At 72.8% G+C, this 55,513-nt stretch carries 55 protein-coding genes, 1 pseudogene and 1 riboswitch (2 of these 57 only partly in view); of the genes and pseudogenes, 23 read left to right on the top strand and 33 right to left on the bottom strand.

The features are described 5' to 3' along the window. Together OHB44_RS26475 and OHB44_RS26470 are read right to left on the bottom strand one after the other, a co-directional pair. Positions 1-160: the 5' portion of an MFS transporter gene (locus tag OHB44_RS26475; RefSeq protein WP_330438540.1), read on the bottom strand. 1,001 nt of this gene lie to the left of the window's left edge; 160 of the gene's 1,161 nt are visible here — the first part of the coding sequence; it begins with the start codon at positions 158-160; the stop codon falls past the left edge of the window. A gap of 75 nt (positions 161-235) precedes the next feature. Then, positions 236-715: a hypothetical protein gene (locus tag OHB44_RS26470; RefSeq protein ID WP_330438539.1), complete on the bottom strand. Its 480-nt coding sequence runs from the start codon at positions 713-715 to the stop codon at positions 236-238. A gap of 212 nt (positions 716-927) precedes the next feature. Here OHB44_RS26470 and OHB44_RS26465 point away from each other — a divergent pair, with 212 nt between their 5' ends. From OHB44_RS26465 to OHB44_RS26455, 3 genes are all read left to right on the top strand, one after another. Beyond that, positions 928-1,722: a class I SAM-dependent methyltransferase gene (locus OHB44_RS26465; protein ID WP_330438538.1), complete on the top strand. Its 795-nt coding sequence runs from the start codon at positions 928-930 to the stop codon at positions 1,720-1,722. Between the two features lie 443 nt (positions 1,723-2,165). Then, the gene (locus tag OHB44_RS26460; RefSeq protein ID WP_238686939.1) at positions 2,166-2,435 is read left to right on the top strand and encodes a hypothetical protein; all 270 of its coding nucleotides are present in this window, start codon (positions 2,166-2,168) and stop codon (positions 2,433-2,435) included. Continuing rightward, positions 2,435-3,472, top strand: a complete 1,038-nt coding sequence (locus OHB44_RS26455; protein ID WP_238686940.1) for a hypothetical protein — start codon at positions 2,435-2,437, stop codon at positions 3,470-3,472. Before OHB44_RS26460 ends, OHB44_RS26455 begins: the two co-directional genes overlap by 1 nt. A gap of 47 nt (positions 3,473-3,519) precedes the next feature. Here the strand turns inward: OHB44_RS26455 and OHB44_RS26450 are convergent, their stop codons facing one another. After that, positions 3,520-4,041 (bottom strand): SRPBCC family protein, encoded by a 522-nt coding sequence (locus OHB44_RS26450; protein ID WP_266304749.1) that lies wholly within the window; start codon positions 4,039-4,041, stop codon positions 3,520-3,522. After that, entirely contained in the window at positions 4,042-4,353 is a 312-nt protein-coding gene (locus tag OHB44_RS26445) for an ArsR/SmtB family transcription factor (RefSeq protein WP_285795479.1), read from the bottom strand. Positions 4,354-4,451: 98 nt separating this feature from the next. Here OHB44_RS26445 and OHB44_RS26440 point away from each other — a divergent pair, with 98 nt between their 5' ends. Further along, the gene (locus OHB44_RS26440) at positions 4,452-5,378 is read left to right on the top strand and encodes an LLM class F420-dependent oxidoreductase (RefSeq protein WP_330438537.1); all 927 of its coding nucleotides are present in this window, start codon (positions 4,452-4,454) and stop codon (positions 5,376-5,378) included. 18 nt (positions 5,379-5,396) lie between these two features. Here OHB44_RS26440 and OHB44_RS26435 read toward each other — a convergent pair whose 3' ends face one another. Then, entirely contained in the window at positions 5,397-5,819 is a 423-nt protein-coding gene (locus OHB44_RS26435) for a hypothetical protein (protein WP_330438536.1), read from the bottom strand. 120 nt (positions 5,820-5,939) lie between these two features. Between OHB44_RS26435 and OHB44_RS26430 the strand changes: the two genes are divergently transcribed. The 3 genes from OHB44_RS26430 to bdeA all read left to right on the top strand — a co-directional run bounded on the left by OHB44_RS26430 (position 5,940) and on the right by bdeA (position 9,012). Then, on the top strand, positions 5,940-6,692 hold the full coding sequence (locus tag OHB44_RS26430; RefSeq protein WP_238686945.1) for a hypothetical protein: 753 nt from the start codon (positions 5,940-5,942) through the stop codon (positions 6,690-6,692). Next, a complete protein-coding gene (locus OHB44_RS26425; RefSeq protein ID WP_238686946.1) occupies positions 6,689-7,960 on the top strand; it encodes an FAD-binding protein in 1,272 nt (423 codons plus the stop codon). The genes OHB44_RS26430 and OHB44_RS26425 overlap by 4 nt, the downstream gene beginning before the upstream one ends. 143 nt (positions 7,961-8,103) lie before the next feature. Continuing rightward, positions 8,104-9,012 (top strand): bis(hydroxyethyl) terephthalate hydrolase, encoded by a 909-nt coding sequence (bdeA, locus tag OHB44_RS26420; RefSeq protein WP_330438535.1) that lies wholly within the window; start codon positions 8,104-8,106, stop codon positions 9,010-9,012. 101 nt (positions 9,013-9,113) lie between these two features. On the opposite strand, the gene OHB44_RS26415 is transcribed toward bdeA, so the two are convergent. After that, positions 9,114-10,259: a site-2 protease family protein gene (locus OHB44_RS26415; RefSeq protein WP_330438534.1), complete on the bottom strand. Its 1,146-nt coding sequence runs from the start codon at positions 10,257-10,259 to the stop codon at positions 9,114-9,116. A 241-nt stretch (positions 10,260-10,500) separates the two neighbouring features. Then, positions 10,501-11,355 carry an alpha/beta hydrolase gene (locus OHB44_RS26410; RefSeq protein WP_238687183.1) on the bottom strand — a complete coding sequence of 285 codons (855 nt, stop codon included), beginning with the start codon at positions 11,353-11,355 and terminating at the stop codon, positions 10,501-10,503. Positions 11,356-11,495: 140 nt separating this feature from the next. On the opposite strand from OHB44_RS26410, the gene OHB44_RS26405 reads away from it, so the two are divergent. The 4 genes from OHB44_RS26405 to OHB44_RS26390 are packed head-to-tail and all read left to right on the top strand — an operon-like array spanning position 11,496 to position 14,984. Beyond that, positions 11,496-12,395 carry an ABC transporter ATP-binding protein gene (locus tag OHB44_RS26405; protein WP_330438533.1) on the top strand — a complete coding sequence of 300 codons (900 nt, stop codon included), beginning with the start codon at positions 11,496-11,498 and terminating at the stop codon, positions 12,393-12,395. 1 nt (position 12,396) lies between these two features. Further along, entirely contained in the window at positions 12,397-13,197 is an 801-nt protein-coding gene (locus OHB44_RS26400) for an ABC transporter permease (protein ID WP_238687185.1), read from the top strand. 27 nt (positions 13,198-13,224) lie between these two features. Beyond that, complete coding sequence (locus OHB44_RS26395) at positions 13,225-14,355, top strand: sensor histidine kinase (protein ID WP_238687186.1); 1,131 nt, start codon at positions 13,225-13,227, stop codon at positions 14,353-14,355. Next, positions 14,352-14,984, top strand: coding sequence for a response regulator transcription factor (locus OHB44_RS26390; protein ID WP_181539422.1), 633 nt, complete (start codon positions 14,352-14,354; stop codon positions 14,982-14,984). Before OHB44_RS26395 ends, OHB44_RS26390 begins: the two co-directional genes overlap by 4 nt. Before the next feature lie 16 nt (positions 14,985-15,000). On the opposite strand, the gene OHB44_RS26385 is transcribed toward OHB44_RS26390, so the two are convergent. Continuing rightward, a complete protein-coding gene (locus OHB44_RS26385; RefSeq protein WP_238687187.1) occupies positions 15,001-15,912 on the bottom strand; it encodes a L,D-transpeptidase in 912 nt (303 codons plus the stop codon). Between the two features lie 75 nt (positions 15,913-15,987). After that, positions 15,988-17,433, bottom strand: a complete 1,446-nt coding sequence (locus OHB44_RS26380; protein WP_330438532.1) for an alpha-amylase — start codon at positions 17,431-17,433, stop codon at positions 15,988-15,990. 278 nt (positions 17,434-17,711) lie between these two features. On the opposite strand from OHB44_RS26380, the gene OHB44_RS26375 reads away from it, so the two are divergent. The 4 genes from OHB44_RS26375 to OHB44_RS26360 are packed head-to-tail and all read left to right on the top strand — an operon-like array spanning position 17,712 to position 22,368. Next, on the top strand, positions 17,712-19,358 hold the full coding sequence (locus tag OHB44_RS26375; RefSeq protein WP_266304757.1) for a ferric reductase-like transmembrane domain-containing protein: 1,647 nt from the start codon (positions 17,712-17,714) through the stop codon (positions 19,356-19,358). Continuing rightward, complete coding sequence (locus OHB44_RS26370) at positions 19,358-20,821, top strand: NADH-quinone oxidoreductase subunit NuoF family protein (protein ID WP_266304758.1); 1,464 nt, start codon at positions 19,358-19,360, stop codon at positions 20,819-20,821. The genes OHB44_RS26375 and OHB44_RS26370 overlap by 1 nt, the downstream gene beginning before the upstream one ends. 51 nt (positions 20,822-20,872) lie before the next feature. Then, positions 20,873-21,493 carry a TlpA family protein disulfide reductase gene (locus OHB44_RS26365; RefSeq protein ID WP_330438531.1) on the top strand — a complete coding sequence of 207 codons (621 nt, stop codon included), beginning with the start codon at positions 20,873-20,875 and terminating at the stop codon, positions 21,491-21,493. Beyond that, on the top strand, positions 21,490-22,368 hold the full coding sequence (locus OHB44_RS26360) for a cytochrome c biogenesis CcdA family protein (protein ID WP_330438530.1): 879 nt from the start codon (positions 21,490-21,492) through the stop codon (positions 22,366-22,368). The genes OHB44_RS26365 and OHB44_RS26360 overlap by 4 nt, the downstream gene beginning before the upstream one ends. 30 nt (positions 22,369-22,398) lie before the next feature. Here OHB44_RS26360 and serS read toward each other — a convergent pair whose 3' ends face one another. The 5 genes from serS to OHB44_RS26335 all read right to left on the bottom strand — a co-directional run bounded on the left by serS (position 22,399) and on the right by OHB44_RS26335 (position 27,719). Next, complete coding sequence (gene serS / locus OHB44_RS26355; protein WP_238687302.1) at positions 22,399-23,682, bottom strand: serine--tRNA ligase; 1,284 nt, start codon at positions 23,680-23,682, stop codon at positions 22,399-22,401. A gap of 96 nt (positions 23,683-23,778) precedes the next feature. Continuing rightward, complete coding sequence (locus OHB44_RS26350) at positions 23,779-24,861, bottom strand: DNA polymerase III subunit beta family protein (protein ID WP_330438529.1); 1,083 nt, start codon at positions 24,859-24,861, stop codon at positions 23,779-23,781. Between the two features lie 25 nt (positions 24,862-24,886). Further along, positions 24,887-26,083, bottom strand: coding sequence for a saccharopine dehydrogenase family protein (locus tag OHB44_RS26345; RefSeq protein ID WP_330438528.1), 1,197 nt, complete (start codon positions 26,081-26,083; stop codon positions 24,887-24,889). Between the two features lie 50 nt (positions 26,084-26,133). Beyond that, a complete protein-coding gene (locus tag OHB44_RS26340; protein ID WP_330438527.1) occupies positions 26,134-27,282 on the bottom strand; it encodes an alcohol dehydrogenase catalytic domain-containing protein in 1,149 nt (382 codons plus the stop codon). After that, positions 27,279-27,719 (bottom strand): hypothetical protein, encoded by a 441-nt coding sequence (locus OHB44_RS26335; RefSeq protein WP_274531748.1) that lies wholly within the window; start codon positions 27,717-27,719, stop codon positions 27,279-27,281. Before OHB44_RS26335 ends, OHB44_RS26340 begins: the two co-directional genes overlap by 4 nt. A gap of 144 nt (positions 27,720-27,863) precedes the next feature. Between OHB44_RS26335 and OHB44_RS26330 the strand changes: the two genes are divergently transcribed. Continuing rightward, positions 27,864-30,707: a LuxR C-terminal-related transcriptional regulator gene (locus tag OHB44_RS26330; RefSeq protein WP_330438526.1), complete on the top strand. Its 2,844-nt coding sequence runs from the start codon at positions 27,864-27,866 to the stop codon at positions 30,705-30,707. Between the two features lie 5 nt (positions 30,708-30,712). Here the strand turns inward: OHB44_RS26330 and OHB44_RS26325 are convergent, their stop codons facing one another. The 3 genes from OHB44_RS26325 to OHB44_RS26315 form a co-directional block, all read right to left on the bottom strand. Beyond that, positions 30,713-31,261, bottom strand: a complete 549-nt coding sequence (locus OHB44_RS26325; RefSeq protein ID WP_238687198.1) for a DsbA family protein — start codon at positions 31,259-31,261, stop codon at positions 30,713-30,715. Further along, positions 31,258-31,755: a redoxin domain-containing protein gene (locus OHB44_RS26320; RefSeq protein ID WP_266304765.1), complete on the bottom strand. Its 498-nt coding sequence runs from the start codon at positions 31,753-31,755 to the stop codon at positions 31,258-31,260. The genes OHB44_RS26325 and OHB44_RS26320 overlap by 4 nt, the downstream gene beginning before the upstream one ends. Positions 31,756-31,830: 75 nt before the next feature. Further along, positions 31,831-32,517: a BON domain-containing protein gene (locus OHB44_RS26315; protein ID WP_238687200.1), complete on the bottom strand. Its 687-nt coding sequence runs from the start codon at positions 32,515-32,517 to the stop codon at positions 31,831-31,833. A gap of 376 nt (positions 32,518-32,893) precedes the next feature. Between OHB44_RS26315 and OHB44_RS26310 the strand changes: the two genes are divergently transcribed. After that, a complete protein-coding gene (locus OHB44_RS26310) occupies positions 32,894-35,572 on the top strand; it encodes a cellulose binding domain-containing protein (protein WP_330438525.1) in 2,679 nt (892 codons plus the stop codon). Between the two features lie 156 nt (positions 35,573-35,728). On the opposite strand, the gene OHB44_RS26305 is transcribed toward OHB44_RS26310, so the two are convergent. Together OHB44_RS26305 and OHB44_RS26300 are read right to left on the bottom strand one after the other, a co-directional pair. Then, positions 35,729-36,127 (bottom strand): hypothetical protein, encoded by a 399-nt coding sequence (locus OHB44_RS26305; RefSeq protein WP_238687202.1) that lies wholly within the window; start codon positions 36,125-36,127, stop codon positions 35,729-35,731. 170 nt (positions 36,128-36,297) lie between these two features. Continuing rightward, positions 36,298-36,438: a hypothetical protein gene (locus tag OHB44_RS26300; RefSeq protein WP_167457621.1), complete on the bottom strand. Its 141-nt coding sequence runs from the start codon at positions 36,436-36,438 to the stop codon at positions 36,298-36,300. A gap of 385 nt (positions 36,439-36,823) precedes the next feature. Between OHB44_RS26300 and OHB44_RS26295 the strand changes: the two genes are divergently transcribed. Then, positions 36,824-37,186: an STAS domain-containing protein gene (locus tag OHB44_RS26295; RefSeq protein ID WP_030330302.1), complete on the top strand. Its 363-nt coding sequence runs from the start codon at positions 36,824-36,826 to the stop codon at positions 37,184-37,186. 63 nt (positions 37,187-37,249) lie between these two features. Here OHB44_RS26295 and surE read toward each other — a convergent pair whose 3' ends face one another. Beyond that, positions 37,250-38,077 (bottom strand): 5'/3'-nucleotidase SurE, encoded by an 828-nt coding sequence (surE, locus tag OHB44_RS26290; RefSeq protein WP_238687203.1) that lies wholly within the window; start codon positions 38,075-38,077, stop codon positions 37,250-37,252. After that, entirely contained in the window at positions 38,074-39,051 is a 978-nt protein-coding gene (locus OHB44_RS26285; protein WP_266304767.1) for a 1-phosphofructokinase family hexose kinase, read from the bottom strand. The genes surE and OHB44_RS26285 overlap by 4 nt, the downstream gene beginning before the upstream one ends. A 191-nt stretch (positions 39,052-39,242) precedes the next feature. On the opposite strand from OHB44_RS26285, the gene OHB44_RS26280 reads away from it, so the two are divergent. Further along, the gene (locus OHB44_RS26280) at positions 39,243-39,710 is read left to right on the top strand and encodes an SRPBCC family protein (protein ID WP_238687205.1); all 468 of its coding nucleotides are present in this window, start codon (positions 39,243-39,245) and stop codon (positions 39,708-39,710) included. Between the two features lie 169 nt (positions 39,711-39,879). On the opposite strand, the gene OHB44_RS26275 is transcribed toward OHB44_RS26280, so the two are convergent. From OHB44_RS26275 to OHB44_RS26255, 5 genes are all read right to left on the bottom strand, one after another. Then, a complete protein-coding gene (locus OHB44_RS26275; RefSeq protein ID WP_266304768.1) occupies positions 39,880-40,389 on the bottom strand; it encodes a hypothetical protein in 510 nt (169 codons plus the stop codon). Between the two features lie 141 nt (positions 40,390-40,530). Beyond that, positions 40,531-41,595, bottom strand: a complete 1,065-nt coding sequence (locus OHB44_RS26270) for a coiled-coil domain-containing protein (protein WP_372488418.1) — start codon at positions 41,593-41,595, stop codon at positions 40,531-40,533. 5 nt (positions 41,596-41,600) lie between these two features. Continuing rightward, positions 41,601-41,732, bottom strand: a riboswitch (cyclic di-AMP (ydaO/yuaA leader). Positions 41,733-41,850: 118 nt separating this feature from the next. Further along, positions 41,851-42,768: a cation diffusion facilitator family transporter gene (locus OHB44_RS26265; protein ID WP_112582575.1), complete on the bottom strand. Its 918-nt coding sequence runs from the start codon at positions 42,766-42,768 to the stop codon at positions 41,851-41,853. A 106-nt stretch (positions 42,769-42,874) separates the two neighbouring features. Then, entirely contained in the window at positions 42,875-44,992 is a 2,118-nt protein-coding gene (locus OHB44_RS26260) for a HelD family protein (RefSeq protein ID WP_238687207.1), read from the bottom strand. Positions 44,993-45,099: 107 nt separating this feature from the next. Next, positions 45,100-46,071: an alpha/beta fold hydrolase gene (locus OHB44_RS26255; protein ID WP_238687208.1), complete on the bottom strand. Its 972-nt coding sequence runs from the start codon at positions 46,069-46,071 to the stop codon at positions 45,100-45,102. A gap of 94 nt (positions 46,072-46,165) precedes the next feature. Between OHB44_RS26255 and OHB44_RS26250 the strand changes: the two genes are divergently transcribed. Further along, positions 46,166-46,867 carry a carbonic anhydrase gene (locus tag OHB44_RS26250; RefSeq protein ID WP_442932628.1) on the top strand — a complete coding sequence of 234 codons (702 nt, stop codon included), beginning with the start codon at positions 46,166-46,168 and terminating at the stop codon, positions 46,865-46,867. Positions 46,868-46,941: 74 nt separating this feature from the next. Here the strand turns inward: OHB44_RS26250 and OHB44_RS26245 are convergent, their stop codons facing one another. Continuing rightward, positions 46,942-47,271: a hypothetical protein gene (locus OHB44_RS26245; RefSeq protein WP_238687209.1), complete on the bottom strand. Its 330-nt coding sequence runs from the start codon at positions 47,269-47,271 to the stop codon at positions 46,942-46,944. 309 nt (positions 47,272-47,580) lie between these two features. Here OHB44_RS26245 and OHB44_RS26240 point away from each other — a divergent pair, with 309 nt between their 5' ends. Next, positions 47,581-48,072, top strand: a complete 492-nt coding sequence (locus OHB44_RS26240; protein WP_030488755.1) for a DUF3145 domain-containing protein — start codon at positions 47,581-47,583, stop codon at positions 48,070-48,072. A gap of 87 nt (positions 48,073-48,159) precedes the next feature. Continuing rightward, the gene (locus OHB44_RS26235) at positions 48,160-49,893 is read left to right on the top strand and encodes a glycoside hydrolase family 3 protein (protein WP_266304772.1); all 1,734 of its coding nucleotides are present in this window, start codon (positions 48,160-48,162) and stop codon (positions 49,891-49,893) included. Positions 49,894-49,924: 31 nt separating this feature from the next. Here OHB44_RS26235 and OHB44_RS26230 read toward each other — a convergent pair whose 3' ends face one another. Further along, a complete protein-coding gene (locus tag OHB44_RS26230) occupies positions 49,925-50,578 on the bottom strand; it encodes a lipoprotein (protein ID WP_330438524.1) in 654 nt (217 codons plus the stop codon). Positions 50,579-50,712: 134 nt separating this feature from the next. Between OHB44_RS26230 and OHB44_RS26225 the strand changes: the two genes are divergently transcribed. Continuing rightward, a complete protein-coding gene (locus OHB44_RS26225) occupies positions 50,713-50,931 on the top strand; it encodes a hypothetical protein (RefSeq protein WP_238687213.1) in 219 nt (72 codons plus the stop codon). A 50-nt stretch (positions 50,932-50,981) separates the two neighbouring features. On the opposite strand, the gene fabF is transcribed toward OHB44_RS26225, so the two are convergent. The 5 genes and pseudogenes from fabF to OHB44_RS26200 all read right to left on the bottom strand — a co-directional run. Beyond that, a complete protein-coding gene (gene fabF / locus OHB44_RS26220; protein ID WP_124855678.1) occupies positions 50,982-52,208 on the bottom strand; it encodes a beta-ketoacyl-ACP synthase II in 1,227 nt (408 codons plus the stop codon). A 2-nt stretch (positions 52,209-52,210) separates the two neighbouring features. Then, positions 52,211-52,450 carry an acyl carrier protein gene (locus tag OHB44_RS26215; RefSeq protein ID WP_030330276.1) on the bottom strand — a complete coding sequence of 80 codons (240 nt, stop codon included), beginning with the start codon at positions 52,448-52,450 and terminating at the stop codon, positions 52,211-52,213. An 85-nt stretch (positions 52,451-52,535) separates the two neighbouring features. Further along, entirely contained in the window at positions 52,536-53,480 is a 945-nt protein-coding gene (locus OHB44_RS26210) for a beta-ketoacyl-ACP synthase III (protein ID WP_238687214.1), read from the bottom strand. A gap of 5 nt (positions 53,481-53,485) precedes the next feature. Then, a pseudogene (locus tag OHB44_RS26205) lies at positions 53,486-54,403 on the bottom strand (ACP S-malonyltransferase); the annotation flags it as partial. Between the two features lie 78 nt (positions 54,404-54,481). Beyond that, positions 54,482-55,513 carry the 3' portion of a PucR family transcriptional regulator gene (locus OHB44_RS26200; protein ID WP_442932627.1) on the bottom strand. It continues 390 nt past the right edge of the window, so 1,032 of the gene's 1,422 nt are visible here — the last part of the coding sequence; the start codon falls outside the window, past its right edge; it ends in the stop codon at positions 54,482-54,484.

The raw sequence follows: 55,513 nt of genomic DNA, 5'->3' as shown, positions 1-55,513 counted from the left end.
CGGCGAGGACCGGGGCGTACACGCAGAGCCCGGCGAGGGCGGCGAGGCTGGTGGAGCCGGTGAGGTCCAGGATCCAGATGCCGGCGACCACTGACATGGCGCTGCTGCCGAAGCCGGACAGCAGGGAGATCGCCACGAACAGGCCCGCGTTGCGGCGCATGAGCCCTCCGAGTTGAGTCGAGGAGACTCACATCCTCAGGCTTGAGCGAGGCACAGGCAATGCCGCTGCGCCCTGTCAACGATTCATTGACAGGGCGGCGTCGATCGTCGAGGCGGCGGTCCGAGCGGGCGCGGGTAGCCGCTCACCCGCTTCGGCGAGATCGGTGGCGAGGAGCGCCGCCAACGCGTGCAGCGGGCCCGGGGCGGCATCCAACGCGGCGTCCACGGTGCTCCGCACGAGCGCCGCTCGACGAAATCGGCTGTCCCACCGCTGGTCGGCGCCGATCCACCGGGCGAGGCCGGCCACCGCCGCCCGCAGCGCCGCGATCTGCGGAGGCATCCGGAGGTCGAGCTGCCGCCGCCGTGTCCATCGCGCCGCAACCAGCCGTTGTCGACGCTGCTCGGCGGCCTGCCGGCTGCCGAGGCCGAGCGCGGTCGCGATCTGGGCCCACGTCGCACCGTCGTGGCGCGCGCGGTCGATGATCTTCAGCTCCTGCTCGTCCAGGCGGGCGCGGGTAGCGCGGACCTCCGCCAACCGAGCCAGCTCCGACGTCATCTGTCAACGTTACATTGACACTGTCCCAGACTCGGCGGTGATCGTCCTGGGTGCCCGGACCATGAACACGTCCACCGGGCCCTCGGTGTCCACTGTGAAGCCGTGCCGCTCGTACAGCCTCCGGGCCGGGCTGCCCCGCAGGACGTTCAGCCGCACCGGCGTGCCGAGGCGGTCACACCGGTCCAGCAGGTCGCCTGTCGTATCGTTCTCCGATGGTGCAGCCGGTGTGGGCGAACGGTGACGCGTACGAGGCGTACGTGGGTCGGTGGAGCCGCCTGGTCGCTGTGGAGTTCCTGCGCGGGTTGGCCGTTGCGCCGGGGCGGCACTGGCTCGACGTGGGGAGCGGCACCGGGGCGCTGACCTCGACGATCCTCAGCCACCACGATCCCGCCGAGATAACCGGCATCGACCCGTCGGAGGGTTTCGTCGCCGTCGCGCGTACCCGGGTCACCGACCCCCGGGCGGTCTTCCGGGTCGGTGACGCGCGGGCGCTGCCGCTGCCCGATCGCGTCGCGGACGTGGTGGTCAGCGGATTGACGCTCAACTTCGTGCCGGAGCCCGCGCGGGCGGTGGCGGAGTTCGCCCGGGTGGTCCGGCCGGCCGGGGTGGTGGCCGCCTACGTCTGGGACTACGCCGAGGGGATGGCGATGATGCGGCACTTCTGGGCCGCCGCCGCACAGCTCGACAGGGCCTCGGCGAAGCTGGACGAGGGGAACCGCACCACTGTGTGCCAGCCCGACGCGCTCCGCACGCTGTGGGAGCGGGCCGGGTTGCGGGACGTGTCGGTCTGGCCGGTGGACGTACCGACGACCTTCACCGACTTCGCCGACTACTGGACGCCGTTCCTCGGCGGTCAGGGGTCGGCGCCGGGGTACGTCGCGACGTTGGCCGAATCCGACCGGGCCGCGCTGCGGGAGTCGCTGGCCACCCGGCTGCCGGTCGAGCCGGACGGCTCGATCCGGCTCACCGCGCGGGCCTGGGCCGTACGCGGCACGCCGCCCGAGTAACCGTCGCGCCGAGCCGTTCCGGGCCCTTGTCGCAATTCGGACAAGACGGCAAAGCCCCTGGTAGAGCACCCTTGGGGCAGGTGGAGGTAGACGGGTGGCGGGCCACATCCCGATCCTCCGGCCCGGTGGGGACAACATCGTCCGCACCGGTGTCGCCCTCACCCAGCCCGGCCTCGAAGCCGTGGCGGTCACGGCACAGCCGCCGTGCCGATCGCGCGTACGACAGGCCGTGGCTGTCACCGACACCCCTGCGGGCGCCCGCAGCGGTGCCTCCGCCCATCGGGACAAGGACGTCAGTACCACCGGCAGTCAGGCAGCGCCGTCCGCCGGTCGTGCCTACCGTCCCCGTGCCCCGCCGGCCTTTCGCACTGTGGACCCCGCCGGGTCCGACGTCGCTGAACCGCGCGTCGGAGCCCTGGCGACCGAGCAAGAAAGGGCCCGACATGGCCGCTCCCACTGCAACCGCAGCCCTGAACGCATCCGTCTTCGCGCCGGGTGACCAGATGCTGCTGACAGTCACCTACTCCGACGCCGACACCAAACCGCTGACCGTCACCATCGTGGTCACCGACGCGCAGGGCAACAGCAGCGCGCCGGTCAAGGTCACGGCGGTCATCGACCCGCTCAGCGTGAGCGTCACCGACAACTCCGGACGTACCTGGACCCGGGTTTCCGACAACGGCTCCGTGGCCGTGTATCGGTCGGTGGCGTGATGCCCCGGGTAACCGTCCAGGTCCGCGACGCCGCCGGCAACACCGCGACGGCGACCGCCGACTACAGCCTGGGCCAACCAGTGCTCGGCGGCTACTACCTCTCCGGCGGCGCCGATCCGACCGCCGACATGGCCGGCGGCAACTTCCGGTCACTCACCCAGTACCGCAGCCTCGCCGACGGCTACATCTTCCCCGGCTACAACCGGCCCTGGCTGGTCAGCCTGGGCAAGGCCGGGGTGCAGATGAACATGGTCCTGGAGCTGAAGCACTACGGCGCCCCGAACTACGGACCGCAGAGCTTCACGGTGGACGGCACCAGCTACACGGTGCCGGCGCCGACGATGACCATCCAGCAGCGGCCCGGCGCGACCTGGCCGAAGGCGTACGGGTACGGCCAGGTGATCAAGGGGCAGTGTGACGGGTTGCTGGCCCGTGCCCTGTCGCAGTACCGGACGCTCGGTTTCGGGGTGAACATCCAGCTCGCCTCGGAACTGGACACCGATCACGAGTTCGGCACCACCGAGGACGGCAAGGCGTACACCTGGGCCGAGTCGGACGCTCGGGCGGTGCAGGCGATGAACTACATCCTGACGTGGTTCAAGGCGCGGACGCTGCCGGCCGGGACGACCTTCTCGGTGGGGCTGGGCGGCTTCGACCGGGCCTGCTTTCAGCGCACCCACCCGGAGTCGCTGATGTCCCGCCTCGACTATCTCCAGTGGAACGCGTACGGCACCAACGCCAGCCACACGGCGCTGGCCCGGTTTCGGCGTACCAAGGACTGGGCGGTCGCGGATCTCGGCCCGGTGGCGCTGTCCCGACCGGTGATCATCGCCGAGTGGGGGGTCAGGTCGGCCGAGATCCCGGACCAGGCGGCCTGGATCGCCACGGTGCCGGCGGCGATCGCTCAGCTCAACGCCGAGCGTGGGCCACGGATCGTGCGCACCAACTACTTCAACTCCGGATGGGGCACCCTGACGCCGAAGGCCGTCGGGTTGGCCGCGCTCCGCGAGGCGTACGCCAAGCGGCCGTACGTCTGAGCGGGTTCCGGCGGCTCCGGGCTCCGGGGCCGCCGGGACCGCACCGGTCAGCCCTCGCCGAGCCGTTCGGCGTACGCGTCGCGCAGCTCGGGCCAGCCGTAGTCCTTGGCCTCCGCGCCGCGGATCGGGCCGACCGGGTCGCCGTCGAGCAATCGGTCGGCCACGTCGAGGCAGAGGTGCCAGCCGGCCGCGACCATCGGCAGCAGGCCCCGGTCGGCGACTGTGTGCCGCAGGGTGAGCCGGGTGCCGCTGCCCAGCGGGCTCAACTCCCAGCGCAGCAGGTCGTCGCCCCAGGTGTACTCCAGCAGGTGCGGCGGCTCGGCCCTGCGTACCGTCGCCGGGTCCTCCTGGGTCGTCTCGCCGTCGACGAGGGTGAGCACGGCGGTGCCGGCGTGGCCGAGATCGCGGTCGGCGAGGAACGGCGCCCACTGCGCGAGCTGGTCCGGGTCGGTCAGCGCCGCCCAGACGGTGGCTGGCGGATGCCGTAGGTCGCGGACGAAGACCAGTGTCGCGCCGTCGTCGGCGCGCACGTCGGCGGGTGGGCTGGGGCGGAACGCGTCGCGGTCCATTTACTGCTCCTGACTGTCGAGGTGCCGTTCCAGGGCGTCCAGGTGTCGGGCCCAGAGCCGCCGGTACGGGGCGAGCCAGCCGTCGACGTCCCGCAGCGGGCCGGGGTCGAGGCGGTAGATCCGCTGTCGGGCGGCCGTCCGGCAGGTGACGAAGCCGGCGTCGCGAAGCACCCGCAGGTGTTTGGAGACGGCCGGCTGGCTGACTCCGAGCCCGTCGACCAGCTCGCCGACGCTGCGTTCGGCGTCGCGGAGCTGATCGAGGATCCGGCGCCGGGTGGGCTCGGCGAGGACGGTGAAGGCGTCGGTGGACACCTGCCCAATATGCCTCCTCCGTCATATGACTGTCAAAGCATACGACGACAGCGGCCGTCCCGACGCGGCACCGCCCATCGGCTCCCTATGCTCGGATCATGGAACTTCGGATCTTCACCGAGCCCCAGCAGGGTGCCAGCTACGACCAGTTGCTCGCCGTCGCCCGCTGCGCGGAGGACGCCGGCTACGGCGCGTTCTTCCGGTCCGACCACTACCTGATGATGGGTGACGTGAGCGGCGAGCCCGGCCCCACCGACGCGTGGACCACGCTCGCCGGCCTGGCCCGGGAGACCAGTCGCATCCGGCTCGGCACGCTGATGACCGCCGCCACCTTCCGGCTGCCCGGCCCGCTGGCGATCACAGTCGCGCAGGTCGACCAGATGAGCGGCGGCCGGGTGGAGCTGGGCATCGGCACCGGCTGGTACGCCGAGGAGCACAGCGCGTACGGCATCCCGTTCCCACCGCTGGCCGAGCGGTTCGACCGGCTGGAGGAGCAACTCGCCGTCATCACCGGGCTCTGGGCCACACCGCCGGGGGAGCGGTTCGACCACGACGGTAGGCACTACCCGGTCCGGGACTCGCCCGCCCTGCCCAAGCCCGTGCAGCCGCGTCCTCCGATCCTGCTCGGCGGGACGGGCCCGAAGCGCACCCCTCGGCTGGCCGCCCGCTACGCGGACGAGTTCAACCTGCCGTTCGCCTCGGTGCCGGACACCGCGGCGCAGTTCGACAGGGTCCGCGCGGCCTGCGCCGAGATCGGCCGGGACCCGGCCGGGATGGTCTGGTCCAACGCCCTGGTGCTCTGCTGCGGGCGCGACGACGCCGAGGTGGCCCGCCGGGCCGCCGCCATCGGCCGGGAACCGGACGAGCTGCGGGCAAACGGCCTGGCCGGGACGCCCGCCGAGGTGCTGGACACCATCGGCCGGTACGCCGAGATCGGCAGCGAGCGGCTCTACCTCCAGGTGCTGGACCTCAGCGACCTGGAGCACCTGGAGCTGGTCGCCAGCGAGGTGATGGCGAAGCTCTGAGTCGACCGCGCCCCCGGGTCAGGCCCGGTGGGCGCCCGTCCCGACCGCGTTCGGGTCGCCCAGCACGGTGTCCAGACGCCCGTCGCGGTCACTGTCCACGTAGGTGATGTCCGGGATCCCGTCACCGTCCACGTCGATCTGGACGACGTCGGCGACGCCGTCACCGTCGAGGTCGGTGACCACCTCCACCGAGCCGTCCAGGTGACGCGTCACGATCGACTGTGCGCCACCGGCGCGCGGCGGCGGGCCGGGTGCCGGCACCGGCGTCGGGGCGGGCGCGGGCGCCGGTGTCGGTCGAGGCCCGGGGGTGGGCGACGGGTGGCTCGGCAACCCGCCGGCTGGCGGCGCGCTGGCCTGCTCGACCTCGGTGCCGGTGGGGTCCAGTTCCTCCTCGGAGGGGAAGACGTCACCTCGTGCGGCCGGATCGCGGTAGCTGCTCATGGGCGTAGGGTTCCCCGACGACGACGAGAACAACCGTGCCCGATCGACCGGTGTCCTTGGTGCCCGGTCTGGCGGAAGATGTCGGGACCGACGCCACGGTCATGAAACGGGGGTCCGAGCGTGGAATTGCGCCGGAATCGGGGGGCCCGTGCGCTCGCCCTGGTCTGCGTACTCGGTGGAGTGCTGCTGTTGGTCTATCGCAGCGAGGGCGCCCTGCTGCGGACGATCATCGCGGTGGGGGCGATCGCGCTCGGCGCGGTGGCACTGGTCAGCGCGATGCGGCCGTTCCGGTTCAGGATCCACTCCGACGGGCTCAGCATCCGGCGGCCCGGCCTGCGTCGGGAGATCGGGTGGGCCGAGGTCGACGTCCTGGTCCTCGACGAGCCGTCCCGACGCGACGGCCATCCGGAGCCGCCGCGACTGCTGTTGGTGCCTGTGCCGGGTGTGACGATCGAGCCGGTGACCGCCCGTCACCCGCTCGACGGCCGAGCGGCCGTCGAATTGCTCGTCCTTGACCAGGTCCGTGAGCAGCCCGAGCAGGTGTCCGCCGCGCTCACCCAATATGCCGGCGGCCGTTTCGTCGACCTGCTCGCGCTGCGTCGTGCCGCCTTCGAGACCCCGGACCTCCCGGTCGGCCTGCGTGGCTACCAGATGGACCGGGTCGACCGGTTGATCCGACGCGGCCAGGACGCGCTGATGTCCGGGGACGCGTCAGCCCGGCAGGCGGCCCGGGGAGAGATCGAACGGGCCACCACTGCCGGTCTGCCGATCGCCCAACGTGGTTACAGCACCATCCAGACGGATACGGTTCTGGACGCCCTCGTCACCGCGTTGGCCGACCACCAGAGCACCGATCGGGAGACCGCCACATGACCGCGCAGGGATCGCACGCCGCGTCGACCACCGAGGTTCCGCGCCGCAACTGGGCCGGCAACGTGCGGTACGCCGCGAAGGCGTTCCACCGCCCCACCTCGATCGAGGAACTACGCCAGCTCGTCGCCGGCAGCAGCCGGATCCGGGCGGTGGGCAGCGGGCACTCCTTCAACCGTCTCGGCGACACCGACGGTGACCTGGTCAGCCTCGCCGGGCTGCCCCCGGTCGTCGAGGTGGACCACGAGCGGGGACAGGTCACCGTGAGCGGCGCGCTGCGCTACGGCGACCTCGCCCGACAGTTGCACACCCAGGGGTACGCGCTGGCGAACCTCGCCTCGCTGCCGCACATCTCGGTGGCCGGTGCGGTGGCCACCGCCACCCACGGCTCCGGCCAGACCCACGGCAACCTGGCCAGCGCTGTCGCCGGTCTGGAACTGGTCACCGCCGACGGCGATCTGCTCCGGGTCGACCGCGACACCGACACGTTCGCCGGCATGGTGGTCGGGCTCGGCGCGCTCGGCCTGGTCACCCGCGTGACCCTGGACGTCGTGCCGACCTTCGCGCTGCGCCAGTACGTACGCCTCGACCTGGACCGGACGGCGTTGGACGAGGCGCTCGGCTCGGCGTACAGCGTGAGTGTCTTCACCGACTTCCGTACGCCCCGGCTGCGCGAGGTGTGGCGCAAGCAGTTGGCCGACCAGCCACCACCCTCGGCGGACTGGCTGGGCACCACAGCCGCCGACCAGCCCCGGCACCCGGTGCTCGGGATGCCGGCGGAGAACTGCACCCCGCAGCTCGGTGAGCCGGGCCCGTGGCACGAGCGGCTGCCGCACTTCAAGCTCGGCTTCACCCCGAGCAGCGGCGACGAACTGCAGTCCGAGTACCACGTCGCCCGTACGGCGGCGGCGGACGCGCTCGCCGCGCTGGACGACCTGGCGGACCTGATCGCCCCGGTGCTGCTGGTGTCCGAACTGCGGACGGTGGCGGCCGACGAGCTGTGGCTCAGCCCGAACTACCGGCGGGACAGCTTCGTGCTGCACTTCACCTGGGTCGACGACACCGCGGCGGTGCTGCCCGTGGTGGCCGCCGTGGAGGAGCGGCTGGCGCCCTTCGCTGCCCGCCCACACTGGGGCAAGGTCTTCGTCACCGACCCGGCGGAGCTGTCCGCCCGCTACCCGAGGTACGCCGACTTCGCCGCGCTCGTGGCGGACCTGGACCCGAAGGGCACGTTCCGCACCGACGCCCTGGACCGCTACTTCCCCCGGTGACCGAGCGCGTGCCATAGCGCTGTGGCATGGGGCGGCTGGGATTGGTGGGTGGAAGACCCCGGACAGACACTGATGTCTGTCGATGAGTCTCATCGTCCGGTCCCCGTCCCGGGACCGTCGGCTCCACCCCCTCGGAGCGAGACATGCAGCCCGTACCCGCCATCACCCCCGAACCAGTCACCCGCCGCCCCCGCCGCGGTCTGCGGTGGGCGCTCGCCCTGGCCGTGCTCGGCGCCGGACTGGGCGCAGCGCCCGCCGCCCACGCCGCCGCCAGCCCGTACGAGCGCGGCCCGGCCCCCACAGTGGCCAGCATCGAGGCCAGTCGAGGCGCGTTCGCCATCGCCCAGAGCACCGTCGCCGCCTCCAGCGTCAGCGGATTCCGGGGCGGAACGATCTACTACCCGACCAGCACCGCCGAGGGCACCTTCGGCGCTGTCGCGATCTCACCCGGTTACACCGCCACCCAGTCCAGCGTGGCCTGGCTGGGGCCACGCCTCGCCTCGCAGGGCTTCGTGGTGATCACGATCGACACGTTGTCCCGCTACGACCAGCCGGCCAGCCGGGGCACGCAACTGCTCGCAGCCCTGGACTACCTCACCAACACCAGCGGCGTGCGTACCCGGATCGACCGCAACCGGCTCGCCGTGATGGGGCACTCGATGGGCGGCGGCGGCAGCCTCTCGGCGGCGAACTCACGACCGCAGCTTCAGGCCGCGATCCCGCTGACCGGCTGGCACACCGTCAAGAACTGGTCCGGCGTACGGGTGCCGACGCTTGTGGTCGGCGCGGAGAACGACTCGGTGGCGCCGGTCTCGTCGCACTCGGAGCCCTTCTACACCAGCCTGCCGTCCACGCTGGACAAGGCGTACCTGGAACTCAACAACGCCAGCCACTCCGCGCCCACCTCGACGAACGTGACGGTCGCCAAGTACAGCATCTCCTGGCTGAAGCGCTTCGTGGACGACGACACCCGCTACGACCAGTTCCTCTGCCCCGCACCCCCCGCCTCGTCAACCATCCAGGAGTACCGAAACACCTGCCCCCACTCCTAACCCCTCTTACCTTCGTTGATCATGAAGTTATTGCCACCCGGCGCGGCGTGTCGGCGCAATAACTTCATGATCACCGGGAGGGGTGGGGGTGTGGGTGTGGGTCACCGGGAGGGGGAGGGGGTGGGGGTGCGGAGGGTGCTGCGTTGGACGGCGCGGCTGATGTCGCTGGGGGAGACTATGCCGGTCAGGTGGCCGTCTTCGGTTACCACCAGGGCTCGGCCGTCGGCGCACTCGGAGAGCCGGGGGAGCAGGTCGTTGAGCTGTTCACCGGGCTGGGCCAACACCAGCTCGTCGGCTCGACAGGCCACCTCGGCCAGCGTGGTCGACGCCCGCCGCTCCGGCGGCACGCCCCGCACCCGGTCGACGGTGACCAGGCCGGTCGGCCGGCCGTCCTCGGTCAGCGGCAGCGCCGAATGCCGGTACGCGAACAGGTAGTTGTCGACGAAGTCCGCGACAGTCATCTGCGCCGAGGCGGTCTGCGGCTGCGGGGTCATCACATCGCCCACCCGAATCCCGCGCAGCGCGGTGCCGGTGCGGGCCTGCCGCTCCTCCATCCCGGCCGCTCCGATCAGGAACCAGCCGATCAGCGCCAGCCACAGCCCGCCGAACCCGACACCGGACAGGAACTGCCACAACCCCAGGCCGATCAGCAGCACACCAAGCACCCAGCCGGCCCGGGCGGCGACCACCGACGCGCGGGTCCGGTCACCGGTGGCCTTCCAGACCGCGGCGCGCAGCAAGCGGCCACCGTCCAGGGGCGCGGCCGGCAGCACGTTGAAGACGGCCAGCAGCACGTTGATCCCCGCCAGCCAGGCCACCGCCCCGAACAGCAGCCCGCCCTGCCCGGCCAGGGCGAGCAGCGCCGCGATGGCACCGAAGAACGCCCCGATCAGCAAGCTGACCAGCGGGCCGACGCCCGCGATCCGCAGCTCCGCGCCCGGGTCGCGCGGCTCGCCCCGCAACTCGGCGACGCCCCCGAACAGCCACAGCGTGATGCCGTCGACCTCCAGCCCGTTGCGCTTGGCCACCACCGCGTGCGACACCTCGTGGGCGAGCAGGCCGACGAAGAAGACCACCGCCGCGGCCAGCCCCGCGATCAGGTACGCCCCCGATGAACGGTCGGGGTACGAACGGGGGAACTGGTTCGCGGCCAACCCCCACGCGATCAACGCGAAGATGACCAGCACGCTCCAGTTGACGCCGACCGGCACTCCCGCGACCCGGCCAAGCCGGAAACTGGCCCTCATCCCACCGAGATACCCCGCCAGACCGGGGGCATGCCCACCTGACCCAAGCTGGACCCGTGTCGCCGGATGTCCCGGTGAGCGGTATACCTCTGAGTCATAAGAATGCCCCCGAGGTATACCGCCTTCGATCGACCTGGCCACTCGGCCCCGCACCCAGTGCGCCGAGGTGGTTGTGCGGCGGCCGGCTGAGGTGGTGGGTGGCCCCGACCAGGGGCCGGTCGACCTCCGAACCGAGCTCCGATCAGCGGCGGGGGGTTTCGCTGGCGATGGTCATCTCGCGGGGCAGGGCCGCCGCGCGCAGCGCCCAGTCCAGCGCGTAGTCGGCGATCTTCTCCCAGCCGTCCTGGCCGACGGTGAAGTGTGATCGGCCGGCGAACTGCTCGTACGCGGTGAGGGCCCGGGACTTCTGGTAGAGCCCGGCGTTGGCGCGGACCACCGACGCCGGCACCACGTGGTCGACCTCGCCGGCCATCAGCAGCAGCGGCGCCCTGTCGTTGCGACCGACGTCGACCCGGGCCGGCGAGCGCGGGTCGAGGTTGGCGAACGCGCCCTCGAAGAAGACCCGACCGGCGCCGGGGACGGCGTAGCGCCGCCAGGCCCGGTCGGAGTCCTCACGGCTCATCGTGTTGCCGAAGGTGTAGGCGAAGTCGTCAGGGGTGAACGGGACGGCCTTGCCCCGGTTGGCGGGGCTGCGCAGGATCGGAAAGCCCGAGCGGAGCTGACTCAGCGGCACCTTGAGCACGCCCTTCACCGCAGCGGGGTGCACTCCCACCACCGCCGCGCCGAGACCCCGGTCGGCGAGGACCTGGGCGAACAGGCCGCCGAACGAGTGCCCCATGATGATCGGCGGTCGGGGCAGCGCCCGGATGATCCGGTCGTAGTGCGCCACGATCGTCGCCATGCTCTGCTCGGCGATCGGGCCGGGATCGTCGCGCAACTCCTCCACTGACCGGTCCATGCCGGGCCAGGCGGGGGCGATGACGTGCATGCCGCGCTCGGTGTACCGCCGGGCCCACCCCTCCCAGCTACGCGGCGTCATCCAGAGCCCGTGGATCAGCACGACCGTGTCGACCTGACCCTGCGGCGTGGCACCCATCGCGTCCTCCCGGTGTCGCGGCTCGGCCCGGCGGTTACCCGCTGTGCCCGTCCGGAATCCGGCCGCCCTGACAAATGTCACGGTCGGGGCGTGACGACCGCTCCGGGCACCGGGGTACGCCCCACCGGAGCATCAGTGGCATGACCAGTACGCATCCGGCTGTCGAGTTGGACGGCCTCACCAAGAGCTTCGGCGCGGTCACCGCTGTCGACGGGTTGAGCCTACGGGTGCAGCCCGGCGAGGTGGTGGCGTTCCTCGGCCCGAACGGCGCGGGCAAGACCACCACCATCGACATGCTGCTGGGGCTGTCCCGTCCGGACACGGGCACCGTCCGTGTCCTCGGCGGCACCCCTGACGACGCGGTGGCCCGAGGTCGGGTCGCCGCCGTACTCCAGACCGGCGGGCTGCTCAAGGACCTCACAGTGGGCGAGACGGTACGGATGACGTCCCACTTCTACCGGCACACCCGACCGGCGGCGGAGGTGCTGGAGCGGGCCGGTATCACCGACATCGCCGACCGGGTGGTCGGGCGCTGCTCGGGCGGTCAGCAGCAACGACTGCGCTTCGCGCTGGCCCTGCTGCCCGACCCGGACCTGATGGTGCTCGACGAGCCGACCACCGGCATGGACGTCGAGGGTCGGCGGGACTTCTGGCAGGCCCTGCGCCGTGACGCCCGGCGCGGACGGACCGTCATCTTCGCCACCCACTACCTCGACGAGGCGGACGCGTACGCCGACCGGATCGTGCTGGTCCGGCAGGGGCGCATCGTCGCCGACGGCACCACCGCGGAGATCAAGAACCTGGCCGCCGGCCGTACCGTGCGGGCCACCCTGCCCGGCGCCGACCAGGCCGCGCTCGCCGCCCTGCCCGGCGTGGACGCAGTGGAGGTGCGCGGCGACAGCGTGCTGGTGCGGACCGGCGACTCCGACGCCGTCGCCCGGCACCTGCTGACCCGGACGGCAGCCCGGGATGTCGAGATCACCTCCCGCAACCTCGAGGACGCCTTCCTCGCCCTGACCACAGCGCAGAGCGGAGCCTGAGATGACCACCTCCACCCCCACCCGCGCCGCTGTCACCGAGCCGGACCGTCGGTTGCCCGCGCTGGGCGGGTTCGCTCCCGGCGCCCTGGGCATCGAGCTGCGCCGGGTGCTGCGAAACCGCCGCACCCTCGCCTTCACGCTGATCATGCCGGGCGTCTTCTTCCTCATCTTCGGCCTGCCGCAGGGCGGGCAGTCACTGGACAACGGTCGGCCGGTGACGGCGTACGTGATGATCAGCTTGGCCGTCTACGCGGCGATGGTGGCCACCACCAGCGTCGGTGGCGCGGTGGCCACCGAGCGGGCGTTGGGCTGGAGCCGGCAACTGCGGCTCACCCCGCTGCGCCCGGCGGCGTACGTGGCGACCAAGCTGATCACCGCGATGAGTCTCGGTCTGCTCGCTGTGGTCATCGAGTTCCTGGTGGGCGCCGTGGCCGGCGTCCGCGTCCCGGCGTACGTCTGGTTGCTGTCCGGGCTCGCCGCCTGGGTCGGCTCGCTGGTCTTCGCCGCGTTCGGTCTCTTCATCGGCTACCTGGCGCCGGCCGAGAACGTCATGCAGATCATCGGCCCCGTCCTGGCCGTGCTGGCCATGTTCGGTGGGCTGTTCGTCCCGGTCGAGGTGCTGCCGGACGTGCTCCAGCAGGTCGCGACGTTCACCCCGGTGTACGGCATGGGCGTGTTGGCCCGCGCCCCACTGACCGGCGACGGGGTGAGCATGGCGGCGGTGGCGAACCTCGTCGTCTGGGCGTTGCTCTTCGGCGTCGGCGCGGCCCGGCTGTTCCGCCGGGACACCGCGCGGGTCTGACCGGCAGCGACAGCTAGCGTGAACCCGATGGACCTCTCGACCGGGCAGCCCTGGCCGGTGAGCCGCCACTGGCGGGTCACCGGCTGGCTGCTGGCCGCCGTCTGGCTGTTCTTCCTCAACGTGCCGCTCGCCACCGCGCTGCACCAGCCGGAGCCGTGGCGGCGGGTCCTCGGTGTGGTGGCCCTGGTCGTCTTCGGCATCGGTTACGTGCTGCTGTTCCAGTGGGCCCGCAAGCTGCGCCAGTCAATGCTGCCGATTCCGACGGGCCGGGCGCGGGTCGGGCTGGCGCTGCTGCTCGCGGTGGGCCTGGCCAGCCTTCCGGGCACCGAAGGGGACTGGCTGGCCACCCTGGTCTACGTGGCCGCGGCGGCGGTGTTCCTGCTGCCGCCGTGGGAGGCGCTGGCCGCCGTGGTGCTCTGCGCGGTGACCCCCGTGCTGGCGTCCTGGCTGGTGCCGGGATGGGAGGCGGAGAACGGCATCGTCTTCGCGGTGCTGCTCGCCTCGTTCGCCATGTTCGGGGTGTCGCGGCTGGCGCAGCGCAACAGCGAACTCCGCGCCGCCCAACAGGAGATCGGTCGGCTCGCGGTCGCCGAGGAGCGGTCTCGCGCCGCCCGGGACCTGCACGACATCCTCGGGCACTCGCTGACAGTGGTGGCGATCAAGGCCGAGTTGGCCGGGCGTCTGATCGAGGTCGACCGGGAGCGGGCCGCCGCCGAGATCGCCGAGGTGGAGGCGCTGGCCCGGGCCGCGCTGGCCGACGTACGACAGACGGTCGGGGCGTACCGCGAGGTCAGTCTCGCCGCGGAGCTGGCCGGCGCACGCTCCGCGCTGGCCGCGGCGGGCATAGCGGCGGACGTGTCGGCCGAGGTGCCGGATCTGCCGGAGGAGTGGGACCGGTTGTTCGGCTGGGCGGTACGGGAAGGGGTGACGAACGTGGTCCGGCACAGCGGGGCGCGGTGCTGCGTGATCCGGGTCCACCCGGATCGGGTCGAGATCAGTGACGACGGCCGTGGCCCGTCCACTCCCGACCCGAGTGGGCACGGGCTGGTGGGCCTGCGGGAGCGGGCGCGGCGGCTGGACGCGGTGGTGACGGTCGGCCGGCGGCCGGCGGGTGACGGCTTTCTGCTGCGGGTGCACGCGCCGGAGGAGGCCCGGTGAGCGGCGGGTCCACGCCGATCCGGCTGTTGCTCGCCGACGACCAGGCGCTGGTCCGGGGCGCGCTGGCCGCCCTGCTCTCGCTGGAGGAGGACCTGACGGTGGTCGCCGAGGTCGGCCGGGGCGACGAGGTGGTGCCCGAGGCTCGACGCAGCGCTCCCGACGTCGCCCTGCTGGACGTGGAGATGCCCGGCCTGGACGGGATCGCCGCCACCGCGGCGTTGCGGGCCGCGCTGCCGACCTGTCGGGTGCTGGTGGTGACCACCTTCGGTCGACCCGGCTACCTGCGCCGGGCGATGGAGGCCGGTGCGAGCGGTTTCGTCGTCAAGGACACCCCGGCCCGGCAGCTCGCCGACGCGGTCCGCCGGGTGCACGCCGGACTGCGGGTGGTCGACCCGACCTTGGCCGCGGAGACGCTGGCCGCCGGGGTCAGCCCGCTGACCGAGCGGGAGACCGAGGTGCTGCGGACCGCGCGGGGCGGTGGCAGCGCCGCCGACCTGGCCAGGGCGTTGCACCTTTCCGAGGGGACGGTACGCAACCACCTGTCCGCGGCGATCGGTAAGACCGGTGCCCGCAACCGGGCCGACGCGATCCGGGTCGCCGAGCAGAACGGCTGGCTGCTCGGCGAGTGACGATGCCGGCCGGCGCTCAGGCGGTCGGCGGCGGGGCGGCCAGTTCGTCGACCACGACGACGCTGCTGCCGGGACGGACCTCGGCGAGCAGTTCCCGCTGACCGCTGCGGGTCAGCCGGATACAGCCGTTTGTGGTGTTCTCGCCCAGCTCGCCGTCATGGTGCCAGGTGTGCACCCCGATGTGCGCGCCGCGCAGCCCGGACGGCACCGACTCCGGGTCGTCGGGCACCGAACCGAGGGCGTAGATGTCCACCCCGCCGTAGACCTCCTCCGGCGGTGGGGTGCGGCCCAGGATGAAGGTCCGCCCCAGTGGAGTCTCCTGGCCCGACTGGCCGAGGCTGACCTCCCAGGTGCGTACCGCCTTGCCGGCCCGGTACCAGGTGAGCCGGTGGACCTTGCGTTCCACGACGATCTGGTCGCGCAGCGGCACCGTCTCGAACCCGCCGGGCGGCAGCCAGGCGAGCTGGCGGTTGGCCGAGGGCAGCAGGACGGCCGTCCAGCCGGCGCGCCGCTGGGCGATCGGCATTGTCAGCTCGACACCGCGGATGGTCGGTTCGAGGAAGGCGCGCGGCCGACCGCCGGGCGCGTCGTACGCGGCGATCCGTCTGGTCGGGTGCACGCCGTCGGTCAGCGGTGTGACGTCCATGGTGTCCGGGTCGGCGGGGAACCCTCCGGGTGCGGGGTCGTAGTCGACCACCGGCAGCCCGTCCGGGGCGGGCGCGGCCGGGGGGATCGACTCCTCCGGGCTCTGGTCCACACTGCTCGGAGTCGGGTCGGCTACCACCACGTTGCGGTCGTCCGGGGCCGTCGAGCTGGGGGTGAGGGCCTGGCCGACCAGCAGCGCGGTCACCAGCAGCGCGGGTACGCCGATCGCGGCGGCCACCCAGACGCCGCGACGACGGTACGGAGTCTTTCGGTCAAACGGCACGAAACCACTCTATGGTGGCTGATGCTTCGGGGCCCCCGGTTCGGCGAGACCCGCCGTCCGGAGGCCCCTGTCGAATCAGATTCGCGCGCCGATGTGGATGGCCACGGCGTCGTGCGCCGGCACGTTCGCCGCGAACCAGCCGCTACCGTCCACCGTGATCACCGGTCCGCTGCACGTGCCGCCCGCGTAGGTGCCGTGGACGACGTCGCAGTATCGACCGGCGGGCAGCCCCGTGTAGTAGGAGCGACCGTTCACAGCGGCGTCCTCGTCGTTGACGGTGATAAAGCCCTTGCCGCTGCGGCTGAACGCGATGTGGTTGTTGCCGTTGTCGTACCAGTTGGCCACGCCGGCGCCCTCGGTGGCGTTGCGGAAGCCGACCATGTTGGCGATCACCGGCCAGCGGTGTTCGCACTCCCAGCCGGAGTAGCAGGTGGTGTTGAGCGTCTTGTTGGCGCCGTCCGACGGTGGGCCGGCGTCCCGGTTGCTGAAGGTGTAGCTGGACATGACGGTCGGGGAGCCGTACGGCCAGGCCAGCATGAAGGCGTTCGCCAGCGCGTAGATGCCCCGGTCGCGGTAGGTCAGCACCCCACCGGAGTCGCGTTGGGTGTCGTGGTTGTCGACGAACACCGAGGCCGGGCCGGTGGGCAGGTGCCCCCAGCCCTCACCGAAGTTGCGCAGGTACGCCAACCGCTCGGAGCGGAACACCCGGGCCAGGTCCTTGCCGTAGCGGAACTCGTGCACGTCACCGTTGCCGGTGTACTCGGTCGGCTGCACCGGCTCGCCGGCGCCGTGGATGACCTCCTGCACGATGTACGCGGAGCGGGACAGCTTGCCCCTGATGGCGGCGATGTCGGCGGCCGGCATGTGCTTGCTGGCGTCCATCCGGAAGCCGTCGACGCCGAGCGAGAGCAGGTCGTTGAGGTACGAGGCGATCTTCGTGCGGACGTAGTCCGATTCGGTCTTCAGGTCCGACAGGTTGACCAGCTCGCAGTTCTGCACCTCGTACCGGTCGTTGTAGTTGGCGATGTCGTCGCCGCCGTTGCGCCCGCAGTGGTGGAAGTCCTGGGTCTGGTAGATGCCCGGGTAGTCGTAGTGCGAGTAGGACGAGCCGGCCCAGCCGGTGCCGCCGTTGTCCTGACCGGACATGTGGTTGATCACCGCGTCGACGATTACCTTGACCCCGGCCGCGTGGCAGGTGTTCACCATCGACTGGAACTGGGCCCGGGTGCCCTTACGGGACTCGATCCGATAGCTGACCGGCTGGTACGCCAGCCACCACTGGTTGCCCCGCACGTGCTCCTGCGGGGGCGAGACCTGAACGAAGCCGTAGCCCTTGGGGCCGAGGGTGCTCTGGCACTCGCTGGCCACCGAGGGCCAGTTCCACTCGAAGAGCTGGACGATGACCTTCTTGCCGCCGGACGGGGCGGCGACGGCCGGGGGTGCCGTCACTGCGGTGGGAACGAGCAGGCTGGCGATCAGGCCGAGGGCGAGGAGCGCCGAGCCGCGTCGACGTCGGTGCATGGGGACTCCTGACGGGAGCGGGAGCGGGGGTGGTGGTGCGGTGGGGGAGTGCCGGCTTGCCGAAATCTTGCAAGCTTGGCTGAAATTTGCTGAAAGGTTACAAGCGTGTTGCAGCGACTGTCAACGCATGGACGTTCGTCGCTGTCCAGATCGGTGGGTGGGAGCGGGTACAACGCACGGCCGCGCCCCTCGGTTCGATTTCGGCCCAGAAATTTCCGTCGGCGGGTGATCCGCGCGCCCCGCCGGTCCGTACTGGATGGGGGAGCAGGGGTCGGCCGGTGGTACGCCGCCGCGAGACGATCGAGGAGCAGATGGCCCGGGCACAGCAGGACAAGAAGGCGGCGACGGTCCGGACCAGCGCCAGCAGTCGGGGGGTGCGTACCCCGTCGCGGTCGGCGAGCGCACTGCTGATCGCGTCGGTGCTCGCCGCGCTCTGGGCGGCGATCATGCTGACCGGCGTCGGTCAGACGGCGTACGCGTACGGCTTCTTCTTCACCGAGTTCTTCGCCGGGGTGGTCTCCCTGGTGGCGTTGAGCCTCACCGTGATGCTGGGCCTGCTCGCCACCGACCGGCTGGTGCTGCGAATCTCGCACCGGGTGTTGATGCAGTCGGCGCACCGGGCCACCGGGGTGCTGGGCGTGGCCGGGCTCGGCTTCCACGTCCTCACCAAGATCGCCACCGGGCGGGCGGCGGCGACCGACGCGCTGGTGCCGTTCGTCGGCGGCCGGGGGCTCTACGTCGGGCTCGGCACCGTGGCCGCGCTGCTGATGGTCAGCGTGATCTGGACCGGCATCATCAGGGCCCGCTTCGCCGGCGTCGGTCCGAAGTGGCTGTGGCGCACGCTGCACTCCACCGCGTACCTGGCCTGGCCGTTCGCTGTCTTTCACGGCCTCAACGCCGGTCGGGCCGCAGCGCCCTGGGTGTTGTTCAGCTACCTCGGCTGCATCCTGCTGGTGGTGCTGGCCCTGCTGGTCCGGTTCTCGGTCACCATCGGTCGGCGCAGCCGCGAGCAGCACCAGGCAGCGGTCCGCAACGCGGTGATGGCAGGCCGGGCCGAGGAGGCGAAGACCGCCCGATCGCTGCTGGCCGGGTTGGGTCGGCGCAGCAAGGCCGCCGACAAGCGTCCCGCCTGGGCGGAGACCACCACCGCCACCTGGGCCGCGCCGGCCGCGCGACGTGACCCCGAACGGTTCACCGTCCCGGTGGTGCCCGAGCCCGGTTCTCTCGTCGAGCCGACCCGGCCGAGCCGACGTCGGCGGGAGGAGGAGCCGGCGGCCCGCCGCGACACCGAACGGTCCTCGCGCAGCCGGCGGACCGAGGAGACCACCACCAGCCGATCGGCCCGCCGCAGCGTGGAGGACACCGGCACGTTCCGACGCGACGAGGAGGAGTTGGAGCCGGTGAGCCGGCGACGCGCCTCCCGCACCCGGGACGAGGACGTACCGACCGGCCGGCGACGCGCCGACGAGGTCACCTCGGAGCGGTCCCGTCGCCGGTCCCGCGACGAGGACGACGGCAGCCGTTACTCGGCGCCACCGCAGCCGACCCTCGCCGAGCCCGAGGAGCCGTGGGACAGCCCACGCCGGTGGCAGGCCGACGACCCCATCTCCGCCGGCCCGATCTCCGTGGAGCCGATCTCCGCCGGCCCGGTCTCCAGCAGCCCGATCTCGTCGGCGCCGCGCAGCGGCAGCGGCCGGCACAGCGCGGATGACGACCTGCCCGAGGAGCCGGACTACTGGCGCCCGCCGGCCCGGTACGTGCCGGACGAGGTGGCGCCGCCCGTCGACGACACCCCGACCCTTGTCGACCTGGCGTCCCGCCGTGCTCGACGGGCAGCCGGCGAGGGCAAGTCCAAGCGCCGCAAGGCCAGCGCCGACGCTGTGGACGGGGCGTACTGGGCCGGGCTGCGGGGTGAGGCGAAGTGATGCGCACCGCCGTGCCACCGGTCGCCTGCGTCGGCGAACCGCGGCTCACCGCCGGTTTCGCCGAGTACGGCCGACTCGACCTGCTCGCGCACGAGGAGGTGCACGGACCGATCGGCCCGATGGAGCCGGCGCAGCTGCTCCAACTCGCCGAGGGCATGCAGCTCAAGGGCAAGGGCGGAGCGGGTTTCCCATTCGCCCGCAAACTGCGCGCGGTGCTGGAGTCCTGCGAGCGGCAGGACCTCGCCGCCGTGGTGGTCGTCAACGCCACCGAGGGGGAACCGGCCAGCTGGAAGGACAAGGTGCTGCTGACCCGCGCCCCGCACCTGGTCCTGGACGGGGCGGCGCTGGCCGCGTACGCGCTGGACGCCGACGAGATCGTGATCGGCGTGGCGGACGACGGGGTCGGCCGGGACTCGCTGATGGATGCGCTCGAAGAGCGCCGGATGCCGGTGCAGACGACGATCGTCACAGTGCCGCACCGGTTCATCTCCGGCGAGGGCGGCGCACTGGTCAACGGGATCAACGGGCTGCCGCACATCCCGCCGGGCACCAAGAAGCGCTCCAGCGACTCCGGGGTCAGCGGCCTGCCCACCCTGCTGTCCAACGCCGAGACGTACGCCCAGCTCGCCATCGGCGCCCGACTGGGCCCGTACGAGTACGCGGCGCTCGGCACCGACGACGAGCCGGGCACCGTGCTGCTCACCGTGACCGGCGCGGCGGGCCGACCGGCGGTGGTGGAGTGCACCGCCGGCATGCCGCTGCGCGACGTCCTCGACCTGTGCGAGGTGCCAGCCACCCAGGGCATCCTGATGGGCGGCTACCACGGCAAGTGGATCACCCCGGAGGCGGCGGAGACGGCCGAGGTCTCCCGCAAGGGCCTGGCCGCTGTCGGCGGCACCCTCGGGGCGGGCATCATCATCCCGCTCGGTGTCGACACCTGCCCGCTCGGTGAGGCCGCCCAGGTGGTGCGCTACCTGGCCGGCGAGTCCGCCGGCCAGTGCGGGCCGTGCAAGATGGGCCTGCCGGACCTGGCCCGCGCCGTGGACCTGGCCGTCGCCGGCAGCCAACCGGCGGACGTGGTGCGCGCCGCCGCCGGCGAGGTGAAGGGCCGGGGCGCGTGCAGCCACCCGGACGGCACCGCCCGCTTCGCGCTCTCCGCGATCGAGGTCTTCGCCGAGGACCTGCGACTGCACAGCACCGGCGACGGCTGTGGCCGACGGGTCAAGGGCGTGATGGGGCTGCCGGGCGCACCCGACGCGAACCCGCAGAAGCTCACACTGGACTGGTCCCGCTGCGACGGGCACGGCCTCTGCGCGCACGTCGTACCGGACTTCATCCGGCTCGACGCGAACGGATATCCCGCCTTCCCGGCCACCCCCGTGCCGACCTGGCTGCGCGAGGGCGCGCTGAAGGCGGTCAAGGTCTGCCCGGAGTTGGCCCTCCGACTCGCCAAGGCCGAATAGCGAAGCCTCAGGCCCAGCAGGGGTCCCTTCCGGACCGGAACGGAGAAGCGGATGCGGATCAGCAGGGCGTGGACAGGGGCCCGGCGGCTTCGCCGTGCCGCCACCGCCGGAGCGCTCGTGGTGGCGCTGTTTGGCGTTGCCGCCTGTACCGGCACCGCGCCGGGTGGGCCCGCCGCCGCCGGATCGGCCCCGGCCTCGACCGGCACCCCGCCCCCGCCGGCCGACGCCGCGCCCACCCCGACCGGCGGATCACCCGCGGCGCAGGTCCCGGACGTGCTGCGCTTCACCGGGACCACCCTCGGTGGGGCCGCGTTCGACGCGGCACGACTCGCCGGCAAACCAGTGGTGCTGTGGTTCTGGGCGCCGTGGTGCGCCACCTGTGCCAGCCAGGCCTGGACCGTGGCCGAGATCGAACCCCGGTACCGGGACACGGTGCCAATCGTCGGCGTCGCCGGGCTGGGCGAGCGGAAGGCCATGAAGGAGTTCGTCACCGAGTTCGACCTCGGCGCGACGCCGCAGATCGAGGACACCACTGGCGCGCTCTGGAAGCGGTTCAAGGTGACCGAGCAGAGCATCTTCGTGATCATCGACCGGAACGGCACTGTCGTCCACCACGGCTTCCTCGACGGTGAGGCGCTCACCGCCAAGGTCGCCGCACTGGCCGGGGCGTGACCGCCACACTGCTGCTCGCGCTGACCGCCGGCATGCTCGGCGCGGTCAACCCGTGCGGCTTCGCGTTGCTGCCCGCGTACCTCTCGCTGTTGGTCGCCGGGTCGGACACCCGCGGCGCGGTCGGCCGCGCGCTCACCGCGGCGGCCGGGCTGACAGTGGGGTACGTGCTGGTGTTCGGCGCGTTCGGCCTGGCGCTCGCGCCGCTGGCCGGCTGGCTGCGGCCCCGGCTGCCGTGGCTGACGGTGGCGCTCGGCGTGCTGCTGCTGGTGGCCGGCTGCTGGTTGCTCGCCGGTCGGCGGCTGCCCGCCCCCGGCTGGTCCGCCCGGGCGCCTCGGCTGACCCGGTCCTGGCCCTCGATGGCGCTGTTCGGCGCGGCGTACGCGCTGGCGTCACTCGGCTGCGCCATCGCGCCGTTCCTGGCCATCGTGGTGACCAGCCTCCAGGCCGGCTCGACCGGTCAGGGGTTGGCGCTGTTCGGCGCGTACGCCCTCGGGATGGGGCTGGTGGTCGCGGTCGCCGCGCTCGGCGTGGCGCTGCTGCGCGACGGCCTGGTGGCCCGGCTGCGCGTCGCCGGCGCGCTGGTGCCCCGCCTCAGTGGCCTGGTGCTGCTGCTCACCGGCGGATACGTCGCCTGGTACGGCTGGTACGAGCTACGGCTGGCCGCCGGCCGCCGCGACGCCCTCAAAGACCCGGTAATCCAAGCGGCGTCCCACCTACAACAAACCCTGGCCACCACCCTGGACGTCATCGGCCCCATCCTGCTCGGAGCCGCCCTAGTGGCCCTCCTCCTCACCGCAGCCCTGACGAGGCGCCCCCGCGCCAACCCTGTCGATCATGAAGTTATTGCCCTGACACGCCGAGGTGAGGGGCAATAACTTCATGATCAACGCCGGGAACGGGCGGGGTTAGCGGGGGGTTAGGCGGTCGGTGTTTAGGCGATCTTGGAGGACCTTGGGGACCAGGACGCTGCCGTCGGCCTGCTGGTACTGCTCCAGGATGGCCGGGAAGAGCCGGCTGGTGGCCAGCGCCGACCCGTTGAGGGTGTGCACGAAGCGGGTCTGCTTGCCGCCCGGCTCGCGGTAACGGATGGCCGCCCGACGAGCCTGGTAGTCGCCGGCCCAGGAGACCGACGACACCTCCTTGTACTTGCCGGTGCTCGGCATCCACACCTCGATGTCGAGGGTCTTCTTCATCGAGGCGCTGGCGTCACCGGCCGAGAGCAACGTGCGCTGGTAGTGCAGACCCAGCCCCTCGACCAGGCTCTCGGCGTGGGCGAGCATCTCCTCCAGCGCCGCGTCGGCCTGCTCCGGCAGGGTGAACTGGAAGATCTCCACCTTGTTGAACTGGTGCCCCCGCACCGTGCCGCGCTCGTCCGAGTGCGAACCGGCCGACTCCCGCCGGTAGCACGGGGTGTACGCGAACGCCTTCAGCGGCAGCTTCGGGGTCTCCAGGATCTCGTCCTGGTACGCGCCGAGGATCGCCGTCTCCGACGTGGGCAGCAGGAACTGGCCACGCGGGGCGGACGCCGAGTCCAGGTGGTAGACGTCGTCGTAGAACTTGGGGAACTGCCCGGCGGCGAAGCCGGCCGAGTCCAGCAGCAGGTGCGGCGGGAGCAGGAACTCGTAGCCGGCCTTGATGTGCTGGTCGACGAAGTAGTTGAGCAGCGCCCACTCCAGCCGGGCACCGACCCCGGTGTACATCCAGAAACCGGACCCACCGAGCTTGACCCCGCGCTCGTAGTCGACAAGGCCCAACGCGCGGCTCAGCTCCACGTGGTCGCGGACCTTCTCGATCACCGGCGGCTCGCCGAAGGTCTTCACCACCCGGTTGGCTTCCTTGCCGCCGGCCACGACATCGTCGCTGGGCAGGTTGGGCAGCTCACTCATCGCGTCGCGCAGCCGGGCCTGCACCTCGTCCAGCTGGGACTCCAGCTCGGCGAGCTGCTGACGCTCCGCCTCCGGCGCGGCGGCCTGCGGCTCCTCGCCGGCCCGCTTCGCCTGCGCGTACGCCCGGGCCTCGGCCTTGCGGCGCTGCCGCTCGGCGTCGATCTCCGTGATCAGGGCGCGGCGTTCCTGGTCGAGCCGCTGGATCTCGTCCAGGGCACGGGTGACCTCGGCGGGATCCAGACGCTTCGCCAGCGCGGTCGCCACCGCCTCGCGATCCTTCCGGATCAACTCCATGTCGAGCATGCTGCTCCGTACGCCTCCGTCCGGGGTCACAGGTGAACCACCAGATGCTACCGTCGCGGGCTTTTCGTCCCGGGACGGGGAGTGCTGGCCGCCCGCTCAGAGCCGGATCGGCATGAGCACCGAGTAGGTGTCCGCGTCGTCCGGTCGGCGTACGGCCAGCGGGGCGATCGGCCCATCCAGCTCCAGCACCAGTTGCGGCGCGCCGGCCGCGTTCAGCGCGTCCAGCAGGTAACCGCCGTCCACCCCGACCCGCAGCGCGTCAGTGCCCAGGTCGGCGGCGGGAAGCAGCCGCAGCCGGCCCTGGTGGTCGACGCCGAGCACTGTCACCTCCCGGGTCGTGCCGTCGTGGTCGAGGGCGACAGTGGGGGCCGCCGGGTCGGCCAGCTCGGCGCGCAGCGCTGCCACGTCCACCGGGATCCGGCGCGCGCTCGGCCGCTCACCGACGGACTTGCGCAGCAGCCGGTGGTAGTCCGGGAAGTCGTACGGCAGGGCGACGCCGGTCACCGTGCGGTCGGCCACCCGCACCCGCAGGTCCGCGCCCGCCACTGTCAGCCGTACCGGCCAGGTGTCGGCGGTGTCGAGCAGTGGCCGGAGCTGGTCGACGAGGGCCACCGGCACGAACACCCGCACCGGCGGCCCGTCGACGTCGGCCCCGGCCCGAGCCAGCGCGAGCCGGTACCGATCGGTGGCGACGAGCCGGACGCCGTCGGACTCCACGTCGAACAGCACACCGGCGAGCATCGGCAACTCCGGATCGACGCCGACGGCGAAGCGCACCGCGTCGAGCGCGGCGGCCAGGGCGGCGGGGGCGACCAGAAGTGTGGTGGCGGTCGGCGAGGCCGCGTCGACCAGGGCCCGGAGCCGGTCGACCTCGCGGCGGGCGTCGCTGAGCCCGTCGGCCAGCCGGCGCAGGTGCGCGTCGAGCAGGTGGTGCACCCCCGCCGGCTCGGCGCGCACCGCTGCGGCGATCTCCGGCACCGGCATGCCGATCCGACGCAGCCCGGCCACCAGCCGGGCCGGGGCGATCTGCCCCTCGGCGTACCAGCGGTAGCCGGTCACCGGGTCGACCACTGTCGGCTCCAGCACCCCCGCCGAGTCGTAGAAGCGCAGTGCGCTGACGGTCAGGCCGCTGGCCCGGGCCAGCTCGCCGATGCTGTGCAGGTCGCTCACGCTGGGCATCCTGCCCCCTCGACCCGGTTGAGGGTCAAGCCGCGGGCTCCCGCGTCTCCTGCTTGAGCACCCGGAAGGTGAGGCCGGCCCGGACCAGCCGGTCGAGCAGCGCGTCACCCATCGCGGCGACCGGGGTGAGCTGGCCGGCGGTCGGCGGCAGCTCGTCGAGCGCCAGGCACAGCGCCGACTCGGCCAGCATCTTCGCCGTCTCGTCGTAGCCGGGGTCGCCGCCGGCGACCTCGGTGACCACCCGCTGCCCGCCGCCGGTGCCGACGAACCGGACCCGGAACCAGGACGAGGCCCGCTGCTGCGCGGTGGGCCCCTGCCCGGACGCCAGCCGGCCGAGCAGCCAGCGCCGGCTGGGCGGCAGCTTCACCAGCCCGATCAGCGCGCCGAGCCCGGCCGCGCCGGCCAGCACCGTGGGCAGCCGCTTCACCGCGGCGAAGTGCCGGTAGCGGAAGTCCGGGCCGTATTCAGGGCGGGCCGTGGCCGAGCGGCGGACCACCTGCGGGTCGATCGTCGGCAGCGGCACGGTCCAGATGCCCAGCTCCGCCGAGCGGGCCAGCCGGCCGGGCACCGCCCGGACCCGCCGGTCGGTGGGGCGTGGCTCGACCGCCCGGCGGTCTCGGGCGGCCCGGCTGGCCTGCCCGGTACGGGAGAACGCGGTGAGCGCCGAGTGGTAGGTGCCGGCGGAGAACCGGCCGCCGGCGCGCACGTACCCGTCCACGGTGATCGGGACGTCGGCGGGCAACTGCTTGACGGTGAACCAGACGCCCAGGTCGTGCGGGATGGAGTCGAAGCCGCAGGCGTGCACCAGCCGCGCGCCGGTGCGTGTCGCCTCGGCGTGGTGACGCACGTACATGAGGTCGACGAACTCCGGCTCGCCGGTAATGTCCAGGTAGTCGGTGCCGGACCGGGCGCAGGCCCCGACCAGCGGCTCCCCGTGGTGGATGTACGGGCCGACCGTGCTGGCCACCACCCGGGCGCTCTCCGCCACCGCCCGCAGGGAGTCGGCGTCGGTCACGTCGGCGGTGAGCAGCGGCAGGTCGGCCAGGCTCGGGTCGATAGCGGCCAGCCGATCCCGTACGGCGGCGAGGCGCTGCGGGTTGCGCCCGGCCAACGCCCAGCGCAGCTCGGCCGGCGCGTGCCGAGCCAGGTATTCGGCGGTCAGGCCGCCGGTGAACCCGGTCGCCCCGAACAGCACCACGTCGTACGTTCGCTCGCCAGTCATCCTCAGAGTCTGCCATTCGTGGTCGCCAATCAGCGATCACGAGGAGGCGGTCACGGCGTGAACACGGTGCGTACGCAGCCGTCGGCCCGGTCCCGGAACAGCGCGTACCCCTCGGGGCCCCGCGCCAACGGCAGCCGGTGGGTGGCCAGGTGTTCGGTCCGCAGCTCGTCGCGGGCCATCCGGTCCAGCAGCATCGGCACGTCCCGCAGATCCGGCCGACCGGCGCCGCGCAGCGTGAGTCGCCGCTCGGTCAGCGCACCCAACGGGAACGCGTCGACGAACCCTCCCGCCGTGCCGAGCACCACCACCACGCCGCTCTTGCGACACGCGTGCACGGCCTCCCGCAGCGCGTCCGGTCGGTCGGGGTGCTGCCCCGCGAACCGGTCCGACCTCGACCGGGCCGGCGGCGGGCCGACCGCCACCACGCACACGTCGGGCCCGCGCCCACCGCTACGGTCGCGCAGCTCCGCCGCGACGTCGGTACGGCGGTAGTCGAGGGACTCGGCGTCGGAGTGCCGCTCGGCCATCCGCAACCGCTCCTCGTGCCGGTCCACCACCAGCACCCGGGCGGCGCCGCGCAGCACCGCCGCCCGGGCGGTCAACTGACCCACCGCACCGGCGCCCCAGATCGCCACCACGTCGCCGGGGCGTACCGCACCCAACTCGGTGGCCAGCCACCCGGTCGGCGCCACGTCGGCGGCGAACACCGCCCGGTCGTCGTCGACGACGTCCGGCACCCGGAAGGCGCTCACGTCGGCGTACGGCACCCGCACGTACTCGGCGTGGCCGCCCGCGAAACCTCCCGCCGCGCGGGGCCGGCCGAAACAGCCGGCGTCGGAGCGGGCCCAGTCGGGATCGGCGCTGGGAAGGTCGGCCTGGGCGTTGTCGCAGCAGGAGTGCAGGCCCTGGCGGCAGTACCAGCAGCCACCGCAGGCCACGCTCGCGCCGACGACCACCCGATCGCCGGCGCGGTGTCGGCGGACTCCGGGCCCGACCTCCACCACCTCGCCCAGGAACTCCGCGCCGAGCACGTCGCCGGGCCGCAGCAGCGGGTGCCGGCCGGCCAGCAGCGGCAGGTCACCTCCACAGGTGGCGCTGCGCCGGACCCGAACGATGACGTCACGCTCGTTGCGCAGCTCAGGATCGGGGACCTCGCGTACGGCCAGTTCGCCGGCGGCCACCCAACACACCGCTCTCACCCGTGGACCTCGGGGCGGTCCAGCGCGGACCGGTCCGCGCGGAGCACCTCACCGGCCTCCACCCGTTGCTTGATCTGGCGCAGGGTCCGGCGGACCAGCAGACCCGGGTCGTCGCCGACCAGATGCGCGGCCAGCCCGGCGGGCGGGCTGACGCCGGCCAGCGGCCGGGCGGCCAACTCGGTGCCCCGGTCGCCGGGCGCCGCGCGCACCCGCACCTCGACCGCCCCGTCCAGGCGGCGCAGCGGCTCCGGCCAACGGCCCTCCGGCAGCACCTGCTCCGGCGGCCGGTCGACGGTCACCACCTCCCACCGGGCCGGCGCGGCTGCGTCGCCGTCCGCGCCTTGCCGGGCAACCCGACGGGGTACGCGCAGCAGCCGCGCCGCCCCGGCCAGCACCACGCCGCCGAGGGCTGGTCCCGCCCGCGCCAGCCGTCCCATCGGTACCACCCGTCCTCCCGGTTCACGTCCCCCGATCGTCTGTCGCTCCCGGGTGAAGCGCGCTCGCCCGGAAGGGGTGAACCCGCCCGTGCCGGGTAACCGCTCGCCGACCGGGGGCGGAGCGCGTGGTGGGGGTGGGGCTGGGTGCCGGAACAGGATCACGTACGCGTCGAACCGGCACCTGGGCCACCGCTGTTGGCGTCCCGGCTGACGCCGGCTGTGCCGCCGGAGCCGGTGGTCGCCCGGCCCCGCCTGCTGCGCCGGTTGGACGAGGGCAGCGCGGGACCGGTCACCCTGGTGGCCGCCCCCGCCGGCTGGGGCAAGACCACACTGCTCGCCTCCTGGATGCGGCTGGGCGGCGCGCCACCCGACGTGGAGCCGGGCACGGTACTGCCGGACTCCGGCGACCTGTCGGTCTCCCCGGCCGACGACCCGGTCTCGGCGTGGATGTCGGTGGAGGCCGGCGACGACTCCGACCGGCTCTGGGCGTACCTCGCGGCGGCGCTGCGCTCGGCGATCGGGTCGTCGGAGGGCGGCCCGGTGCCCGACCGGCCGCCGCGCCCCGACCAGCTGGAGGCGCTGGCCGCCACGCTCGCCGCCGCCGACCGGCCGGTCCTGCTGATCCTGGACGACCTGCACCGGGTCGCCGACCCCGCGGCGTTGACCGGCCTGGAGTTCCTGCTGCGGCACGCCGGGCGGCGGCTCCGTCTGGTGATCGGCGCGCGGGCCGGACTGCACCTGCCACTGCACCGACTCCGCCTCGCCGGCGAGCTGACCGAGATCGGCCCGGACGAGCTGGCGTTCACCGACGACGAGGTGGCCGACCTGCTCACCGCCCACGCCGCCGCGCTGCCGGCGACCGCCGTGCACCGGCTGCGGGAGCGCACCGGCGGCTGGCCGGCCGCGCTGCGCATCGCCGCCCTCGCGGTACGCGGTCAGGCCGACCCGGAACGCTGGGTGGGGCAGTTCGGCGGAGACCAACCGGAGATCGCCGGCTACCTGCGGGAGGAGGTGCTGGCGACGCTCGACCCGGCCGAGGAGGATCTGCTGCGCCGGACCGCCGTCGTCGACACCGTCTGCGCCGACCTGGCCGAGGCGCTGACCGGCCGCGCCGACGCCGGGCAGGTGCTGGCCGACCTGGCCGGGACCGGTGGTCTGCTGCACCGGGAGGACACCCGGCCGCCCTGGTACCGGTACGACTCCCTGCTCGCCGACCTGCTCCGCGCCGACCTCGCCCGGTTGCCCACCGAGGAGCTACGTGAGCTGCACGTCCGGGCCGCCGACTGGTACGCGGGTGACGGCCGGCCCGCCGACGCTCTGCGGCACGCCCTGGCCGCCGGCCGCTGGGACCTGGCCGGTGACCTGTTCGTCGCGCACTGGCCGGAGCTGACCCGCTACGACAGGGACCCGGTGCGCGCCCCGGCACCCACGCCGCCGCCAGCGGAGGTGATCCGCGCCGACCCGGAGGTGGCGTTGGCCTGTGCTGCCGAGCGCGCGTACGCCGGTGACCTGCCGGCCGCCACCGGTCACCTGCGGGCCGCCGCCGGGCACGCGGTGGGCCTGCCGGTGCCGCGTCGGGACCGGTTCCTGCGGTTGGTCACCGCGTTGGAGCTGACAGTGGCCCGGCTCGCCGACGACCGCACCGAGGTCCGGGCCGCCGCCGCTCGCCTACTGCGCACCCGCCCGGCGGAAGCCACGCCGACCCGGCTTCCGACCGGGGCGACCGGTTCCGCCCCGACGGCCGGTGGTGGCGGGGCCGCCGACGACCTGGACCTGCGGGCGTTCACGGGCACCGCGCTGGGGCTGGCCGAGTTGGCCGACGGGGCGCTGCCCACCGCCCGGTTCGTCCGGGCCCGGGCGGCCGCTCGGGAAGCCGGCCGGCCGCGTACCGAGCTGGTCGCCGCGAGCCGCGCCGCGCTGCTGCTCGCGGTGCGCGGCGAACTGCGGGCAGCCGAGCAGGCGGCCAGGGACGCGCTCGGCATGCCGCCCTGTCGGGGCTGGTCCTGTCGGCTCGACTGCGGCCACGCGTACCTGGCTCTCGCCGTGGTGGCACTGCTGCGCGACCAGCCCGAGGAGGCCACGGCGAACCTCGCCCTCGCCCTCCCGGCGCTCGACGTGACCGGCGGCTGGGCCGGCGACCCCGACGTGGACGGCGACTTGCTGTCCGCCGCCGACCAACCGGTGGCGGCGGCGGTGGCCGCGCTGTGCCGGGCCCAGCTACGCCACGACTCCGGTGACCCGGCGACCGGCCAGCGCCTGCTCGTCCGGGCCCGGGAGGCGCTGGCCGACCGGCCGTCCGCCGACGAGCTGGCCGCTCTGCTGCGGGCCGCCGAGGCCGAACTGCGGGCCGCGCGGGGCGACCTGGACTCCGCCCGCGACCTGCTGGCCGACGCCGCCGACGAGGGGGCCGAGCCGGTGCTCGCCGTGACGTTGGCGAAGGTGCAGCTGCGGGCCGGCGACGCCGCCACCGCCGAGCGGACCCTGCCGGACTGGCAGACGCCAGACGCCACTGCCTGGCCGCTACCGGTACGCCTGGACGCCGGTCTGCTTGACGCGGTGCTGGCCCAGCGCGCCGGGGACGGTCGTCGGGCGGGTCGGATCCTGGAGCAGACGCTGGACCTGGCCGGCCCGCAGGGCTGCCGTCGGGTCTTCACCCGCGCCGAACCGCAGGTGCGGGACCTGCTGGCAGCGCACCTGGACGCGGGCACCGCGCACTTCACTCTGGTCGGTGACCTGGTACGGGGCGCGGGACAGGGCGCCGTTGGGCCGGCCGCCGGGGCGAGGGGCGCGCTCGACGAGCCGCTCACCGAGCGGGAGCTGACCATCCTGCGCTACCTGCAGAGCATCCTGTCCAACGTGGAGATCGCCGGCGAGTTGTCCCTCTCGGTCAACACGGTGAAGACCCACGTCCGCAACATCTACCGCAAACTCGACGCGACCCGCCGGCGCGAGGCGGTCCGGCGGGCGCGCGAGTTGCGGCTGATCTGAGCGGGTCAGGCGTTGGCGGCGGCGTCCGCGGCCGTCAGCAGGTCGGGCAGGTCGTACCCGCCGTCGTGCCGGATGCCGTTGACGAACAGGGTCGGGGTGCCGTTCACCCCGCTGCGGATGCCGCCGACGAAGTCCCGGCGCACCCGGTCCGCGTGCGCACGGTTCTCCACCTCGGCGTTCAACTCGTCCGGCGGCAATCCGACCTGCTCGACGCCGAGCGAGAGGTGCACCGGGTCGAGCTGGTCCTGATGCTCGTAGAGCCAGTCGTGCATCTCCCAGAACCGGCCGCGAACCCCGGCGGCCTCGGCCGTCTCGGCGGCCCGTTCGGCGTACGGGTGCACGTTGGCGATCGGGAAGTAGCGGTAGACCAGCCGTACGGTGTCGGCCCGCTGCCGCAGCAACTCGTGCAGGTTCGGGTACGCGGCACCGCAGAACTGGCACTGGAAGTCGCCGTACTCGACGATGGTCACCGCCGCGTCGGCCGGCCCCCGGATGTGGTCGTCGGAGGTCACCGGGTCTCGAAGTCGGGCGGTGACCTGCAGTGGCGTGCTCATTCGGCCATCACCTTCCGGTCGGCGGCGAGTTGGTCCAGCGCGTCGAAGATGCCGTCGGCGCCGGGGTTGACGTCGGGCGGCGACAGGTAGCTCCAGGTCACCTTCCCGGTCGGGTCCAGCACCACGAGCGCGCGGGCCGCCTCACCGTTCGGCATGTACGCGCCGTAGCTGCGGGCCACCTCGCCCTTGGGCTCGAAATCGGCCAGCAGGGGGAACTCGATGCCCCGGCTCTCCGCGAACGCCCGGTGTGACCAGATGCCGTCCACCGACACCCCGAGGACCACCGCCTGGTACTGGGCGAACACGGGTGCCGCCGACTGGTAGAGCGACATCTGGTCACCGCAGACCGGGCTCCAGTCGGCGGGGTAGAAGGCGAGCACGACCGGCCGGCCACGGAACTGCTCGGGCCCCAGCAGAGCCCCGTCCGGGGTGGCCGGCAGGGTGAAACCGGGCGCGGTGCGCCCCGGTTGGATCAGCCCGTTCGGATCACTCATGCCACCAGCCTGCTCCCGGGGTGGGTGAGACGGGCTCACCCACCCCGGGTGGTTCCGCGCGCGTTCAGCGCCCGCTCAGCGCAGCACCGGGGCGACAGCGATGTGGTTCTGCACCTCCCGGATGCCCGGCGCGGACCAGGCCACCTGCTCGACCTCGGCCCGTTCGGGCATCGAATGCACCAACCCGGCGAGTATCGCGGTGTCGCCGTGCACCCGGACGCTGATCCGTTCGGCCTCGGTCGCTCCGGCCCGGGCGAGGGCGTCGACGATCCGGTCGGCCAGGTTGCGGGCGTCCGGCGCGGTGGCCGGTCGGACGGTGATGCCGTTGCTCACCCCGCGTACGCCGGTCAGCCGGGCCACCGCGCGTTCGGCGGCTCGACGTTGGTACTCCCACTCGACGTCGCCGTGCAGCGTCACCCAGCCGGCTGAGACGGTGACCTGGAGCTTCTCGATGGGCACGAACGCGTCCCACTCCAGCCCGTGGCTGGCCGCGGCGGCCAGGTCGCTGTCGGCGCGCTCGGTGCCGTTGGTGAGCTGTACGGCCACGTCGTTGGCGACCGCCCGGACCGAGGCGACCCGGTGGGTGGCCCGTTCGGCGGCCCACTTCTTGGCGTAGCTGTCCACGCGGCCGGTCAGGGTGACGACGCCCTCGGCGACGGTCACGCCGATCTCGTGCGGCTGCACCCGCGGTTCCCAGGTCAGCTCGTCGAGCACGGCGGACTGGATGTCCTGGTCGGTGCGGTTGATCTCCGCGATGGCCATCTGTCCCTCCTCCGCTGTTCCGATGGCGGACCGGGTGCTGGCCGCGGCCGGAGGTCCGCCGTGCTGCGATCCTGCCGCCGCCCCGGGTGAGCCGCCCTCGCCCGGACCGGGTGACGGCGCGGCCCGACCTGGGCGGGACGGGCGGGAACGGCTGACGAACATCGATGATGGGAGCGCTTCCAAAGCGAGCCAATTTCGGTTACGGTAATCGCGTTCCTCGATCGCGGGAGCCGTCGCGTCGGGTGGTGGAGCCAGGGCAGCTCCGCCCGTCCCGTCGTCGTGCTCACCCCGTCGTCGTTGCTCGTCCCCCGGGCCACGGCGTCACCCAGGCGATCGAACCCCGTCCCCCGGGGCTCCATCCCGAGAGGAACCGCAGATGCGGAGAAGTCTCGCCGGCACGATCGTGTCCGTGCTGGCCGCCGCCACAGCCGTCGTGGTGGTCCCGTTCACCGCCGCTGGGTCGGCCCCCACCCCGGCCGCCGCGGAGGCGTACACCTGGCGGAACGTCCCGGTGGGCGGTGGCGGCTTCGTACCCGGCATCGTCTTCAACCCCACCGAGAAGAACCTCATCTACGCGCGCACCGACATCGGCGGGGCGTACCGCTGGGAACAGACCAGCCAGTCCTGGACGCCGCTGCTCGACTGGGTCGGCGCCGACCGGTGGGGCTACAACGGCGTGGTCAGCATCGCCACCGACCCGGTCCAGACCAACCGGGTGTACGCAGCGGTCGGCATGTACACAAACGGCTGGGACCCGAACAACGGCGCGATCCTGCGCTCGACCGACAAGGGCGCCACCTGGCAGGCCACCGAGCTGCCGTTCAAGAACGGCGGCAACATGCCGGGCCGGGGAATGGGGGAGCGGCTCGCCGTCGACCCCAACCGGAACAGCGTCGTGTACTACGGCGCCGAGGGCGGCAACGGGCTCTGGCGCAGCACCGACCACGGCGTGACCTGGGCCCGCGTCGCCGCCTTCCCCAACGTCGGCAACTACCGGGCGGACCCCGGCGACCCGAACGGCTACAACGGGCAGAACCAGGGCCTGACCTGGGTCAGTTTCGACAAGAGCACCGGCACCGCCGGCTCCACCACGCAGACCATCTACGTGGGCGTGGCGGACAAGGAGAACCCGGCCTACCGCAGCACCGACGGCGGCGTCACCTGGGCGCGCATCCCCGGTCAGCCCACCGGCTACCTGGCCCACAAGGGGGTCGTCGACCCGGTCGGCGGTCACCTCTACATCGCCACCAGCGACACCGGCGGCCCGTACGACGGCGGCAAGGGCGACGTCTGGAAGTTCACCCGGTCGACCGGGGCCTGGACGCGGATCAGCCCGGTGCCCTCCACCAGCGCCGACGCCTACTTCGGCTACAGCGGGCTGACCATCGATCGGCTTCGCCCGAACACCCTGCTGGTGGCCACCCAGGTCTCCTGGTGGCCGGACGCCATCTTCTTCCGCAGCACCGACGGCGGGGCGACCTGGACGCGGATCTGGGAGTTCAGCAACTACCCGGAGAGGTCCCGCCGCTACACCATGGACATCAGTTCGGTGCCCTGGTTGACCTTCGGTCTCCACCCGGCACCTCCGGAGGACGCGCCCAAGCTCGGCTGGATGAACGAGTCGGTGGAGATCGACCCGCACGACTCCAACCGCATGATGTACGGCACCGGTGCCACCATCTACGGCACCACCGACCTGACCAAGTGGGACACCGGTGGTCAGTTCACCCTCCGGCCCATGGTCCGGGGGCTTGAGGAGACAGCCGTCCTCGACCTGATCAGCCCGCCGAGCGGCGCACCCCTGATCAGCGCGCTCGGCGACGTCGGCGGCTTCCGGCACACCGACCTGGACGCGATTCCGTCGATGCTGTTCACCCAGCCGGTGTTCACGACCACCACCAGCCTCGACTACGCCGAGAGCAAACCCGCGGTGCTGGTGCGCGCCGGCAACTTCACCGACGCCGACCGGCCCAACGACAGCCACGTCGCCTTCTCCACCGACGGCGGCGCCACCTGGTTCCAGGGCACCGAACCGTCCGGGGTCAACCTCGGCGGCACGGTAGCCGCAGCGGCCGACGGCAGCCGCTTCGTCTGGGCACCCGGTGACGCGGGCCAACGCGTCGTCCACTCGGTCGGTTTCGGCAACTCCTGGGCAGCGTCGACCGGCATCCCGGCGAACGCCACTATCGAGTCCGACCGGGTCGACCCCACCCGGTTCTACGGCTTCAGCGGCGGGCGTTTCTACCTGAGCACCGACGGCGGGGCCAGCTTCACCCCGACCGCGACGACCGGGCTGCCCACCACCGACGTGCGGTTCAAGGCGCTGCCGGGCCGGGCCGGCGAACTGTGGCTGGCGGGGCCGGGTGGTCTGTGGCGCTCCACCGACGCCGGCGCCAGCTTCACCAGGCTGGACGGCGTCAGCGCCTCCGGCAACGTCGGTTTCGGCAAGGCGGCACCTGGGCGGACCATCCCCGCGGTCTTCCTCTACGGCACCGTGAACGGTCAACCGGGCGTGCACCGTTCCGACGACGCCGGCGCGACCTGGGTACGCGTCAACGACGACCGCCACCAGTACGGCAATCCGACCGAGGCGCTGACCGGCGACCCGCGTGTCCACGGTCGGGTCTACCTCGGCACCAACGGTCGCGGCATCCTGGTCGCCGAGCGCAGCGGGGGCGAGCCCCCGACCACGCCGCCCCCGACCACGCCGCCCCCGACCACTCCGCCGCCCACCACTCCGCCGCCGTCCGCCGGCTGCGCGGCGACCTACCGGGTGACCGGCTCCTGGTCCGGCGGTTTCCAGGCCGAGCTGGTGGTCCGCAACGTCGGAAGCGCCCCCATCGCCGGCTGGACGCTGGGCTGGACCTTTACCGACGGCCAGCGGATCGACCAGCTCTGGAGCGGCACCCACACCCAGACCGGAGCCGCCGTGTCGGTCCGGGACACGGGCTGGAACGGCGCGCTCGCCGCCGGGGCCAGCACCACCGCCGGCTTCCTCGGCTCGTGGGCCGGTAGCAACACGTCCCCGGCCGTCATCACCTGCACGAGCCGCTGAGCGGGTGATCCGGGTCGGGACCCCGGATCACCACCAAGCACCGGTCCGCCGGGCCGCCTGAGGGGTCCGGCACCCGGCGGACCGGGTCCACCCCCCGGCGCCACGGCGGGCCCCGCTCGACCTGAAGTCGATCGGGGCCCGCTGTGGCGCTGACGTTCAGATGGCGGGGGAGTTGGGACGGTCGACGTCGACGAACTCCACGTCGTCGACCGCTTGGTCGTCCCGGCTGCCGGCGGCCCGCGCGGCGGAGCCGACGGCCCAGCCGACCGCCGCGCCGACGAGCGCGGCGCCGATCAGGAGCGTCCAGGGCAGTGCCGGCTGGCGGCCGGCGAGCGCGTCGAAGGCCAACGAGGCGCGGCGTCGCGCCTCGTCGGCGGCGGATCCCACCAGGTCACCCGCCCCGTCGGCGAGATCGCTGCTGTTCTGGCGGGCCGAGCGGGCGGTGTCCCGCACACTGTCTCCGGCGTAGCTGACGGCTGAGAGCAGGTGCTCCCAGGCCTGATCCGCGATCCGCTCCGGCTTGCTGCGACGGTCCAGCAGGTTGGTTCCGAACATCGTGGTTACCTCCTCGGGTGCCGAAGCCGCCGGCCACTTCGGACTTCGGCGTCTTTCCAGCGCGTCACGGTGTCGCCTACCCCGCAGTGCCCCGCGTCAGCCGGACGCAAACCCCGACCTCCGCGGAGCACCCGGTAACTCGGCGCTCCGGAACTCGGCGCGCCGCCGAATCAGCGCACCGCTGACACGGCGACACCTCGGGCGAAGTCGTCGTCATCGTCGTCATCGTCGCCTCCGCCACCGAAACCGCAGGCCAGGACGAGGGCGAGCAGAACACCGACGCCGGCCAGCCCGGCAAGTCGCTTGATCATCGAAGATCCTCTCCGTCGCGGGGTGTCCCGGCCGATGCTAGGGCGCGTGGGCAACCGGGGGCGCGGGTCGCGCCGGTCGGCGGTGGGCGACACGCCGACGGCACACGGGGCAGGCGTACGTCATGGGCCGGTTGTCGGGCGCGCCGGGCCGGGACCGCTACCCTGGTTCGGCGGCGGGCCGGTCACGACCGATCGCCGGTGCTCAGATAACGAAAAGTCTTGAGTAATCAGATACTGAAAAGTGCGGATATGGGTGGCTTTGTGGGCCCGGATCCGCGAATTGCTCATCCCGAGGGGTGGCGACCGAGGCCGTCGGAGGAATACTCTCGGTCGCGGCCCGCGTACTGATGAGGCGCCCGGGGGACGGGCGGGTGGAGGTGCTCGCGTGAGCCTGTCGATCGTGAAGTCGGTTCTGTCCGGTGGTGTCGTGGAGATCGCCCCACGGGGTGAGATCGACGTCGACACAGCGTACGAGGTGCGCGAAGCGATCGCAGAGGTGCTGGCCAAGGGCCGCCCTCTACGCATCGAACTCAACATGAGGTTGGTCACCTTCATCGACTCGGTCGGCATCAGCGCCATGGTCGCCGGCTTCCAGACAGCCGAGGTCAGCGACGTCAAGCTGGTGGTCACCGAGCCGAGCCGGTTCGTGCACCGGCAGCTCTGGGTGACCGGCCTGCTCGGCCTCTTCGGTGCCCCGGAGCCCTACTTCGCCGGCGCTGCCACCCCCGAGGTGCTGCCCGGCGCCTGAGCGCGCCGGGCTGCCCGTCGAGGGGGCAGCGGTCGCGCTGCTCGACGTGGCCGACCCGGCGCGTCAGGGCTGCTCGTCCAGGCCGGTCAGGTCGACGTCGGTCGCCTCGGTGACCGCTCGGACGGCCGTCACCGACGCGTACCCGGCGGCCAGCAACGCCACGTCCGTGCCCGGCTGTGCGGCCTGCCCCGGCTCCTCCAGCGAGGTACGGACGAACCCGTGGCCGGATTCGGCCACCGTCATCTGTACCTGACCGAAGCTGGCCAGGGTGCCGCGCCGCACCCCGCGCAGTTGCCCGTGCGGCAGGTCCGGGGTGTTCACGTTGAGCACGCTCTCCAGGGGCGCGGAGGTCAAGCGGGGGAGCAGGTCCAGGGCCACCCGCGCGGCGGTGCCCCAGTGCCGCTCGGCGTCGCGTACCCGGGCTGCGGCGTCCACGGCGGCGCCACCGCTCGCGGCCGTCGCCTCACCGGCGGAGAGCACGTCCAGGGAGACCGCCATCGCCCGGCAGCCGTTGGTGGCGGCGGTGAACGCGGCACCCACCGTCCCGGAGTGCAGCACCGCCCGGCCGGCGTTGGCGCCCCGGTTGACCCCGGAGAGCACCACCGACGGCGGCGGGCCGAACGCCCCGTGCAGGGCGATCAGCGTGATGAAGCCCGGTGACCCGGCGACCCCGTACGCCGGCACGCCCGCCAGGTCCGGCAGCGGATGGTCGTTCACGACGACTCGCCCGTCGCGCTCCATGGCGCTCATCGCGGCGCTGGTGCCGCTCGCCTCCTCCATCGGCGCGGCCACCACGACGTCCAGGCCCCGCTGCCGGGCGGCCCAGGCCAGCGCCTGGATGCCCGGCGCCGCGATCCCATCGTCGTTGGTGATCAACACCCGCAGTGTCATCGCTCGACCACCCGGCCGGCCAGCTCGTCCGGGGTGGTCCGCTCCTGTTGCCGGCTGTCCGCCGGCACCAGCCGGACCCGGTCCACCAGGCCGGTGATCGAGTCCAGCCGTCCGGTGCCCAGGCCATGCCGGGTCACGTTCAGTGCGCCGGCGGCGGCGCCGGTGCGGATGGCGGTCCGAATGTCCCCGCCCCTGGCCACGACGGCCGCCACTCCGGCCGTCATCGAGTCGCCCGCGCCGCGCGGGTCGGCGGCCTCCAGCCGGGGCATCTCGACCTGGAACAGCTCCCCCTCGATGAGCGCCAACGCCGGCTGGTCGGCGCGGCTCACCACCACCGTCTCGGCGCCGCCCGCGTGCAGCTCGTACATGGCCCGGGTCAGCTCCTCGGTGTCGTCGCTGCGGGCGCGGCCGTCGCGGATCAACTCCTCGTGACTCACCTTGAGGAAGAACACACCGCTCTCCAGCACCGAAGCGAGGTGATCGCCGGAGAGGTCGACCACCACCCGGCCGCCGTTCGCGCCGAGGTCGGCGGCGAAGCGTCGATACAGGTCGGCCGGTACGAGCCACGGTTCGTTCGGCCCACTGAGGATGCTCACCGAGGCCTGCAGGCCCTCGCCGAGGGCGAGGTTGTACAGCTCGTCGATCTCGTGCCGGCTCAGCGGCTGCCCAGGCACGTCGGCGATCTCCTGCCGGGAGCCGTCGCGGCGATCGTGCACGTACCCGCCGCTGCCCGAGTCACGGACCACCACCTTGAGGTCCACGCCCTCACTGACCAGCAGTGGCTCCAGCACCTGGCCGATCTCCCCGCCGAGGGCGGCGCAGAGCACCACGTCGACTCCGAGGGAGATCACCATCCGGGCCTGCCAGACGCCCTGCCCGCCAGGGTGCAGGTGCAGCTCGGGGTGGTCGTTGGGCTGGTCCACGGTCACCGTCAGCTGTGGAGTGGGCGCGAAGACCATCACGTGCCCACTCATCGGTCGTCGCCGTTCATGCTGGCCGCCCTCCGGCATCTTCGGGGAAGATTTCGCACTAACCGACCTTAATGGCGCAGGTGGTGGCAGGTCGTCGCATCGGCCGGGTCCGGCGCGGCGCCGAGGGCCCGGGGGCGTTGCCAGCCAGACATCGGTACGGGACGATCGAGCGACAAACGACGGCGGGAGACGGTGTGCGCAGCAGCGATACCTTCAGCTACACCGTCCAGGCCCGGTGCTCACCCGCCGAGGCGGCAGCGTTGCTCAGCGACCTGACCCGGCAGGGCGAGCTGCACCCGCTGATCGTCCGGGTCCGCCGGGTGCCGCCCCGGCCTGGCGCCCAGGCCAGCTACACGATCAACGACCGGTTGGCGGCCGGTCCGCTGCGCTTCCGGACCACCTACCACGCGGACGTGCTGATCAGCGAGGCCGACGAGATCGTCATGGTGGCCCGCCAGTGGCCGGCCACCACAGTGCGCAACCACACCCGGCTACGCGCCGAGCCGGACGGCCTGGTCCGCATCGACGTGGAGATCACCCTGACCGCGCCGACGCCGCTGTTCCGCTACGCGTTCCGCCAGGCCCAGGCCGCTCACCTAGCCCTAGCCACCCGGCTGGGCGCGGCCCTCGACCGCACCGGCACCCCGCCAAACCCGACCTGACCCGCGCCGCGTCGCCCCGCCCGCCGCCCCGCCGCCCCGCTGCGTCGATCTTGCAGTTTCGGTTGTCTATATCGGCGTAATGCCCCATATGTCGGGACAGTAAGTGCAAGATCGCGGAGCAGGGCAGATCGCTTGCGCTTGGTGCGACGTGCTCAGCGGGGGGTGGCGTCTAGATCGTGGTTGCTGCGCGATCACGGCTCGTGCGGGCCGGCCGGGTGGCGGGACGCCGGCCCCAGGGCTTGTAGGTGGACAGCACCGTCGCGATGATCATCAGGCTGGTCGACACCGCCGGCGCGATGACCAGGTCGGCGCGATCCCGGGCAGGCAGAGCTGCGCCGACCGCTCCGGCGTGGCGCAGGTTCGGGGTGAGCAGGAACAGCACCAGCCCGACCATCACAGTGGTGAGCACGAGCTTGACCAGCACCCAGCGGTGGCGCAGCAGGCCCCACGGGGTGAGCAGCGAGCTGGCGACCCCGATCAGCCAGACCAGGACGCTCAGCGGCGCGAACAGCACAGTGCCGACCAGGGCCGTGACCGGATAGACCACAGCCGGGTCGGCGCCCCGCTGGACGGCGATGCCGAGGGTGAGCAGCACCAGGTCGGCGCCGAGCCAGCCGAGCGAGGTGACGAGATGCAGGGTGAGCAGCGCCTTGCGGGTGGTGGGTCGGATCCGAGGCATACCGCGATGCTTCCCGCCGACCGCTGCCGGGTCGTCCGACGATCGACGACATCACGGGTACGCCCGGCGACGTAGCCCCGCCCCGGACACACGTGATGCCTGTGAGCCACCGGATGACTCACAGGCATCACGACGCGTGGGTCAGTAGACCGACAGGTGTACGTGGTTGGTGTGGTCGGTCGACGGGGTGCCCTGCGCCCCGCTGTACGACTTCCACCCGCTGCTGGGCAGCCAGATCTGCCTGTACCAGATCACGTAGAGCACGGCGAGCCGGTCGGCGTTGCGGATGAAGTACGCCGCCAGGTTGTTGCCGTACGTCTTGTCGCCGCCGGTGGCGTTCCCGCCGAAGCCGCCCTTCTGCGCCGCGAAGTCGCAGGCCCGGCCCTTCGGGTGTTCGCCGGAGCCGCTGGGGCGGTGGCACGAGACGTAGCGGGTGAATCCGGCGGCCTTGGCCTGGTTGAGCGCGTGCAGGGTGCGCGGGGTGATGCAGCCGTTGGCCGGCGTGGGGTCGTTGACGCTGCACGACTCGGAGGGCCAGGAGCCGTCGGAGTTGCGCGGTGCGGCCTTCGCGTTGGCGCTGGAGGTGCCCCGGTTGGAGCCGCCGTCGGCGGTGGTCTGCGGTTTGGGTGTGGTGGCCACTGTCAGGGCCCGTTCGGCCTGCTCCTTGCGCTTGGCCATCACCGCGACCTGCTTGCGTTGTTCGTTGATCTCGCCGTCCAGGGCGACCCGGGTGCGGTTGGCCTTGTCCTTGCTGTCCAGCAGGTCGCGCAGCACCCGGTCCTCGTTGGCCGCCACCGCGTCCAGCGCGGCCGCCCGGTCCATGAAGCCTTCCGGAGTGTTGCTGTTGAGCAGCGCCGACATCGCACCGAGCCGGCCGGTGCGGTACGCCACCTCGGCGATCTCGCCGACCTTGCCGTTGCGCTGGTCGATCTCACCCTCGATGGTCGTCAGCTGGGTGGCGAGTTGCTTCTGCCGTTGCACCGAGGTGTCCAGGGCGCGCTTCGCGTCCAGGTAGCCCTTGCTGGCCGCCTCGAGTTGGGCCCGCAACGCCGGGGTGCCGCCCTCCTCGTCGGAGTCGGGTGCGGCGGCCCGCAGGCCGGTCGGGGGAGCGGCCGAGGCGGTGCCGGCCGGAAGCGCGACGCCGAGGGCGAACATCGCGACGATCAGGGCCGCCAGTCGGGCGGCGGGTGGTCGTGCTGGTGCCACTGCGCATGTCCTTCCGTCAGCCGCCGACCGGGTTAGCTGACGGGTTCGGGACGGAAGATCCCTACCGCTGACGCGGATACACCCCAGGAACATGGTTCCCCGGTTCGCCCAGTTGGGCGATTAGGCGGCGACCGCCACCGGCGCCGGGAGGGCGCCGCCTGGTGGAGGCCGGGACCGAGCCTACCGGTGCGGGTGGGGCCGCTGCAGCCGATGTGACGGACGGTGCGTGCGTCACCACGGAAAATTACGGATCCGTCACCATTCGATGGAGCCACAGGCTCCAGAAGCGGCGCCGGGCTCAATCTGCAACGTCGCGTGCTCGATGCGGAAGTCGTCGTGCAGGGCCGTACGCGCCGCGGTGAGCACCGCGCCGACCTCCGCGCCGGGTGCCATGGTCAGGTGGGCGGAGGCCACCTCCATGCCCGAGGTGAGCGTCCAGACGTGCAGGTCGTGCACCTCGACGACACCGGGAACGGCGGCGAGCCGGTCGTGCACGGCGGTCACCTGGAGGTGCTCCGGGGCGGCCTGCACCAGGATGCGGATGGCGGCGCGGGCCAGCCGCCAGGTGCGCGGCAGGATGAAAACGCCGATGGCGACCGCGACCAGGGGGTCGGCCCACCACCAGTCGGTGACGGTGATGAGCAGCGCCGCGCCGATGACGCCGAGCGAGCCGAGCAGGTCACCGAGCACCTCCAGGTAGGCGCCCTGGAGGTTGATGCTCTCGCGGGCCCCGGCGCGCAGCAGCGCGAAGGCGGCGATGTTCGCGAGTAGGCCGAGCACGGCCACCGCGAGCATCGGGCCGGCGATGACCTGGTGCGGGTCGCCGAAACGGCGGATCGCCTCGATCACCACGTAGATCGCGACGCCGGAGAGTAGGACGGCGTTGGCCAGCGCGGCGAGCACCTCGAGCCGGTAGAGCCCGAAGGTGCGCTGCGGGTCGCCGGTCGCCCGCCGGGTCGCCGTGATGGCGGCGAGCGCCATCCCGATGCCGAGCACGTCGGTGAACATGTGCCCGGCGTCGGAGAGCAGGGCGAGCGAGCCGGTGTGCAGGGCGGCCACCGCCTCGACCACCATCAGGGTGGCGAGCAACCCGAACGCCGCCCAGAGTCGACCTCGGTGCTGGTGTGCGGCATTGGCGACGGACCCATGGTGGTGGTCATGACCTGCGCCCACGAGAACCACCTTCCGCCGCTGGTCGGGACCCGGTCAAATGTATGCTCACATCGCTATGTGTGCAAGTGTACGGGCAGCGCCGTCCGCTGGTGGCGCTCCGCACACGTCAGCCGGTCGGGTCGATGGTGGTGAGACGCTGGGTGGCCCGGGAAAGCGCCACGTACAGGGTGCGCACCCCGGCACCCGGATCTGCCCGGATCTCGCTCGGGGCGACCAGCACCACCCCGTCGTACTCCATGCCCTTGGCCTCCAGGCTGGTCACCACCTGCAACCTCGGCGCGCCGAGCGCGCCCAGCCACCCGGCGACCTCGTCCCGGCGGGGGACCGGCGTGATCACCCCGACCGTGCCCTCCACCTCGGCCAGCAGGCCGGCGGCGGCCTCCACCGTCGCGGTCTCCAACCCCGTCGCGGGCACCACCAGCTCCACCGGCTCGACCCCGGTGGAGCGGACGGCGGTCGGCAGCGGCAGGTCCGGGTAGAGCCGACGGATCTCCGCCGCCGCCACCGCGAAGATCTCCGCCGAGTTGCGGTAGTTGGTGGTGAGCGTGAAGTCGTGTCGCTTGCGCCGGCCCAGCGCCTGGTCGCGGGCCCGGTCCAGCTCCTCCGGATCGCCGGTCCACGCGGTCTGCGCGGGGTCGCCCACCACGGTCCAGGAGGCCAGTCGGCCGCGTCGACCGATCATCCGCCACTGCATCGGCGAGACGTCCTGCGCCTCGTCCACCACCACGTGCGCGTACTCCCGGTAGTCCTCCGGGCGTTCCCGGGCCGCCGCGCGGGCGGCCCGCTGCCGTTCGCCGAGCGTGCTCAGCTCACGGACGCCGCCGGCGAGCTGGAACGGATCGCGTCGCGCGCGGGCCGGCTGCGCGGGCTTACCGAGCAACGCGTCCAACTCGTCAAGCAGCGCCACGTCGGCGATGGTCAGCCCGGCCGAGTCCAGGTTCCGGTACGCGGCGTTGAGCAGCCGGATCTCCGCCGAGGAGAGGATCCCCCCGGCGTACCGGCGCAGCCGGTCCGGCTGCGCCAGCCAGCCGAGCACGTGCCGGGGGTGCAGCCGAGGCCACCACGCCTTGAGGAACTCCCGGAACTCCGACCGTTCGGCGATCTCCGCCTCGAAGGCCGGTTGCTCCGGCAGCCGACCGCTGCTCAGCTCACGGGCCTGCGCCCAGAGCGCGGCGAACACCCCGTCGAAACCGGCCCGGCGCACCTCGTTGCGTCGTGCGCCGCGTTGCAGCGCGCGATCCCGGATTCGGTCCAGCGCGGCCCGGTCCAACCGCAGCAGCGTGCCGCGGTAGAGCAGCCGCAGCTCACCCGGGCCGCCCGGCACCGCGTCGCGGGCCGCCCGCTCCAACACCCGGCGCATCCGCAGCGAGCCCTTCACCGCCGCCACCTCGGGCGGGTCGGGGCGGGTGGCAGTCATCCCCGGGAAGAGGGTGCCCAGCGAGTGCAGGGTCGCGGTGTCCTCACCGAGCGACGGCAGCACGGAACCGATGTACTCGACGAAGACCGACGACGGGCCGACCACCAGGATGCCGCCGCCGGCGTAGCGGCTGCGGTCGGAGTACAGCAGGAACGCGGCCCGGTGCAGGGCGACAGCGGTCTTGCCCGTGCCGGGGCCGCCCGCGACGATCGTCACGCCGGAACCGGGCGAGCGGATCGCCTCGTCCTGCTCCCGCTGGATGGTCGCCACGATGTCGCGCATGCCCCGGCCGGTGGCCTTGGACAGGGTGGCCAGCAACGCGCCGTCACCGACGACAGTCATCCCCTCCGGGGCGGCCGTCGGGTCCAGCAGGTCGTCCTCGATCCGGGTGACCCGCTCGGCGCGGGACTGGATGGTGCGGCGCCGCACCACGTCCAGCGGCTGTGCCGGGGTGGCCTGGTAGAAGGCGGCTGCGGCCGGCGCGCGCCAGTCGACGACGAGCGTGACAGCGTTCTCGTCGCGGATCCCCAGTCGCCCGACGTGCAGCACCTGACGGTCGCGCAGGTCCAGCCGACCGAAGACCAGCCCCTCGTGCTCGGCGTCCAGGGTGTGTCGCCGCTGCGCCGCGTGGAAGACCATCGCGTCGCGCTCGACCAGGGCGCCGTGCGTGCCCACCCGAGCCATCCGGTAGCCGTCACGCTCGGCGCGGACGGCCGACTGCCGCAGTTCGGCCAGTCGGGCGTACACCCGGTCGAGGTGTCGTTGCTCGACGGCGATCTCCTGCTCCAGGCCGGTCTGGTCGGTCAACGCACGCTCCTTCAGAGGTCGCCGGCAGGCGGCGGGAACCGCGCGGGCCAACCGAGAAGAGTACGGCCCTGGGCCCGACCCGCCGCGCCCGAGGTGCGCGAACGTGCTCAGGCACCCGCCTCGGCGGGGGCCGTGCCACGGTGAGTCGGCGGCGGTGCGCCACGGTGAGTCGGCGGCGATTCGGCGAGCACCCGTCGCAGCACGCCGCCGAGCGCGGCGTTGACCTCGTCCGGACGCTCCATCATCAGCATGTGCCCGGCACCCGGGCAGACGGTCAGCTCGGTGGCCGGCAGGGCCGCCGCGATCGACTCGGCGCACGGCGGTGGGGTCAGCCGGTCCCGGTCGCCGACCAGGGCGGCGGCCGGCAGGTGGGCCAACGCGGCGAGGGTGTCCAGTCGGTGCTGGGTGCCGATGGAGGCGCGGAACCCGCCGATCGAGCGCAGCGAGGCCCGAGCCACCGCCGACGTCACCAGGCGGATGTCGGCCGGCTCGCAGCGGTCACCGAAGAGCATCCACCGGATGCTCGGTTGCAGCGCGTTCAGCAGCGCCCGGGGCGCACGCCACGAGCCACACCGGGCCAGCACCCCGGCGCCGGTCGTCTCGGCCAACCGGATCAACCGGGCGATCCGCGGCGAGAGCCCGTAGACGGTGTGCGTGTGGCCCTCGGCGGTGGTCGAGACGAAGACCAGGCCGGCGGTACGGGCGGCGAAGTGCGCGGGGTGGCGGTGCGCGTACTCCATGATCGTCATGCCGCCCATCGAGTGCCCGACCAGCACCACCGGGCCGGTCGGCGCGACCGCGTCGATCACCGCGGCCAGGTCGTCACCCAACTGGGCGACTGTGGCCGTGGGCAGCGCCATGCAACTCGACCGACCGTGCCCCCGTGCGTCGTAGGCGACCACCCGCACCGCATCGCCGAACGGCGGTGCCGTGAGCGCGTCGACCTGCCGGTGCCAGGCACGCCCGTCCAGCGTCCAGCCGTGCAGCAGGATGGCGGTGACCTGGGCGTCCGTTGGACCCGTCGCCTCGACGTTGAGCCGTACGCCGTCCGGCAGACCGACCTCGAACCGCTCCGGCATCGCCACACCTCCCCAGGGCCGCCCAGTACCACCAGCACCTCCGATACCCGGCGGTAACACCGGCTACCCGCCATGACACCACGCCAATCGCGCCGTGCCGAAGATTCCCGACCTCGCCCGTGCCGGACGGCGGCGGGCCAAGCTGGACGGCATGGGGTCGTCGGGAGCGCCCATGGGTGCGACGTCGGGGCAGGGGCGGCAGGCCGGCGGCACACCCCGCGCCGCGCTGGCCGACCTGCTCGCCGGCAATCGGCGGTTCGTCAGCGGCCAGCCGGTGCACGGACACGACGTTACGGCCGCCGCCGCGGCCTCCGGCGACCAGCAGCCGTACGCGGTGGTGCTGGGCTGCATCGACTCCCGGGTGCCGCTGGAGGCGATCTTCGACCAGACCTTCGGCGCGATCTGCGTGATCCGTACCGGTGGGCACGTGCTCGATCGCGCGGTCTGCGGCTCGATCGAGTACGTGGTCGGCCAGCTCGGCGTACCGCTGGTGATGGTCCTCGGCCACGAGCGGTGCGGCGCGGTGCAGGCCACTGTGGAAGCGCTGCGCACCGGGCAGCGTCCCGGTGGGTCGCTGGCGCACCTGGTGGACGAGATCGCCCCGGCGGTCACCGAGGCGGGGCTGCACGATCCGGCGGTGCAGCCGCTGGCGATCCGCCGGCACGTCCGGCGCACGGTGCGCACCCTGCGCGAGGACTACCTACTGGCCGGGCCGGTGGCCGCCGGTCGGGTGGCAGTGGTCGGCGGCCTCTACGACCTGGCCACCGGCGAGGTCGCCCTGCTCGATCCAGGCTGACCTGCCGCCGGACATGCGGAACCGCCCGCCGGGAAGTCCCAGCGGGCGGTTTCGTTGGTGCGGTGGGGGAGGGCTCAGCCCTCGAAGACGCCGGCCGCGACCAGGCGCTTCTCGGTGGCCTCCCAGCCGTCACCCGGGTGGGTGACAGCCAGGTTGTTGATCTCCGCCCGGATCTTGGCGGCGTGGCCGGCGGCGGCCAGAACGCGGATCTCCTCGACGAAGGCGTCGGAGTCCGTGCGCAGGTGCGCGGTCTTGCCGTTGGTCAGGTTCCGCACGTAGGCGTGCTTGCCGCCGTTGAGCGGGATGAGGTACTTGAACTCGCCCAGCACGCTGAGGGCGCCACCCTGGCCAGCCTGGCCGGCCCGGACGGACGCGCGCGCGGTCTTAGAGGTGTTGCTCGCCACGGAGGTACTCCTTGCAAGACGTACGGGAGGACTGGACGTCCGGGGGCTGTGTGCGGGTCGTACGTGACTCGACCCGCGAAGGTGTAACGCGGCATAAGCCGCCGGTGGAACTGTACAGGACCACGACATCATGCTGGTCGTCGCGGTGTCCTGAGAGGCAACGGCGACCACCCGTCCGGCTATTCCACCCGGCGTTTTTTCCGATTCCCTGGCGCACCACGCGTCACAGGAGTCATCATGTGTTGCAGCAGCCACCTGGGTGGACGAGGTCGTAGGGGAAGACGCACCTCGCTCTCCCGGGAGGTCACCGTGCCAACGCGTGGCGTCGTATACGTCCATTCGACCCCGCTCGCCGTGTGCTCACACGTCGAGTGGGCGATCGCGCGCGTCCTAGCCGCGCCGGTCAACCTGCAGTGGACGGCTCAGCCCGTCGACCCCGGCGCACGCCGGGCCGAGTGCGGGTGGACCGGTCGTCCGGGGACGGGCGCCGAGCTGGCTGTTGCCCTCCGGCAGTGGCCCATGATCCGTTTCGAGGTCACCGAGGAGCCGAGTCCCGGTGCCGACGGTGAGCGGTTCATGTACGTGCCCGCCCGTGGCCTGTTCCGGGCAACTGTCGGCGTGGCCGGCGACATCCAGCTCGGCGAGGACCGCCTTCGGGCGCTGATGGCGGCCTCCCGGGCCCCTGAGGCGCTGGCGCACGCCCTCGACAAGGCGCTCGGCACCGCGTGGGACGCTGACCTGGAGCCCTACCGGTACGCCGGCGACGGCGCCCCGGTGACCTTGCTCACTCGGGTCGGCTGACCCGGTCGGCGGGCCGCTGGCCGTGGGCCGTCGCACCGGTGACGACCGGTAAGGTCAAGTTGCCCCGATAAGGGAGAAGCTGGTGGGATGGGCGGCGTGTCGAATCGCCCGTGGCGCGCCAGTGTCGCTGTCGCCGCCCTGACCGCCCTGCTCGTCTCCGGCTGCTCAGGTGACCCGGAGCGCCCCACGCCGACGCCCAGCCCGGTCGCCACGTCCGCGGGCCCGAGCGTCCCGGCGGCGCCGCCGGCCAGCGACCCCGCCGGCCGCGCCGCCGCGCTGGTGGCGACGCTGTCCGACGAAGATCTGGTCGGCCAGGTGCTGATGCCGTACGCCTACGGCGACTCGGCGACGAAGGTCTCCGCCGGCTCGGCGGCCGGTAACCAGGCCCTCGCCGGGGTGGACACCCCCGCCGACATGATCGCCAAGTACCGACTGGGTGGTCTGATCCTGGTCGGCTTCAGCGCCGACGACCCGACAAAGGGCAACCAGGAAACCACCAACGTCGACAACCCCAAGCAGGTCCACGAACTCACCACCGGGCTGCGGACCGCCGCCGGTCGGCTCGCCGCCGGTTCGGCGCCGCTGCTCATCGGCACCGACCAGGAGTACGGCGTCGTCACCCGCGTGACCGACGGGGTCACAGTGCTGCCCAGCGCCCTCGCGGCCGGCGCGGCCGGTGACCCGAAGCTCACCGAGGCCGCCTGGCGGGCCGCCGGCGCCGAGTTGGCCGCGATGGGCATCAACATCGACTTCGCTCCGGTGGCCGACGTGCTGGCCACCCGCAGCGCCGTGATCGGCTCCCGGTCGTACGGCGCCGACCCGAAGCAGGCCGCGGCGCAGGTGGGCGGCGCGGTCCGTGGGCTCCAGGCGGTCGGGGTCGCGGCCACCCTGAAGCACTTCCCCGGGCACGGCCACAGCGCCGACGACTCGCACAAGGACCTTCCGGTGCTGACCCAGTCCGCCGCGGCGTTGCGGAGCGGCGCGTGGCCGCCGTTCACCGCCGGGATGGACGCGGGCGCGATGGCGGTGATGTCCGGTCACCTGGACGCGCGCACGATCGACCCGGGGACCCCGGCGACGTTCTCGCACAAGCTGCTCACCGATGTCCTGCGCGGCCAACTCGGCTTCAAGGGCGTGGTGATCACCGACGGGATGAACATGCCGCCCGCGATGCGCTGGGCTCCCGGCGAGGCGGCGGTCCGGGCGCTCAACGCCGGTAACGACCTCATCCTGATGACCCCGAACGTCGGTCAGGCGTACGACGGGCTGCTCGCCGCGCTGCGCGGCGGATCGCTGCCCCGGACCCGGCTGGTCGAGGCGGTCACCCGGGTGCTGACCATGAAGTTCAAGCTCGCGGAGTTGCCGGCGGCGCAGATGTCCACGCTCAACACCCCGGCGCACCGGGCGGCGGCCGACGCGCTGGCCGCCGCCGCCGTCACGGTGCTGCGCGGCGCCTGCGGCAAGGCGGTACGCGGGCCGGTCACCGTCACCTCGTCCGGCGGTCGGGACGGCACCCGGGCCGCGCTCACCGCCGCGTTGACCGCCGCCGGGGTGCAGGTCAAGCCCAGCGGCGGCACCATCGTGCACCTGGTGGGATACGGCGACGGCGCCAAGGACCTGAGTCCCGACGCGGCGATCACCGTCGCCATGGACACGCCGTACGTGCTGGGCGACGCGAAGTCACCGACGCTGTTGGCCACGTACTCCTCCAGCCGTGCCTCGATGACCGCCCTGGCCGCCGTGCTCGCCGGCAAGGCCCGGCCGGGTGGCCGGTCCCCGGTGGCCGTTCCCGGACTGCCCGCGACGACCTGTGGCACCTGACCGACCGGACGCCGGCGGCTTCGCGCCCACCTCACTCGCTCTTCGCGAGCCCTCGCACCGCGAGCCGGTACGCCGGCAGCACGTCCGCCCGCTCGGTGATCAGCCCCTCGCTGACAGTGAAGACCAGCGTCTGCCCTGCGGACTGGACGGCCAGCGCCCAGTTCCGCGACTCCTCCTCGGTCAGCGGACTGGTGGCGAGCCAGGTCGTCTCGGTGGCGTCGAAGCCGCCGGCGCGGAGGTCGCGGAACTGTTGACCGGCGACTGTCTCGCCGGCCCCGGCGGCGAAACTCTCCAGCGCGGCGCGCGGCGTGACGGTCGGCGAGTCCGCCGCCCAGATCCGCAGGAATCCGCCGCCGGCCGAGCGGCCGTCCACCTCGCAGCGCACGGTGCTGCCGCCGCGCTTGGTGAGCGCCTCGCCGACCTGTTCGGCCAGCTCACCCTTGGGAGGCTCGATCGCCTTCGCCGCCCACCCATCGGCCAGCGGAAACGTCACCGGTACCGGGCAGGGGGAACTGGTGCCGCCGGGCGAGGCCGGGGTCGTCTCGTCGTACCAGGGCTCGCCAGTGGCCTGTGGGGCCGGGCCGCCGGCCGCGGGCCCGGCGGGAGCGGCAGCGTCGTCGCCGCAGCCGGCCAGCAGGCCGAGGGTGAGCGCCGTCGACACGGCGACCAGGGTGCGAGTGTCCATCGTGGTGATCCCCGTCAGTCGATCTTCAGTCGGCCCATCTAAGCCGTGCGGTCTCTCGACGTCAATCGGGATCGTGGGCCCGCGCGACGGAAATCCGGTCGCCCCCGCGCCGGTCGGTCTGACAGCCTCAGCCCATGGGAGCGGCAGCAGGATTCCGGCACGAGCAACGGGCGGACGGCACTGTGGTGATCACCCACCACGGCCGGGTCGCCGGCACGCTGCGCGGCGCTCGGGCCGCGGAGTTCCTGGCCGAGGTCGACGACGACCCGCAGTTGGTGATGGCCCGCTGGACCGGCAACTACCGCCACGGCAACGAGCGCACCGCGAAGCAGCACCCCCGCAACCGAGGCTGAACGACGAAAGGGCTCCTCCTCTCGACGAGGAGGGGCCCTTTCGCGGGATCTCAGGGGCGGGCGAAGACCAGCGCCACGTTGTGGCCGCCGAAGCCGAACGCGTTGTTCAACGCGGCCGGGATCTCCATGTGGCGGGCCTTGTGCGCGGCGACATCCAGGGTGAGGCCTGGCTCCGGGTCGTCGAGGTTGATCGTCGGAGGGACGACACTGTCGCGGATCGCCAGGATGGTGGCGATCGACTCCAGCGCACCGGCAGCACCGAGCAGGTGACCGGTCATCGACTTCGTCGCGGACAGCACCGGGTGGTCGCCGAGCGCCTTGTGCAGCCCACCGATCTCCAGCATGTCCCCGACCGGAGTCGAGGTGGCGTGCGCGTTGACGTGCACGATGTCCCGCTTGGCCACGTCCGCGTCGGCGATCGCCTTGGCGATGGCCCGGATGGCGCCCTCGCCCTCGGCGTGCGGCTGCACGATGTCGTACGCGTCGGAGGTGATGCCGGCGCCGGCGAGGCGCGCGTACACCCGGGCGCCCCGGGCCGCGGCGTGCTCGGCCCGCTCCAGCACCACGATGCCGGCGCCCTCGCCGAGGACGAAGCCGTCCCGGCCCCGGTCCCACGGGCGGGAGGCCCGCTCCGGGTCGTCGTTGCGGGTGGACATGGCCCGCATCGAGCTGAAGCCGGCGATCGGCAGGGGGTGGATGACCGCCTCGGTGCCGCCGGCCACCACCACGTCGGCCCGGCCGGAGCGGATGATGTCAAGGCCGAGGGCGATCGCCTCGGCGCCGGTGGCGCAGGCGCTGGCCACCGAGTGCACGCCGGCCTTGGCGCCCAGCTCCAGCCCGACCCAGGCGGCCGGACCGTTCGGCATCAGCATCGGGATGGTGTGCGGGGAGACCCGCCGTGGCCCGGACGCCTCCAGGATGTCGTCCTGGGCGAGCAGGGTGGTGGCACCGCCGATGCCGGAGCCGACGCTGACGGCCAACCGCTCCCCGTCAAGGTCGGAACCGGCGAGGCCGGCGTCCGCCCAGGCCTGCTGCGCCGCGATGATCGCGATCGCCTCGGAACGATCCAGGCGGCGCAGGCGGACCCGGTCCAGCACCTCGGACGGCTCCACGGCCAGTTGGGCGGCGATCCGGACCGGCAGTTGCTCGGCCCACTCCTGGGTGAGGGCACTCACCCCGGAGCGGCCGGCGAGCATGGCGTCCCAGGTCGACGCGACGTCCCCGCCAAGCGGGGTCGTCGCGCCGAGCCCGGTGACGACGACGTCTGGACGACTCATGATCAGGACTGCGCCGCGATGTAGCTGACAGCGTCGCCGACGGTCTTGAGGTTCTGCACCTCGTTGTCCGGGATCTTGACGCCGAACTTCTCCTCGGCCGCGACAACGACCTCAACCATGGAGAGCGAGTCGACGTCGAGGTCGTCGGTGAAGGACTTCCCCTCGGCCACGTCGTCCGGGTTCACCCCGGCAACCTCTTCGAGGATCTCGGCGAGGCCGGTGGTGATCTCGTCACGGGTCATTGCGGTTGGTTCCTTTCATCGGGGTTCTCCGGCGGTCGGCGTCGCCGACCGCCACTCCTGGACGCGTACGCGCCCGAGGGGGTCATCAGGGGCAGCGGACGACCTGACCGGCGTAGGTCAGGCCACCGCCGAAGCCGAACAGCAGCACCGGTGCGCCCGAGGGCACCTCCCGGCGCTCGACCAGCTTGGACAGGGCCAGCGGCACGCTCGCCGCGGAGGTGTTGCCGGACTCGACGATGTCCTTCGCGATGATCGCGTCGGGGATGTTGAGCCGCTTGGCGATGCCGTCGATGATCCTGGCGTTGGCCTGGTGCGGCACGAACGCGGCCAGCTCCGACGGGTCGACCCCGGCCCGCTCGCAGGCCTGCAGCGCGAGCGGCGCGATAGCGGTGGTGGCCCAGCGGAACACCGCCTGCCCCTCCTGCTGGATGTACGGGCGCCAACCCTCGATGCGGACCGCGTCGCTCTTGTCCGGCACCGAACCCCAGACGACTGGGCCGATCCCGGTCGGCTCGTCGTCGGCGGTGGCGGAGACCACGGCGGCACCGGCGCCGTCCGCGAAGATGATGCAGGTGGAACGGTCGGTCCAGTCGGTGAAGTCCGACAGCTTCTCCGCGCCGATGACGATCGCGTTGCGCGACGCCCCGGCCCGGATGGCGTGGTCGACGGTGCCCAGCGCGTACGCGAAGCCCGAGCAGGCGGTGTTGAGGTCGAACGCGCCGGGGGCGGTGATGCCCAGCTTGGCGGCGACCCGGCAGGCCACGTTGGGGCTGCGATCGATGGAGGAGCAGGTGGCGACCACTACCAGGTCGATGTCGGCGGCGGTCAGGCCCGAGTTGGCCAGCGCCTTGCCGGCAGCCGCGGCGGCCATGTCGGCGACCGTCTCAGTGTCGGCGATCCGCCGGCTGACGATGCCGACCCGGTCGCGAATCCACTCGTCGTTGGTGTCGACGAGCTGGGCGATGTCGTCGTTGGTCACCACCCGGGAGGGCTGGTAGTGCCCCATCGAGACGATGCGACTGCCAGTCATGAACGACCTCCGATACGGGCGATCAGGTCCCGTGCGGCCGGCAGGTCGTCCGGGGTGTTGAGGGTGACGATCTCCGGGGCGCCGTCGCCCTTGAGTTCCCGCTTGACCAGGCCGGCGAGGGTGCCGGCCGGGGGCAGCTCGATCACGCCGGTGACCCCGAGGTCGGCCAGCGTACGCATGCACAGGTCCCAGCGCACCGGCGCGGTGACCTGACGAACGAGGCGCTGCACCATGGCCGCGCCGTTGTCGACGGCGGTGCCGTCGAGGTTCGACAGCAGGGTCCGGGCCGGGTCGGCGGGGGTGATCCCGGCGGCCTCCGCGGCGAGCGCGGTCTCGGCCGGAGCCATGTACGGGGTGTGGAACGCGCCGGCCACCTGGAGCCGGATGATCCGGGTCCGTGCGGGCGGCGCGGCGGCGAGCTTGTCGAGCCCGTCCAGGGCGCCCGCGGCGACGATCTGCCCAGCGCCGTTGCGGTTGGCCGGGTAGAGCCCGTTCGCCTCGATCGCGGCGATCACCTCGTCGGGGTCACCACCGAGAACCGCGGCCATTCCGGTCGGCTCCAGGGCGCACGCGGCGGCCATCTCCCGGCCGCGGACACCGGCCAGGGTGATCGCGGCGTCGGCCGTCAGCACACCGGCCAGGGCAGCGGCACCCAACTCGCCGACGCTGTGGCCGGCGGTGAGCGCGACGCCGTCCAGCGGCAGGTGCTCGGCCGCGAGCAACGCCGCCGCGACCAGCAACGGCTGGGTGCGGGCGGTGTCCTTGATCTCGTCGGCGTCGGCCTTGGTGCCCAGGTGCAGCAGGTCGACCCCGGCCAACGCCGACCAGTCGCGCAGTCGCGCCTCGGTGCCGGTCAGGTCGAGCCAGGGGGTCAGGAAGCCGGGTTTCTGAGAACCCTGGCCGGGACTAAGTACGGCGAGCACGTCTATGACTCTCCCGGATAAAGGCGGGTAACGCGGTGCCGCCTTCGACCAAACCACACTAGGACCTTTGGAGGGTTCCTACAAAGATCGGCGGGGATCATCCTCGGTTTGGGCGGATTTCCGGGTAGCCGGGGTCATTGTCTGAGTCGGGACCGGCGAGGCCAGCGGGGCGACCGGATCCAACCGACCCACGGTCAGCGCCACCTGAAGGGCGAACGCGTCGCGCGGCGACAGTGGCGAGAACCCGGTGACCTCGGCGATCCGGCGCAACCGGTAGCGCACCGTGTTCGGGTGCACGAACAGTGCCCGGGCCGCGCTCTCCAGTGTGCCACCGGCGGCCAGGAAGGCGTCCAGGGTCGCCAGCAGTTCCCCTCCGGCGCGCACCAGCGTCGCGTACACATCGTGACGCAGCCGCCGACGGGCCTCGGCGTCGCCGGCGAGGGCCCGCTCCGGCAGCAGGTCCGCGGCCGGCACCGGCCGGGGCGCGCTCGGCCAGGCCGGTGCGGCCCGAAAGCCGGACAGCGCGGCCCGCGCCGACTCGGTCGCCTCGTCGAGGCTCGGTACGGCCGGACCGACCACCACCGGGCCGTCCCCGAACGCGCTCAGCAGCTTCGCGGTGGCGGTCAGCGGGTCAGGTGCGCCACCCAGCACGATCACCAGCCGGTCGCCGTGGACGCCGCCGATCACCTCCACGCCGATCCGGCGGGCCTGCCGGTAGACCACGTGCAGCACCGCGGAGACCTCGCCGCCGGGCGACCGACCGACAGCCACCGCCACCGGCGGCGCGTCCGCCCAGCCGAGCGCGGCGGCCCGACTGGCCAGGACGTCCGGCGAGTCACCGCGCAACAGCGCGTCGACCAGCAGCGCCTGCAACCGGGCGTCCCAGGCGCCGCGCGACTCGGCGGCCCGCGCGTACACCCGGGCGGCGGAGAACGCGATCTCCCGGGAGAAGCGCAGCACCGCCTCGCGTAGCTGCTGCTCCTCGCCCTCAGCGGCCAGGTGCGACACCTGCTCCTCGACCACGTCGATCGTCACCTTGATCAACGCCACGGTCTGCTGGAGGGTGATCGACCGGGCCAGCGCCTGCGGGGCGGCGGCGAAGACCTCGTC

Source organism: Micromonospora sp. NBC_00821 (genome assembly GCF_036347035.1).
Classification (GTDB): domain Bacteria; phylum Actinomycetota; class Actinomycetes; order Mycobacteriales; family Micromonosporaceae; genus Micromonospora; species Micromonospora hortensis.
This window is presented reverse-complemented; position numbering and strand designations above follow the sequence as displayed.

What these genes read in the sequence shown, in the direction of transcription:
- OHB44_RS26470 (WP_330438539.1), bottom strand. Translation starts at nt 715, where the DNA reads ATGACGTCGGAGCTGGCTCGGTTGGCGGAGGTCCGCGCTACCCGCGCC.
- OHB44_RS26275 (WP_266304768.1), bottom strand. Translation starts at nt 40,389, where the DNA reads ATGCCTCGGATCCGACCCACCACCCGCAAGGCGCTGCTCACCCTGCAT.
- OHB44_RS26210 (WP_238687214.1), bottom strand. Translation starts at nt 53,480, where the DNA reads ATGACTGGCAGTCGCATCGTCTCGATGGGGCACTACCAGCCCTCCCGG.
- OHB44_RS26320 (WP_266304765.1), bottom strand. Translation starts at nt 31,755, where the DNA reads ATGAGTGATCCGAACGGGCTGATCCAACCGGGGCGCACCGCGCCCGGT.
- OHB44_RS26450 (WP_266304749.1), bottom strand. Translation starts at nt 4,041, where the DNA reads ATGGACCGCGACGCGTTCCGCCCCAGCCCACCCGCCGACGTGCGCGCC.
- fabF (WP_124855678.1), bottom strand. Translation starts at nt 52,208, where the DNA reads ATGAGTCGTCCAGACGTCGTCGTCACCGGGCTCGGCGCGACGACCCCG.
- OHB44_RS26435 (WP_330438536.1), bottom strand. Translation starts at nt 5,819, where the DNA reads ATGAGCAGCTACCGCGATCCGGCCGCACGAGGTGACGTCTTCCCCTCC.
- OHB44_RS26370 (WP_266304758.1), top strand. Translation starts at nt 19,358, where the DNA reads ATGCGCACCGCCGTGCCACCGGTCGCCTGCGTCGGCGAACCGCGGCTC.
- OHB44_RS26415 (WP_330438534.1), bottom strand. Translation starts at nt 10,259, where the DNA reads ATGAGGGCCAGTTTCCGGCTTGGCCGGGTCGCGGGAGTGCCGGTCGGC.
- OHB44_RS26345 (WP_330438528.1), bottom strand. Translation starts at nt 26,083, where the DNA reads ATGACTGGCGAGCGAACGTACGACGTGGTGCTGTTCGGGGCGACCGGG.
- OHB44_RS26380 (WP_330438532.1), bottom strand. Translation starts at nt 17,433, where the DNA reads ATGCACCGACGTCGACGCGGCTCGGCGCTCCTCGCCCTCGGCCTGATC.
- OHB44_RS26335 (WP_274531748.1), bottom strand. Translation starts at nt 27,719, where the DNA reads ATGGGACGGCTGGCGCGGGCGGGACCAGCCCTCGGCGGCGTGGTGCTG.
- OHB44_RS26410 (WP_238687183.1), bottom strand. Translation starts at nt 11,355, where the DNA reads ATGGGTGCCACGCCGCAGGGTCAGGTCGACACGGTCGTGCTGATCCAC.
- OHB44_RS26325 (WP_238687198.1), bottom strand. Translation starts at nt 31,261, where the DNA reads ATGAGCACGCCACTGCAGGTCACCGCCCGACTTCGAGACCCGGTGACC.
- surE (WP_238687203.1), bottom strand. Translation starts at nt 38,077, where the DNA reads ATGACACTGCGGGTGTTGATCACCAACGACGATGGGATCGCGGCGCCG.
- OHB44_RS26395 (WP_238687186.1), top strand. Translation starts at nt 13,225, where the DNA reads ATGGACCTCTCGACCGGGCAGCCCTGGCCGGTGAGCCGCCACTGGCGG.
- OHB44_RS26225 (WP_238687213.1), top strand. Translation starts at nt 50,713, where the DNA reads ATGGGAGCGGCAGCAGGATTCCGGCACGAGCAACGGGCGGACGGCACT.
- serS (WP_238687302.1), bottom strand. Translation starts at nt 23,682, where the DNA reads ATGCTCGACATGGAGTTGATCCGGAAGGATCGCGAGGCGGTGGCGACC.
- bdeA (WP_330438535.1), top strand. Translation starts at nt 8,104, where the DNA reads ATGCAGCCCGTACCCGCCATCACCCCCGAACCAGTCACCCGCCGCCCC.
- OHB44_RS26365 (WP_330438531.1), top strand. Translation starts at nt 20,873, where the DNA reads ATGCGGATCAGCAGGGCGTGGACAGGGGCCCGGCGGCTTCGCCGTGCC.
- OHB44_RS26310 (WP_330438525.1), top strand. Translation starts at nt 32,894, where the DNA reads ATGCGGAGAAGTCTCGCCGGCACGATCGTGTCCGTGCTGGCCGCCGCC.
- OHB44_RS26455 (WP_238686940.1), top strand. Translation starts at nt 2,435, where the DNA reads ATGCCCCGGGTAACCGTCCAGGTCCGCGACGCCGCCGGCAACACCGCG.
- OHB44_RS26425 (WP_238686946.1), top strand. Translation starts at nt 6,689, where the DNA reads ATGACCGCGCAGGGATCGCACGCCGCGTCGACCACCGAGGTTCCGCGC.
- OHB44_RS26300 (WP_167457621.1), bottom strand. Translation starts at nt 36,438, where the DNA reads ATGATCAAGCGACTTGCCGGGCTGGCCGGCGTCGGTGTTCTGCTCGCC.
- OHB44_RS26305 (WP_238687202.1), bottom strand. Translation starts at nt 36,127, where the DNA reads ATGTTCGGAACCAACCTGCTGGACCGTCGCAGCAAGCCGGAGCGGATC.
- OHB44_RS26400 (WP_238687185.1), top strand. Translation starts at nt 12,397, where the DNA reads ATGACCACCTCCACCCCCACCCGCGCCGCTGTCACCGAGCCGGACCGT.
- OHB44_RS26465 (WP_330438538.1), top strand. Translation starts at nt 928, where the DNA reads ATGGTGCAGCCGGTGTGGGCGAACGGTGACGCGTACGAGGCGTACGTG.
- OHB44_RS26285 (WP_266304767.1), bottom strand. Translation starts at nt 39,051, where the DNA reads ATGAGTGGGCACGTGATGGTCTTCGCGCCCACTCCACAGCTGACGGTG.
- OHB44_RS26405 (WP_330438533.1), top strand. Translation starts at nt 11,496, where the DNA reads ATGACCAGTACGCATCCGGCTGTCGAGTTGGACGGCCTCACCAAGAGC.
- OHB44_RS26315 (WP_238687200.1), bottom strand. Translation starts at nt 32,517, where the DNA reads ATGGCCATCGCGGAGATCAACCGCACCGACCAGGACATCCAGTCCGCC.
- OHB44_RS26235 (WP_266304772.1), top strand. Translation starts at nt 48,160, where the DNA reads ATGGGCGGCGTGTCGAATCGCCCGTGGCGCGCCAGTGTCGCTGTCGCC.
- OHB44_RS26215 (WP_030330276.1), bottom strand. Translation starts at nt 52,450, where the DNA reads ATGACCCGTGACGAGATCACCACCGGCCTCGCCGAGATCCTCGAAGAG.
- OHB44_RS26230 (WP_330438524.1), bottom strand. Translation starts at nt 50,578, where the DNA reads ATGGACACTCGCACCCTGGTCGCCGTGTCGACGGCGCTCACCCTCGGC.
- OHB44_RS26460 (WP_238686939.1), top strand. Translation starts at nt 2,166, where the DNA reads ATGGCCGCTCCCACTGCAACCGCAGCCCTGAACGCATCCGTCTTCGCG.
- OHB44_RS26440 (WP_330438537.1), top strand. Translation starts at nt 4,452, where the DNA reads ATGGAACTTCGGATCTTCACCGAGCCCCAGCAGGGTGCCAGCTACGAC.
- OHB44_RS26350 (WP_330438529.1), bottom strand. Translation starts at nt 24,861, where the DNA reads ATGCCCAGCGTGAGCGACCTGCACAGCATCGGCGAGCTGGCCCGGGCC.
- OHB44_RS26255 (WP_238687208.1), bottom strand. Translation starts at nt 46,071, where the DNA reads ATGCCGGAGCGGTTCGAGGTCGGTCTGCCGGACGGCGTACGGCTCAAC.